The following is a 57,478-nucleotide window of genomic DNA, read 5'->3' as shown; positions in this document are numbered from 1 at the left end:
TCCAGGCCGGCCGCTTCACCGGACAGCTTCGCCTGCACGGTGGCGGGCAGCATCAGCGTGGCCATGGCGCCGTTGATGGCGGTGACCGCCTGCTCCAGACCCACCCCGGGTGCCAGCGCGAACTCGATCCAGATGGAGGCGAACTGCTGGCTGTGGGAGACACGGTCCGACGCCATGCCATAGCGCCACGTGGCCACACTGGACAACGGGATGCGCTGGCCTTCCGCGCCGACCACCTGCAACTGCTGCAGCGTGGTCGGGTCCTGGGTATGCCGCGGGTCCAGTTCCATCACCACGCGGTACTGGTTGAGGGTGTCGTACAGCGTGGCGACCTGGCGTTGGCTGAAGGAGTTGTTGAGCACGGTGGCGATCGTGCGCAGGTCCACGCCATGGCGCGCGGCGGCTTCGCGGTCGATGTCCAGCACCACCTGGCGCATGCCGGCCTCGCCCTGTGCTTCCACATCCACCAGTTCCGGCAGGGACTTCAGCGCGGCGCTTACCTTCGGCGCCCACTCACGCAACGGCGCGAGGTCGGCGGCCAGCAACTGCAGTTCCTGCTTGCCGCTGTCGCCGGCACCTTCCAGGCGGATGTCCTGGTCCACCCACATGTACAGGTTGCCGCCAGGCAGCGGTGGCAGGTTCGCGCGCAGGCGCTCGATCACCTGCTGGCTGGATACCTTGCGTTCGGCCAAGGGCTTCATCTTGATCATGATGAAGGCATTGTTGACCCCCATGCCGCCGCCGATGTATCCGATGATGTCCTCGATCGCCGGATCATCCAGCAGCAGCTGGCGGTAGGCACTGATCTTGGGCTGCATTGCCTGGAATGACAGGCCGTCATCGCCACGCGCGAAGCCACGCAGCTGCGCGGTATCCTGCTGCGGCACCATGCCCTTGGGTACCTTCTGCAGCAACCAGGCATTGAGCGCGATCACGGCGACGAAGGCCAACAGCGGCCAGCGGAGCCGCTGCAGGCCCTTGTCCAGCGTGCGCAGGTAACCGGTACGCACCCGCTCGAACAACGCGTTGCTGCCGCGCTGCCATCGCGACGGCGTGCGCTGTGCATCGGTGAACAGATGCGCGCACAGCATCGGCACCAGGCTCAGTGCCACCACCACCGATACCGCCATCGCGGCCACCAGGGTCAGCGAGAACTCGCGGAACAACCGTTCAACGAAGTCATCCATGAACAGGATGGAGACGAAAACCACTGCCAGTGCGAGGTTCATCGACACCAGCGTTGCGGACACTTCACCCGCACCGCGTATCGCCGCCTGCCACCGATCGGCACCCAGCTCGCGATGGCGCGCGATGTTCTCCAGCACCACGATGGCGTCGTCCACCACCAGCACGGCGGCAACGATCAATGCCATCAGCGAGAGCGTGTTGAGCGAAAAGCCCAGCAGCGCGATCAGGGCCAGCGTGCCGAACAACACGACCGGGATGGCCACGCTGGGCACCAGTGCGGCACGCCAGTGACCGAGGAAGCCGAGCACCACCAGCACCACCAGCACGATCGCCAGCAGCAGGGTCAGCTCGGCCTCGTGCAGGGTGGCGCGGATGACCGGCGAGCGATCCATCACCAGTTGCATGTCGACGTTCGCCGGCAGCAGTGCATGCAGCTGGGGCAGCTGCTGCTGGATGGCGTCCACGGTGGCGATGATGTTCGCGCCGGGCTGGCGGCTGATGATCAACAGCACGGCGGGACGTTCGTTGTGGAAACCACTGGCGTAGCGGTCCTCTACGCCGTCCGCGACTTGTGCCACGTCACCCAGCCGCAAGGGGCGACCGTCCTTGATGGCAAGGGCGAGTTCGCGGTACTGCGCCGCTTCGCGCAGTTGCAGCGGTGCCTCCAGCTGCCACTGCCGCTCGGCGTTTCCTACTGCCCCCAGCGGCCGCAATGCGTTCGCACGCGCGATGGCCTGCGATACGTCATCCAGGGCCAGCCCGGCGTGATTCAACGCGTTCGGGTCCAGCGATACCCGCACGGCGGGCAATGCGCTGCCGCCGACCTGCACCTCGCCCACGCCGGGTACCTGTGACAGCTTCTGCGCCAGGACGGTGGAGCCGATGTCATACAGCTGGCCCGGCGACAGTATGTCCGAGGTCAGCGCCAAGGCCAGGATCGGTGCCTGCGATGGATTGACCTTGCGGTACTCCGGCATGCCGGGCATGCCACTGGGCAGCTGGCCGCGTGCCGCATTGATGGCGGCCTGCACTTCGCGCGCCGCTTCGTCGATGTTGCGGTCGAGCACGAACTCCAGCTCGATCTCCGTCTGCCCCTGCGAACTGGATGATTCGAGGTTCGTGATACCGGGAATGCTGCCGAGTGCGCGCTCCAAGGGCGTGGCCACCGTGGCCGCCATCGATTCGGGCGAGGCCCCGGGCAGGCTGGCGCTGATCTCGATGGCCGGATAATCGACCTGCGGCAGCGGTGCCACGGGCAGCAGGCGCAGCGCCATCAGGCCGGCAAGCACGAGGGCGACGGCGAGCAACGTGGTGGCGACCGGCCGCTGCACGCAGGCCTGGGCAATGCGCGCGCCCGGGTTCACGCCTTGGCCCCGCCGTCGGCCGGGATCGGAGCGGCCACGCGACGGCGCTGCAGGCGGTCGAAGGCGAGATAGATCACCGGCGTGGTGAACAAGGTCAGTACCTGGCTGACCAGCAATCCACCCACCATCACCCAGCCAAGCGGCTGGCGCAGTTCGGCGCCCGAGCCGCTGGCCAGCATCAGCGGTATCGCCCCGAACAGGGCCGCCAACGTGGTCATCAGGATCGGCCGGAAGCGCAGCAGCGCCGCCTGGTGGATCGCCTCGCGCGGTGCCATGCCCCGGGTGCGCTGTGCATCCAGCGCGAAGTCGATCATCATGATCGCGTTCTTTTTCACCAGCCCGATCAGCAGCACGATGCCGATCACCGCGATGAGGTCCAGGCTGCGCCCGCTGATCCACAGCGCGGCCAACGCACCCACCGTGGCCGAGGGCAGCGTGGACAGGATGGTGATGGGATGGATGAAGCTCTCATAGAGCACGCCCAGCACGATGTACATCACCACCACGGCCGCCAGGATCAGCCACAGCGTGCTGGACAGCGATCCGTTGAAGGCCGCAGCCGCGCCCTGCAGGCGCAGCTCGATGCTGGCCGGCAGCGCGATATCCGCCCGCGCGGCCTCGACCGCTGCGACGGCAGCGCCCAGCGATGCACCGGGCGCGAGGTTGAACGACAACGTGGCAGCCGGGAACTGGCCGACATGGTTGCGCAGCAGGGGCGCTGGGCCTTGTTCGATGCGCGCCACCGCACCCAGCGACACGGTCTGGTCCTCGGCATTGCGCACGCGCAGGCCGGCGATCGCATCCGGTCCGGGCTGGTGTGCAGGATCCGCCTCCAGCACCACGCGGTACTGGCTGGCCTGAGTGAAGATGGTGGAGATCTGCCGTTGCCCGTAGGCGTCGTACAGCGCATCGGCGACCGCTTCCACGGACACGCCCAGCCGGGCCGCTGCATCGCGATCGATCACCACGCGCGCCTGGCGGCCCTGCATCTGCAGGTCGCTGGCCACATCGCGCAGCACCGGCGAACGTTGCAACGCCTGCAGCAGCCGCGGCGTCCAGTCCTGCAGCGCATCGGTGTCCGGGCTGGTCAGGGTGAACTGGTACTGGCTGCGGCTGATGCGGTCTTCCAGTCCGAGTTCCTGCACGGGCTGCAGATACAACGTGATGCCGGGGATGTCGGCCACGCGCTGCTGCAGGCGGGCCATCACCGAAGCGACGTCGCCGCGTCCCTCGCCGCGTTGGCCGTGCGGCTTGAGCTCGATCAGCAGACGGCCCGTATTGAGGGCCGCGTTGTTGCCATCCACACCGATGTACGACGATAGGCTGGCCACCGCCGGGTCCTGCTCGATGGCCGCGGCAAGGGCCAGCTGGCGCTGGCGCATCGCCTGGAACGAAATCGCCTGCGGCGCTTCGCTGATGCCCTGCACCAGCCCGGCGTCCTGCACCGGGAAGAAGCCCTTGGGGACAGCGAAGTACAGCGCCACGGTCAGCAGCAACGTTGCCGCAGTGGCGATCAGCATCAACGGCTGGCGCTGCAGCACCCAGTGCAGTTGTCGGTCGTAAGCGGCGATGACACGGTCGAACATGTCGCCGCGCTGGCCGCTGCCCCCTTCGTGCTTGTTCGCGCCGGGGCGCAGGAAGCGTGCGCACAGCATCGGCGTCAGGGTCAGCGAGACCAGCAGCGAGATGCCGATGGCCACGGCCAGGGTGATGGCGAACTCATGGAACAGCGCGCCCACCAGATCAGCCATGAACAGCAGCGGGATCAATACGGCGATCAACGACACTGTCAGCGATACCAGGGTGAAGCCGATCTCGCTGGCGCCCTTGAGCGCTGCGTTCATCGGCGTCTCGCCTTCTTCCAGGTGCCGCGCGATGTTTTCCAGCATCACGATGGCATCGTCGACCACGAAACCCGTGGCAATGGTGAGTGCCATCAGCGTGAGGTTGTTGAGCGAAAAGCCGGCCAGCAGCATCACCGCGAACGTCCCCACCAGCGACAGCGGCACCGCGACACTGGGAATCAGCGTGGCCGAGGCACTGCGCAGGAACACGAAGGTCACCAACACCACCAGGCCGATGGCGAGCACCAGCTCCTTCTGTACGCCGCGGACCGACGCGCGGATGGACTCGGTGCGATCACTGAGCACCTGCAGTTCCACGCCCTTGGGTAGCGCCGCCTGCAACTGCGGCAGCAGCTCGCGCACGTGCTCCACCACCGCGATGACATTGGCCCCCGGCTGGCGCTGGATGTTCACCAGCACCGCAGGCGTGGTGCCGGACCACGCCGCCAGCTGCCGGTTCTCGGCACCGTCGCTGATGCTGGCCACGTCGCCCAGCCGCAGTGGCGCGCCGTCGCGCCACTTCAGTACCAGCGCGCGGTACTCCGCGACGCTGCGCATCTGGTCGTTCGCGTCGAGCATCACCGCGCGGATCGGCCCGTCGAAACTGCCCTTGGGCAAGTTGACGTTGGCGGCGGCAATCGCCGTGCGGACATGGTCCATGCCCAAGCCGTTGGCGGCCAATGCGGCAGGGTTGACCTGGATGCGTACGGCAGGGCGTTGGCCGCCGGCCAGGCTGACCAGGCCGACGCCCGGCAACTGTGACAAACGCTGCGCCACGCGCGTATCGACCAGATCGTGCACCTGCGGCAGGGCCATGCCCTGCGAGGTCACCGCCAGGGTCAGGATCGGGGTGTCGGCCGGATTGACCTTGCGGTAGACCGGCGGCACCGGCAGGTCGGCGGGCAGGAAACTGCCGGCGGTGTTGATCGCCGCCTGCACGTCCTGTTCGGCCACGCCCAGCGACACCTCCAGCCCGAACTGCAGCGTCACCACCGACGCGCCACCGGAACTGGTGGAGGACATCTGCTTCAGTCCCGGGATCTGGCCCAGCTGCTTCTCCAGGGGGGCGGTGACCATCCGCGTGGTCAGCTCGGGGCTGGCACCGGGATACAGCGTGGTGACCTGGATGATCGGGTAGTCGACCTGCGGCAGCGCCGCCACCGGCAGCAGCCGATACGACAGCACGCCGGCCAGCAGCAGCGCCACCATCAGCAGGGTGGTGGCGACCGGGCGCAGGATGAAAGGCCGCGACAGATTCATGCGCCGTCCTGCGCAGCGTCCTCGCTGATGATGCGCACGGCGCTGCCGTCTTCCAGTCCGTCGATGCCTTCCACCACCACCTTTTCGCCGGCCTTGAGCCCGCTGCGCACCGAGACGCGGCTGCCATCGGCCGGTCCCAGCACCACATCACGGCGTTGCGCCTTGTCATCCTGGTCGATCACATGCACGTAGTTGCCTTTGCTGCCGAACTGCACGGCGGCATCGGGAATCACCACGGCATCGTGCGCACCGAGCTGCAGGCGGATGTTGACGAACTGGTTGGGGAACAGCGCGTCATCGGCGTTGTCGAACTGCGCGCGCAGCTTCAAGGTGCCGGTGGCCGTGTCGATCACGTTGTCCACGCTGGACAGCACACCGTCGCCCAGCGCGGCGCGCTCTTCGCGGTCCCAGGCCTGCACCGCCAACGCCGGCGTGGCGCGCACGGCATCCAGCAGCGCCGGAAGTTCCGGTTCGGGTACGGTGAACAGCACGCTGATCGGTGCGGTCTGCGCCAGCGTGACCAGGCCATCGGCATCGCTGCTACGGATCAGGTTGCCCACGTCCACCCGTCGCAGGCCGAGCCGACCACTCACCGGTGCGGTGATACGGGTGTACTGCAACTGCAGGCGGGCTTCGTCCACCGTGGCCTGGTCGCTCAAGCGTCGCCCCTGCAGCTGCCGGACCTTGCTCTGCTGGTCACTGAGTTCCTGCCCGGACACATAGTTCTTTGCCTGCAGCTCGCGGAACCGCTGCAGCTGGCGCTCTGCATTTTCCAGTTCGGCCAGGTTCTGCTGCTGGGTGCCCTGTGCCTGGGCGAGACGCACCTCGTACGGGCGCGGATCGATCTGCGCGATCAGCTCGCCTGCACGGACGTGCTGGCCTTCGTCGACATGCAGCTTCAGCAGTTCACCATCGACGCGGCTGCGCACCACCACGCTGTGCAACGGGGTCACGGTACCGATGGCTTTCAGCCGCAACTGCAGCGGTTCGGCGCTGGCGCGCGCCACGCGCACCGGAGTCGGCTTGCGGCCGCCTTCATCGGTTGCCGGAGCAGCGTGCGGCCACGCCCACCATGCGATCAGCGCAACAAGCGCGACGAGGGAAGCTGCCAGCAGCAGCATGCGGTTACGGCGGAGGCGCGACGGTTCGGCAACGGACATGGGGCATCCTGCACCCTGCGCTGGCGCAGGGTAGTACTGCGCCAGGGACACGACTGCATCGCCTGGCAACGGGGGGAAGGGTTGTCTGGCGGGGCCGCAGAGGCAGCGTGGCTGGATGCCGCCGCACGCAGCGACGGGGCCGTCATGGTAGCTAATCGCACGGCATATTTCCGCATGACCAAGGTCATGGGGGTGGCATGCCGGCGCGTGACGGCCGTCAGCAGAAAGTCGGTAGTGACGGCCGCTGGCCGTCAATCGAACTGACGGCCAGCGGCCGTCACTACCGGTTTTTCAGTGCACTTCGTCGTGGTACACGAACTTCGGCATTTCCCAGCGGTAGTGGATCGCCAGCAGGCGTAACGCGAACCCCCCGCCCAGGCAGCACAGGATGGCGATGTTGTCGGCCACGTTCCAGCGCAACAGCAGCAGGTACGCAGCACCGGTGAGCAACGAGATGATCGCGTAGAGCTCTTTCTGGAAGATCAGCGGCACCTCGTTGCACAGGATGTCGCGCAGCACGCCGCCGAACGCACCGGTCAGCATCCCGGCGATCAGCACGATCGGTGTGGCATGTCCGGTTTCGCGGGCGATCGCGCAGCCGATCAGGGTGAAGGCGATCAGCCCCAGACCATCCAGCACCAGGAACGTGCGGCGGAAGTGGTGCATCCAGCGCGCGACCCAGGTGGCGATCAACGCAGCGCAGACAGTGAATCCGAGGTACTCCGGATGCTTCACCCAGGCCAAGGGGTAATGGCCGAGGATGATGTCGCGCAGTGAGCCCCCGCCCAACGCGGTGACACAGGCGATCATGACCACGCCGAAAAGATCCATGCGGCGGCGTCCTGCGGACAGGGCGCCGGTCATGGCTTCGGCGGAAATAGCGATCAGGTAGATGATGGACAACAGCATGGGCAGGCTCCGGACGCGGTGGGACGCCGCTGACGGTAGAACCGACGTGAGTCGGCTGACGGACGGCCACGCAAGGCACGCACCGATGCGCGCGCATCGACGAATCAAGGTGACCGGTGCCGCTCCCGCTGTCCTTTTGCCTGAGAGTTCAGCGGATGAAACCGCGTGCCCCTTCGGCGGATCCTTGCGGACCTCTCTCCAGCTCGGCGAATCGGATACATGGTTGGTGGGATGCCATCCCACCGGCCTGAGCGATCATGGGAGCCTGCGCCTTCGGCGGGTGCCAGCGTGGCACCACTCTCCTGCATCCGGCGCGTAGTGTAGCTGCTGGCCGCCGTTGGGCGATAATCGCCGCATGCCCTGCCTGACTGCCCCGTGGTTCCTGTACCTGCTTGAATGCCGGGATGGCAGCTATTACGCGGGGATCAGCACCGACGTACAGGCCCGCTTCGCCGCCCACCAGGCCGGCAAGGGGGCGCGCTACACCCGCGCGCGCCCACCCCTGCAGATCCTGGCCGTACGCCAGTATCCAGACCGCGCGGAAGCCTCCCGCGCCGAGTGGCAACTGAAGCAGCTGCCGCGCGCGAAGAAGCTCGCATGGCTCAGCGGCGCCATCGGCCCATGACGCACGACCGGTAGAGCCGCTTGGTAGAGCCGCCTGGTAGAGCCGACTTCAGTCGGCTGCTCTTAGCGCACCACCGCGCAAGCCGATCGGTAGAGCCGACTTCAGTCGGCTGCTCTACCGCACCACCGCGCAAGCCGACTGAAGTCGGCTCTACCGGTGGGCCCCATCCGTCGGCACCATCCGTAGACCCGATCCGTAAGCCCAACCCGTAAGCCCCATCCGTGGACCCCACCCGTCGGCACCATCCGTAGACCCGATCCGTACGCCCCATCCGTAAGCCCCATCCGTGGGCCCAACCGTAGGCCCACCCATGAACGCCACGCGTCAGCGCAGCGGTCGCGCCGCTACACCGAAGGTGGCGGATCCTTCGGCGGCTTCACGTCACCGAAGATGATCCGTGCGCTGCGCTGGTAGCTCCAGTACGCCACAGCCCAGTTCAACAACACCACCATGCGGTTGCGGAAGCCGATCAGGAAGAATACGTGCGCGGCCAGCCAGAACCACCACGCCAGCACGCCGGACAGCTGCAGCTTGCCCAGGTGCACGATCGCGGCCATGCGGCCGATGGTGGCCAGGTTGCCGTAGTCGGCGTACGTGAACGCGCCCGGTTCCGGCTTGCCGTGCAGGCGCGCACGAACGGTGTCTGCTACGTGTTTGCCCATCTGCTTGGCCGCCGGTGCGACGCCTGGCACCGGCCGCCCATCGGCCTGCGTCAGCGCGGCCAGGTCGCCGGCCACGAACACTTCCGGGTGGCCGGGCAGGGTCAGGTCGGGCTGCACCTGCACGCGGCCAGCGCGGTCGAGCGGCACGTCCAGCGTGGCGCCCAACGGCGATGCGGCGACGCCTGCCGCCCACACCACCGTGCGTGCAGGAACGAACTGATCGCCCAGCTGGAAGCCGAGGCTGTCGATCGACGTCACCGGGGTGCCGGTCAGTACTTCCACGCCCAGCTTTTCCAGCTGCCGACGTGCCTTCAGCGAGAGCACGTCCGGGAACGTGGACAGCACGCGCGGTCCGGCTTCCACCAGGCGCACCTTGGCCGACGCCGGGTCGATGTGGCGGAACTCGTTGCGCAGGGTATGCCGGGCAATTTCGGCCAGCGTGCCGGCCAGCTCCACGCCGGTCGGGCCACCTCCGACCACGGCGAAGCTGAGCCACGCCGCTTTCTTTTCCGGATCCGGCTCGGCCTCGGCACGCTCGAAGGCCAACAGCAGCTTGCGTCGCAAGGCAATCGCGTCATCCAGCGTCTTCAGGCCGGGCGCATCCTTGGCCCATTCGTCATGGCCGAAATAGGCATGGGTGGCGCCGCTGGCCAGCAGCAGGGAGTCGTACGCCATCGAGGTGCCATCGGCCAGATGCACGCTGCGCGTCACCTTGTCGATGCGGCTGACTTCGCCCAGGCGGACTTCCACGTTGCGCTGTTGGCCGAGGATATGCCGCAGCGGTGCGGCGATATCCGGCGCGGAAAGGCCTGCCGTCGCGACCTGGTAGAGCAAGGGCTGGAACAGATGATGGTTGCGGCGGTCGATCAGGGTGATGCGGATGCGCTCGCTGGCCAGGGCGCGGGTCGCCCAGAGGCCGGCGAAACCGCCGCCGACGATGACCAGGTGGGGGGTGCGCTCGCGGGACATCGCGTGGCTCCAGTAGGGGGGCGTGGGGATGATCGCATGTCACGGCGGAGTACGCCGGGCTGGAACATACTGTCCTCTGCCCATCGTCAGCCTGGAGTCGGTATGTCCGAGCCTGAAAAGCGCATTGCCCTGTTGATCGACGCCGACAACGCGCCGGCCGCGAAGATCGAGGAAGTCCTGGCCGAGGTCGCCCGCCACGGCGTGGCGAACGTGCGCCGTGCCTACGGCAACTGGAAAAGCCCGAACCTGAAAAGCTGGGAAGCGGTGCTGCACGAGTACGCGATCCGCCCGATCCAGCAGTTCGCCTACAGCCGCGGCAAGAATGCGTCCGACATGGCGATGGTGATCGACGCGATGGACCTGCTGTACGCCGGCAACCTGGATGGCTTCGCGATCGTCTCCAGCGATGCCGACTTCACCCCGCTGGTGATGCGCCTGCTGACCGATGGGGTGAAGGTGTACGGCTTTGGTGAAAAGAAGACGCCGGAGCCCTTCGTCAACGCGTGTTCCAAGTTCACCTATGTCGAAGCGCTGGGCCAGGCACATGTCAGCGCGCCGGAGATCGAAACCGGTGCAGTGTCCGCAGGTGAAACGAGCAGCGAGGCGCGCCCGCGCAAGACCGGCGCGGAGATGCGCAGCGATACCAAACTGGTGAACCTGCTGCGCCGCGCGGTGGCATCGGCGGAGGGTGAGGACGGCTGGTCGCACCTGGGGCCGGTCGGTAGCCAGATCGGCAACCAGGCGTCGTTCGATCCGCGGAATTATGGCTACGGCAAGCTCAGTGACCTGCTGGCGGCGATCGGCCTGTTCGACATGAAGAAAGAAGGCAAATCGTCCTTCGTACGCGCGCTGGCGAAGAAGCCGGCTGCAAAACCTGCCGCAGGACAAGCGCCGAAACCCGCCGCCAAACAGGCGAGGAAGCAGGCAGCAAAAAGCGGCAAGCCCGATGTGGCGTGATCGGCGTATCGTAGCGGTCCCGCGCCTGCCGGGCGCCCGTTTGCCCGCAAGAGAACCAACATGCTGAAGATCTGGGGCCGTCGCAATTCGAGCAATGTGCGCAAGGTGCTGTGGTGTGCCGAAGAGATCGGCCTGACCTACGAGTCCATCGAAGTGGGCGGCAGTTTCGGTGGTACGCAGGCAGCGGAGTACCAGGCGATGAATCCCAACGGACTGGTGCCGGTGATTGAAGACCACGGCCTGCCGCTATGGGAATCCAATGCGATCGTGCGCTATCTGTCGGCACGTTATGCGTTGGGCAGCTTGTACGACGAATCGCCGATCGTGCGGGCGCAGAGCGAGAAATGGATGGACTGGAGCACTTCCCGCATGGCGCCGCTGTACAGCGAGCTGATATGGGGGGTGATGCGCACCGCGCCGGCAGACCGCGACGAAGCGCGCATCAATGCGGCACTGGTGAAGGCGGGCGATCTGCTGGCGATGGCCGATGCGGAGCTTGCCAAGCAGCCCTGGCTGTCCGGCGACCACTTCGCGATGGGTGACATTCCGCTGGGGTCGCTGGTGTATGCATGGTTTGAAATGCCGATCCAGCGCCCCGACCTGCCGCACCTTGCGGAGTGGTACGCGCGGTTGCGCGAGCGCCCTGCCTACCAGCGCGGTGTGATGACTGGCATGAGCTGAGACGGCCGCGCGCCGCGCGCTGGTGCGCCTCGGTGCGTCGGGGGGGAGGCTGCGCCGGGGGGCGGTCCCGGTAGAGCCGACTTCAGTCGGCTGCGGTGGGATCTCGCGAAATGCAGCCGACTGAAGTCGGCTCTACCGGTCGGCTGCGGTGGGATTTCGCGGAATGCAGCCGACTGAAGTCAGCTCTACCGATCGGCTGCGGTGGGATCTCGCCAAATGCAGCCGACTGAAGTCGGCTCTACCGGTTGGCTGCGGTGGGATCTCGCGGAGTGCAGCCGACTGAAGTCGGCTCTACCGGTCGGCGAAGCCGGCGGGCGAAACCGCTCGGCGAAGCCAGCGGGCGATACCCGTCCGCCCCGTTCCCTGACGCGCTCAGTACAGGTCCATCGGATCCACATCCAGCGACCAGCGCACTTTGCGTGCTTCCGGCAGGCCGTGCAGCAACGGGGCGACGTGGTCCAGTACGGCGTGCAGCAGCGGCCGCTGCGCGCTGGACAGCAGCAGTTGCGTGCGCTGGTATCCCGCACGCCGGGGCATGGGCGCGGGCATCGGGCCGAATGCTTCCAGATGCGGTTGCTCGCCCAGCAGGCCGCGCGCAGCCAGCAGGAACGCGTTGGCCTGCTCGACCTGCTGGGCTTCGGCCCGTAGCAGGGCGAGATGGGCAAACGGGGGAAAGCCCGCCGCGTGGCGCTGGGTCAGTTCGGCCGCCGCGAACGGGTGGTAGCCGCCGTTCACCAGGGTTTCCAGCAGCGGATGGCCCGGATGGTGGGTCTGCAGCCAGACTTCACCGGGATCGCGCGCGCGGCCGGCGCGACCTGCCACCTGGATCAACTGCTGGGCCAGCTTCTCGGTGGCGCGGAAGTCCGACGAAAACAGGCCTTCATCGATGCCGACCACCACCACCAGGGTCAGCTTGGGCAGGTCGTGGCCCTTGGCCAGGATCTGCGTGCCGACGAGGATGCCGGGCTGCTCGCCCAGCGTGGCCAGTTGCTGCTCCAGCGCGTCACGGCGTGAGGTGGTGCTGCGATCGATGCGCAGCACCGGCACGTCCGGGAACGCCTGCAGCAGGTGTTCTTCCAGTCGTTCGGTACCGATGCCCTGTGGCTGGAGGGCCAGGCTGGCGCAGGCGGGGCAGGCCAGCGGCGCCGCTTGGCGGGCACCGCAGTGATGGCATTGCAGGCGGCGGCCGGCACCGTGCACGGTCATGGGCGCATCGCAGCGCTGGCAGGGTGCGGTCCACCCGCAGTCGTGGCACAGCAGCACCGGCGCGTAGCCACGGCGGTTCTTGAACACCAGCACCTGCTGGCCGTTGCGCAGGTGTTCGGCGATGCCCTCGAGCACCTGCGGCGACAGGCCATCGCGCAGCGGGCGCTTGCGCACATCCAGGATGCGCACGCGCGGCGGCCGCGCCTCGCCGGCGCGTTGCTTCAGCCGAAGATGCGTGAAGCGGCCAGCGTGTGCGTTGTGCAGGGATTCCAGGGCCGGGGTCGCGCTGCCCAGCACGACCGGTACGGCCAGCGCCTTGCCGCGGACCAGGGCGAAATCACGCGCGTGGTAGCGGATGCCGTCCTGCTGCTTGTAGCTGTTGTCATGTTCTTCGTCGACGATCAGCAGGCCCGCCTCGGGCAACGGCATGAAGATCGCCGAGCGCGTGCCGACGATCACCCGTGCCTCGCCGCGCGCTGCGGCCGCCCAGACGCGCGCGCGCTCGTTGTCGTTCAACCCCGAGTGATACGCGTGCACCGCGATGCCGAGGCGACCGCGGAAGCGCGCGAGGGTCTGTGGGGTGAGGCCGATCTCCGGCACCAGCACCAGCGCCTGCCGACCCTGTGCCAGACACTGGATGATGGCCTGCAGGTAGACCTCGGTCTTGCCGCTGCCGGTCACCCCGTCCAACAGGAAAGGCACGAATCCCGTTGAGGTGGTGATGGCCTCGACGGCCGCCGCTTGATCCGGATTCAGCGTCGGGCCGCCCAGCGGGCTGGCCTGCATCGGCGCCACGCTCAGCGCGACACGTTCGGCCAGGCCGCGCTTGCCCAGACTGCGTGCGGCGGGGCGCCAGTCCTCCATCCGCGCACCGATCACGTCCTCGTCAACGACCGCGTCGGCCAGCAGTTCGGCCAGTTGCCGCGGCCGGCTGCCTGCGCGCAGGCCATCACGCTGATCGCGCCCGGCCTGCGTGAGCTGCCAGCCCCAATGATGGGTGTCCGGCATTGGTTCGCCATGGCGCAGCGGCCCGGGCAGGGCCATCGACAGCACCTCGCCCAACGGGGCATGGGTGTAGCGGGCAAGCCATTGCAGGCTCTGCCACAGCTCGCCCTGCAGCACCGGCTGCGGGTCCAGCCATGCGATGGCCTGACGTAGGGAGGCGCCCTCCTCGGCCGTACCGTGTCCGGCCACGACCCCCACCAGTTCGCGGGGCCCGAACGGCACCCTGATGCGGCAACCCACGACGTCGCCCGCGGCCGCGCCATCGGGCGGCAGATAGTCGAACAACTGCGGCAGCGGGACGGGGAGGGCAACGCGCAGGGTGGGTGACAGAGCGACCATGCACTCAGTGTAGCGGCCCGTTCAGCCGACTCGCGACCCGGGTTCAGCGATCTCACACTTCAGTGAAGACAGCCTAAACACGAGCTAAATATAAGACTCCATTGGATATTCAGGGTTATCCACATCTTCTGTGGATAAGTCTGTGTGTTAGCGGCGGTGTAACGCGCCAAGTCCCGATGCCGACAGCCGCATTGTTCTCTTGGTCAAAAAATAGCCACACAATATTTGTCTTTAAAATCAACGTGATGAATGTGAAATGCCGTGGAAACATGAGCCGGGCTGCGTTTTGGCATCAGCGAACATGACGGTCCATGACGCTGTGCACAACCTGCAGCACGATCCCCGCAAACGCGCAAGCCCTCGGCGGCACCAGTGACGACCCGTTATCATTCCGCGTGAATTCCTGGAGTACCCGATGACGGCTGCGTCCGCCCCTGTTTCCCCCACTGCGGCCGGTGCACTGTCGGCATTCCTTCGAGGCGTCGAGCGCCGGGCGCTGGTCGTCGCTGAGCTGCAGACCGGCGACCCCGCGCGGGCCGAGCAAGCCCTCGTGGCGGTCATGCGGGCCTTCGCCGCCGTGGCCAGCGACCTGCCCATGGCACAGTGGCCGCCGCGCTTCTGGGCGCTGCTGGCGGCCCGCCAGGCCCTGCGTGACACGCCCACCGGCCGCTGGGACGGCGGGGTGGCACATCTGGGTGAACTCGACCCGCTGGTCCGCTTGGCACTCCTGCTGCGCATCGGCGCAGGCCTGGATGAAGATACCGCCGCACGGCTGTTGGACACCGACGTGGATGGTTATCAGGAAGCGCTTGCCGCCGCCTGTCCCCGCGACGCGGGTGGGCAGCCCGACGCCCACGGCTGGCGGGTCCTGGCCGAAGAGGTGCAGCAGCGCATCCGGGAGTTGCCAGCGCAGCGCCTGAAAGAGCTGCAGCAACCGGTGGCGGCGGGCAAGAAGGAGGCATCGTCGAAGAGCTGGCGCGCGCCGGCCAACGAGCAGCGCAGCACGCCGGTGCCGCCGCGTCGCCGGCCCTCGCAGCAGCGCCGCTGGCGTGGCCCGGCAATCCTGCTGGCCACCGTACTGGTGCTGCTGGTGGCCGGACTCGGCTGGCGCGCGTGGCAGGGCCGTACCCCGGACGCCCCCGCGATCGTGCCGGAGGGTGCCGTGGGCGACGCCGGGCCGGTGAAGGTGGAGGCGCTGGACACGGATGCGCCCAAGGTGGCCCCTGCCGGCACCGACCCGATGGCCACCGAAGATGCCGCGATGCTGGCCGACCCCGATTTCCCTCTGCTTGCCGACGCGGACCTGCATGCCTGGTCAGCCGCGGGTGGCCCGCTGCCGGTGGACGAATCGCAGGCAAAACCGACCCGTCCAGAGCCGGTGGCTGCTGGGCTTGAAACGGCCGCGGCCGATGAGTAAGTCGGTCGGGGGGCTGCTGCTGGTTGGGATGATGATGTCGACCGCAGCGCAGGCCGCGCCAGACCGCAATGTGCTGCCGCTTTCGTCATCGAGCGGCCCCGCCGGCGTCCCGGTCACACCCGCGCCCGCGCTCCCGGCCTGGGACCAGCTCAGCCCCGAGCAGAAGCGTCAGCGTCGCAGTGACTACGCCGCGTGGCGATCAATGAGCGAATCGGAACGGCAACGCGTACGGCAGGCGGCCGGCCAGTTCTCGGCGTTGCCGCCGGCGCGCCAGCAGGCACTGCGGGACAGCTTCACTGCACAGGACCAGGCCTTCCGCGATGGGTGGCGGCTTGGCCCCTTGCTCGGTGAGCACTTTGGTCGGCTGCAGGGCATGTTCGGGTATGTGCCGGAAGACCAGCGCGACGCGACGCTGGCCATGCTGCGGCAGCTGACCCCCGCCCAGGTATCGCAATTGACGCTGGTGGCACAGCGCACGCCGCCACAACAGCGCGACGCCGTGCGCAGCGAATTCCTGGCGGTCGCACCCGCACAGCGCGACGCCTGGCTGACCCGCCAGGTAGGCCGGTAAGCAGCGCCTTCATCGCGCGGCCGCTGCGCTCGCCGACCATGGGTCGGCGCTACCGGCGTGTCGGCGTAAGCGGTGGGTCGGCGCAAGCGGTCTGTCCGTTTTCTGGTAGAGCCGGCTTCAGCCGGCTGGCTCCAGATCGCTGAAGAACAGGTAAGATGGCGCCCCGCAACCCGGTGCCTGTGCCCTTCGCGCGCAGCCGCAGTTGGCGACCTCCGCCGCATCCATGTCCATCGCATCCCCCGCCCCGCGCTTCAGCCAGGAAGTGCGCGCCACCGGCATCCTCGCGCTGCCGCTTGTCCTCGGCCACGTGTCCACCGGATTGATCTCGTTCGTCGACAACGTGATCGCCGGTCACCATGGCACCCATACGCTCGCTGCGGTCACCATCGGCACGGCCCTGCTGTGGCTGCCGATGCTGATCCCGATCGGAACCCTGATCTCGCTCACCGCGTCGGTTTCCCAGCTGCACGGGGCCGGCCGCGAGCGTGAGATCGGCCCGCTGTTCCGCCAGGCCCTGTGGCTGGCGCTCGGGCTGGGACTGATCATGTTCACGTTCCTCAGCGTGGTGCCACCGCTGCTGCCGGCATTCGGCATCGCGCCGGAGATCGTGCCAGGGGCCACCGCGTTCCTGCACGCGGTGCGCTGGGGTGGCCCGGCCCTGACGCTGTACTTCTGCATGCGCTATCTCAGCGAGGGCATGCATTGGACGCTGCCGACCATGCTGATCGGCTTCGGCGGGCTGCTGGTGCTGGCCCCGATGGGCTATGTGCTGGCCAACGGCAAGCTGGGCTTCCCGGAGCTGGGCGCGGAAGGGCTGGGCATCGCCTCGGCGGTGATGATGTGGCTGCAGGCGCTCTGCTTCGGCACCTACCTGTGGAAGACCAAGCGCTTCGAGCACCTGCAGCTTTTCAGCCATTTCGAGGGCCCACGCTGGCGCGCCATCTGGGAGCTGCTGCGTACCGGCCTGCCGATCGGTATCACCGTGCTGATGGAGGGTGGGCTGTTCATCGTCACCGCGCTGCTGATCGGACGACTCGGCGCCAACGAAGCGGCAGCGCACCAGATCGCCATCAACGTGGCCCAGCTGTGCTTCATGATTCCGATGGGCGTGGCCGAAGCCACCACCGTACGTGTCGGCCATTCGGTCGGGCGCGGTGACGGCCACGGCGTGCGCCGCGCGGCCTGGGCGGGCTACGCGATCATCATGGGCACGCAGACCGTGTCCGCGTTGGCCCTGCTGCTTGGCCATGACGCCATCGTCGGTGTGTACACCAATGACCTTGCCGTCGCCGGGCTGGCGTCGACGTTGCTGCTGTACGCCGCGGCCTTCCAGTTCCCGGATGGCATCCAGGTGTTGTCCGCCGGTGCGTTGCGTGGCTTGAAGGACACGCGCGTGCCGATGTTCATTGCCATGTTCGCGTACTGGGGCCTGGGCATGCCGCTCGGCGCCGGGCTTGGGTTGTGGCTGGGCATGGGCCCGCAGGGCATGTGGATCGGCCTGATTGTCGGGCTGACGGCGGCGGCCATCCTGATGGGGTGGCGCCTGCACCGCAGTGGCGCCCGGGTGGGGCAGTCGCTGCCGGCCTGAACGCTCGCTGCGCCCACGTTCCTCACGCAGACCCCCTTACTTGTGTCCGATGCTGCGGACAACCACACCCGTTATGCTGATCCCGCAAATTCCTCGGCAAGATGCCAACCGGAGCACCCCATGAACCAAACCGTGCCACCGCTGCCCCCGGCGCGTCGCAATCCTATCGCCGCGTTCTTCGTCGGGCTGTGGGACGTGATGAACTTCACCCGCCGGCTGATCCTCAACGTGCTGTTCTTCGGCCTGTTGTTCTTCATTCTGGTCGCGCTGGTCGTGGCCGCCGGCATGGGTGCAGGCGCCAGCAAGTCGCTGCAGGACCGCACCACGCTGGTCATCGCGCCGGAAGGCCGCCTGGTGGAGCAGTTCAGTACCGACCCGGTCAGCCGTGCCTTCGCCAAGGCAATGGGCGATACCAATGCCGAGGAAATCCAGCTGCGCGACCTGATCCGCGCGATCGACGCGGCACGCGACGACAAAAAGATCGAGCGTGTCGTGCTGGAGCTGGACAAGCTGCAGCCGTCCGGCTTCGCGTCGCTGCGTGAAGTGGCCGCCTCGCTGCAGCAGCTGCGCGCGTCGGGCAAGCAGATCGTGGCCTACAGCGAGAGCATGGGCCAGTCGCAGTACCTGCTGGCCGCGCAGGCCGACGAGGTGTACCTGGATCCGATGGGCGCGGTGCTGCTGGAAGGCCTGGGTCGCTACCGCCAGTACTTCCGCACCGGCCTGCAGGACAAGCTGGGCGTGGATGTGCACCTGTTCAAGGTTGGCGAATACAAGTCCGCCGCCGAGCCCTACGTGCTCGACGCCGCATCCCCGCAGGCCAAGGAAGCCGACCTGTACTGGATGAACGATGTGTGGCAGCGCTACCTCGGCGATATCGCCAAGGCCCGTCGCCTGGATCCGGCGCAGCTGGCCGCTGGCATCGATACGTTGCCGGAAGGCGTCGCCGCCGCCGGTGGTGATCTCGCCAAGTTCGCGCTCCAGCAGAAGCTGGTCACCGCGCTGAAGACGCGCGAAGAGTTCGAAGACCTGATGATCGAGCGCGGCGTTGCCGACGGCGATGCAGACGGCGGCTTCCGCAACGTCAACCTGGGCGCCTATCTGGGCCAGCTGGACGCACGCCGCAGCCCGGTGGATTCGCGTCCGCAGGTAGCGGTGGTGGTCGCGGCCGGTGAGATCAGCGGCGGCGATCTGCCGGCCGGTCGCATCGGCGGCGAATCGACCTCCGCGCTGCTGCGCGAAGCGCGCGACGACGACAACGTAAAGGCCGTGGTGCTGCGCGTGGATTCGCCGGGCGGCGAAGTGTTCGCGTCCGAGCAGATCCGTCGCGAAGTCGTCGCACTGCAGGCTGCCGGCAAGCCGGTCGTGGTGTCGATGGGCGACCTGGCGGCATCGGGCGGTTACTGGATCAGCATGAACGCTGACCGCATCTATGCTGATGCATCGACCATCACCGGCTCGATCGGCATCTTCGGCATGGTGCCGAACGTGGCCCGCGCGCTGGACAAGATCGGCGTGCACACCGATGGCGTGGGTACGACCCGCTTCGCCGGCGCGTTCGACATGACCAAGCCGCTGGATCCGGCCGTGGGCCAGGTGATCCAGTCGGTGATCAACAAGGGATATGCCGACTTCACCGGTCGTGTGGCCGATGCGCGCAAGAAGCCGGTGGACGCCGTGGACGAAGTGGCACGTGGCCGCGTCTGGTCCGGCGCGCAGGCCAAGGAACGCGGTCTGGTCGACGCGTTTGGTGGCTTGAAGGATGCAGTGGCCGATGCAGCGGGCCGGGCCAAGCTCGGCGCCGACGACAAGTACCGCGTGCGTTACATCGAAAAGGCGGCCACGCCGTTTGCGCAGTTCGTCAGCAGCTTCGCCGGCACCCATGCCGGTGGCTGGATGCTGGCCGAATCCGGCGTGGGCCGGATGGTGCTGGCGCGCACGATGCCGGAAGTGAATACCCAGCTGCGCTTCGTCGAAGACGCCGCGCGCGAGCAGGGCAAGGGCACCCCGGTGAAGGCGCTGGCGTACTGCTTCTGCGGTTTCTGAGACACCCGGCGGGGGTGGCGCCGATGGGGGTAGAGCCGACTTCAGTCGGCTTTCCTCACCGCTCGCGGCACACCAGCCGACGGGGTAGAGCCGACTTCAGTCGGCTTCCCTCACCGCTCGCGGTACACCGGCCGACTGAAGTCGGCTCTACCGTCGGCTTCCCTCACCGCTCGCGGTACACCAGCCGACGGGGTAGAGCCGACTTTAGTCGGCTTCCCTCATCGCTCGCGGTACACCAGCCGACTGAAGTCGGCTCTACCGTCGGCTTCCCTCATCGCTCGCGACACACCAGCCGACTGAAGTCGGCTCTACCGTCGGCTCTACCCGTCGGCTCTACCGCCTGATCATTGTTCGGCGCGCTCTTCCTGGGCGCGCCGTTCTTTTTCTGCGTCATCCACTGTCTGCTGCACGCCGCGCGCCTTCTCCAAGGGGGCCTGCACGCTGCGTGTGAGTGCCTTCGGTTCCGGCGGTTTGTCCTGCGCTGGTACCGGCGGCCGTTGGCAGGCGGCGAGCATCAACATCGCCATGGCAGCGGCGGTGATCTTCAAGACAGGCATGCGCGGATCTCCCGGACGGTGAAGTGCGGAGTGTGCCACGCAGAGGGCCGACTGCCGTGACGGGGGCAGCGGCGCTATGCTTGCGTCATCGTTACACGGGCATGGCCCGGCAGGAGATACAGACGTGACTGCGCAGCGTTGGCGGCTGGATGGACAGACCGCACTCATCACCGGCGCAAGTGCCGGCATCGGGCTGGCGATCGCCCGCGAACTGCTCGGCTTTGGTGCCGACGTGATGATCGTGGGCCGCGATCTCGACATGCTGGAAAGCGCGCGCGACGACCTGGCCGATGAATATCCCGCGCAGGCGATCCATGCGCTCGCTGCAGACGTATCCGATGACGAAGACCGACGCGAGATCCTCGACTGGGTGGAAGATCATGCAGACGGGTTGCATATCCTGGTCAACAACGCGGGCGGCAACATCACCCGTCCGGCGATCGACTACACCGAAGACGAGTGGCGGAACATCTTCGAGACCAATCTCTTTTCCGCGTTCGAACTGTCGCGCTACGCGCATCCGCTGCTGGCACGTCATGCCGCATCGGCCATCGTCAACGTGGGAAGCGTGTCCGGCCTGACCCATGTACGCAGTGGGGCGGTCTATGGCATGACCAAGGCGGCGATGCACCAGATGACCCGCAACCTGGCGGTGGAGTGGGCCGAAGATGGCATCCGGGTGAATGCCGTGGCGCCGTGGTACATCCGCACGCGACGCACGTCCGGTCCGCTGGCGGATCCGGATTACTACGAGCAGGTGATCGACCGCACGCCGATGCGGCGTATCGGCGAGCCCGAAGAGGTGGCGTCGGCTGTTGGATTCCTGTGCCTGCCGGCAGCCAGCTATGTCACCGGCGAATGCATCGCAGTCGACGGTGGCTTCCTGCGTTACGGGTTCTGAGCGGCATCATCGCGGGGCAGTGGCGTCGCCGACCCGGGAGGGTCGATCCCTGATCTCAGGGCACCGCGCAATCGCTGGCTTCAAGTACAGCCTGCAGCCGTTCGCGTTCGGCGGTGGCGGCGGTTTGTCCTTCGGCCAGGACGAAGCGCTCGCGACCGCGCGCGTCGCGCAGGCGCTGTTGCCACGCGCCACAGCGCTGGTCTTCGACCAAGGCGGTGCAGGTATCCCGCTGCACCTCGCAGCTCTCGGCATTGCCTGGCGCGAGGCTGCCGCCCAGACCCGTCAGTGCCAGCGGCGCGCAGCGCGGCGGTGCAGGTTCAAGCTCATGCAGGTACTGGTTGCCGTCCTTGCCCACGCACTGGTAGATCTCCGGCAACGGGGGTTTCGGCGGTTGGTCGGTGTTGGCCGCTGCCGCCGCTGCGCGCGCGCGGAACACATCGCTGTCCAGGATGGCGTCGTTGCCATCGCCTGTCGCGGGGGCGGCCTGCAGGGTCGGCAGCAGGTCGCTGTCGAGCACGCCGGCCGCCACGGGCGCCGGGTCGCCCAGCGCGGTGCTGGCGGTCGACGTTGCCGATGCCCCACGACGTTGGATGATCTGCGCGGTGCCAGCGGGGCAGGGGGTGTCCTGCACGTTCACTGCGCCGTCGGCGTCCGTGCAGCGGAACACCACGGCATCGTCGGCCGATGCGGTGAGCGACAGCGCCATCAACAGCACTACGGACGTCAGGAGTTTCATCCGCTGATTGTAGCGGCGTGGCTCAGTAGCGACCGCAATCCTGGTCCAGGCGTGCGTCGATGCCGCGCTGCTCGCGGCTGATGTCCTGGCGCTCGCTTTGCAGGGCGCTGTTATAGCGACGATCCAGGTCCCAGCGCTGGTCGCGCAGGCGGGAACAGACCTCGCGCGGTGGCAGCGCGTTGCAGGTGTCACGCACGAGGATGTTGCCGGCAGGGAAACTGACGCTGTGACCGATGCCGTGGGGCGGCGGGTAATGACCACCGGCGATTCCCTGTCCTTCCGCACGTACGGGGGGCAAGCCGGGACCGCCCTGCCAGGGGCGGTGACCGCCGCCGCCCGGGATCCAGCCGGTGGTCCACAGCGGCACCCAGCGTGGATTGCCTCCGTTGTTGTCGCTGATGTAGCGCCGGCCTTCTTCAGTCACGCATTCGTACATGGGCTGTGGCGGCTGGATGTAGACATGGCGGATCTCGCGCGGCGCCTGGGTGGACGGTGCCGCCGGCGTGACGACGTCGGCCGTACTGGCGCGACGGGGGGGCGGATCCTGCGGCCGCTGCATGTCCCGGACTTCCTGCCGACCGCTGGTACACGGGCTGTCCTGCAGGGTCACCGCGCCCGTGCTGCCGACACACCGGTAGATCCGCACGTTTTCAGCGGACGCAACAGGCACGGCGAAGGCCCATAGGGGCAGCAGGGACAACAACAGGGCAGGGGGCAGGCGCATGCCCACATCGTGCGGTATCACCGCACCCGGCGCCAGTAGTGACGGCGGCTGGCCGTCAACCGGAGCGGCCGTCGGCCGTCAACCACCGCGGCCGTCGGCCCACATCATGAGCGCAGGACGTTGCCGCTCAATGCATCGCGGATGGGGGTGGGCTGCGCCAGTCCACCGGTATCCCCGTCCAGTACGCCGTCCAGCAGCGACAGCAGGCGCGGATCCAGTTCGTCGCGGGTGCGCGCCGGTGGCTCTCCGGCCAGATTGGCGCTGGTGGATACCAGCGGCCCACCCCAGGCGCGGCACAACGCGGCAACCAGCGGATGCGCACTGATGCGCACCGCCAACCCGCTGTGATCGCCGGTCACCCACTTGGGCGCACGCGGACCGGCAGGCAGTATCCAGGTATTCGCGCCCGGCCAGCTGGCCAGGACTTCGCGCTGTCGTTCATCGGGAAGCGCATCCAGGCGCGCCCATCCCTGCAGTTGATGCAGATCGGCGGCGACCAGGATCATCCCCTTTTCCACCGGGCGCTGTTTCAGCTTCAGCAGGGAATGCACAGCCATCTGGTGGCCCGGGTCGCAGCCCAGTCCCCACACGGCTTCAGTGGGATACGCGATCACGCCCCCGGCACGCAGGCGGGCAACGGCGGTCAGCAGGGTGAGTTCTTTCATACCGCCAGTATCCGCCTGTGCAGCACAAACGGATAGCGCCCGGCCCAGCCCGGCGAGTGCGCCACGCAGACGTCGATCTGCCGCGCAGTGCGCGGCGCCGACGCCCCCGTGTCAGCCCGCGGTCTTCTTCGCCGCCGCCTTTTTGGCAACCTTTTTCACCGCTTTCTTGGCGGTCTTCTTGGTGGCTTTCTTGGTGGTCTTCTTCACCGCGATCTTCTTGGCGGCCACCTTCTTGGGCGCGGCCTCCTTCTTCACGGTCTTCTTGGCCGCCTTCTTGCCGAAGCCCTTGCGCACCGGCTTGCCGGTCTCTTCCATGAACTGCTGTGCTTCGGCCAACGTCAGCGAGGCGGGCTCCCGATCCTTCGGGATCTTGCCGTTCATCTTGCCATCGCTCAGGTACGGGCCGAACCGGCCGTTCAGTACCTGGATTTCGCTGCCATCGAATTCCTTGATGATCCGGTTGCGCGCGATCTCTTCCTTTTCTTCAATCAGGAAGACAGCCCGATCCAGGTCGATGGTGTACGGATCATCTTCTTTCTTCAGCGAAGCGTAGACGCTGCCGCGCTTGGCGAACGGACCGAACCGGCCGATGCCCACGCTGACGTCCTCGCCCTTGTCCTGGCCCAGCGCACGCGGCATCAGGAACAGCTCCAGCGCGTCTTCCAGGCGGATGGTGTGCATCGACTGGCCGGGACGCAGCGAGGCGAACTTCGGCTTGTCTTCGGCGTCCTCGGCGGTGCTGCCGATTGCCGCGTAGGGGCCGAAACGGCCCAAACGCACGCTCACCGGCTTGCCGGTCTTCGGATCCGTGCCGAGCTCGCGCGCGCCACTGGCCTCGGCGCGGTCCACCGATTCGTTCTTTTCCTGCACCAGCTTGTTGAACGGGTCCCAGAAGCGGGCCATCAACGGGATCCAGTCTTCCTCGCCACGCGACACGGCATCAAGCTCGTCTTCAAGCTTGGCGGTGAAGTCGTAGTCCACGTACTGGGTGAAATGGCTGGACAGGAACTTGGACACCGCACGCCCCACGTCGGACGGGCGGAAGCTGCGGCCTTCCATCTCCACGTACTTGCGGAACTGCAGGGTCTGGATGATCGAGGCGTAGGTCGACGGGCGGCCGATGCCATATTCTTCCAGTGCCTTCACCAGCGCCGCTTCGGTGAAGCGCGGCGGCGGCTGGGTGAAGTGCTGGTCGGCGCTGATGCGGTCCAGCGGCACGCGGTCGCCGGGCTTCATCAACGGCAGCTTGCGGCCCTCGTCCTCGTCGTCGGCGCTCTTGGTGTCCTTGCCTTCTTCGTACACGGCCAGGAAGCCGGCCACCACGACGGTGGTGCCGCTGGCGCGGAACACATGCTCGCTGCCGGCCGACAGGTCCACGCTGACGGTGTTGAGCGTGGCCGGGATCATCTGGCACGCCACCGACCGCTTCCAGATCAGCTCGTACAGCTTGCGCTCGTCGTCGGTGAGGTAGCGCGCCACCTGTGCCGGCGTGCGCAGCGCGGAGGTCGGACGTACGGCCTCATGCGCTTCCTGGGCGTTCTTGGATTTGGTCTGGTAGGTATTGGGCTGGTCCGGCAGCGAGGCGATGCCGAAGTCGCGGGCGATCACGTCGCGGATTTCCGCCAGCGCGTCCTGCGACAGGTTCACCGAGTCGGTACGCATGTACGAGATCAGGCCGACCGTCCCTTCGTCACCGATCGCCACGCCTTCATACAGTTTCTGCGCGACCTGCATGGTCTTGCGCGTGGTGAAGCCCAGTTTGCGCGAGGCTTCCTGCTGCAGGGTGGAGGTGGTGAACGGCGGCGCCGGGCGGCGCTTGCGCTCTTTGCTGACCACGTCGGTGACATGCAGGCTGCCCTGTGCGGCCTGCTGGATACGCAGGCGCGCCGCCTCGGCGGTGTCGCCGTCGGTGACGGTGAACTGCTCGAACTTCTGCCCATCGAGCTTGATCAGCTTGGCGCTGAAGGGCTGCGACGGGTGTGCGCACGCGGCGGCGATGGACCAGTACTCGCGGGCGATGAAGGCTTCGATCTCTTCTTCACGCTCCACGATCATGCGCAGCGCGGGGCTCTGCACGCGGCCGGCCGACAGGCCGCGCTGCACCTTGCGCCACAACACCGGCGACAGGTTGAAGCCCACCAGGTAATCCAGTGCGCGACGGGCCTGCTGCGCATCGACCAGGTCGGCAGCGATGGCGCGTGGGTGGTTCATCGCCTCCTTGATGGCGCGCGGGGTGATCTCGGTGAAGACCACGCGCTGCATCGGCTTGTCGCCGACCAGGCCGCGTTCGCGCAGGATCTCGGCGATGTGCCAGCTGATGGCTTCACCCTCGCGATCCGGATCGGTCGCCAGAAAGATGTCATCGGCGCCCTTTGCGGCTTTGGCGATGGCTTCGACATGCTTCTCGTTCTTCTCGATCACGTCGTAACGCATCGCGAAGTTGTTGTCCGGGTCGACCGCGCCTTCCTTCGGTATCAGGTCACGCACATGCCCATACGAGGCCAGGACGGTGAAGTCCTTGCCGAGGTATTTGTTGATCGTCTTGGCCTTGGCGGGCGATTCGACGATGAGCAGGTGCTTGGGCATGAGGGTCGGGTTCTGTGCGCACGGCAGGGGTGAGGGCCGCTAGGGTGGAGCAAATGGCCGCATTAGTGAAGCGGCGGTGTCGAGATACATAAACTGAACGCCCGGGGGTGAGCCGGGCGTTCAGCTTTCTCCTTATTAGAGGAATCATGCCGTGAGCGCTCTGTCAAGCGCCGGACACGTCCCGCCGCCGGCTCAACCGGCCATTTTGGCGATCGCGCCGATGGCCACCACCATGGCCACCATCACGCCAGCGGTCAGGATGCCGCCGAGGATCAGGATGACGATGGTGACCGCGCCCAGCTCGTGGCGCTGGCGCTGCGGCTGGTCGGTGAAGGCCCATTTGTCGACGACTACGGTGTCGCAGATCATGTCGTGCAGGGCCTGCTTGCGCTCGGTGAACGCCGCCAGCAGGTAGCCGATCAGCAGGGTGAGGCTGCTCAGCAGGGTCGCGAAGTAGCGGCCGATCGAACGCGCCATGGTGATGCGGTCGCCGTCGCTGCGCACGACCTTGATGCCGATGGCCATCTTGCCCGGCGTGGCGCCGCCGCTGGAAGCGTGGAACCACGCGTAGTAGGCCAGGCTGATGCCGAAGCCGATCAGCGCGCCGATCACCTGGCTCATCACCCCGGCAGTGGTCGATCCGCCGCCCGCCAGGCTGGCCGCACCGCCGATGCCCAGGCCGACGATGGCACCGATCGCCATGGAAGACGCGGTCAGGATCACATAGTCGATCAGGTAGGCCGCGAGGCGCTTCCAGAAGCCGGCGTAGACCACTTCGGCGCCGTGTACCGGCATCGCACCGGGAAAGCCGACGTCCGAAGCAGGGGCGCTGTAGGGCGAGGCGCTGAGCGGCCCGGTGCCCGGCAGCGGCGCGGTGCCGTTGTCGATGGCCGCGTAGTCGCCGCGCAGGTCGAAGCCGGTCGCAGGTTCGGCCGCAACGGCCGCCAGTGACTGCAACTGCAGCTCATCGACCACGCTGCGCAGTTCCGCCCATTGGCCCATGCCTTCGCGCCAGACCAGCGTGTCCAGGGTGATCTGGCTGCGCTGGAACAACTGGCGTATTTCGGTGTCCGGCACCGGACCCTGGCGCTGCTGGCCTTCGGCGTAATACCACTCGCTCATCGTTTTTCCCTGTCAAATCGTGTTGGTGAAAAGGGTTTTCCCCTGCGCCGGCATCAGCCGCGGCAGTCCACGGGAAGGTATTTATCGGTCGTGTCGCTGCTGCATTCCCAGGCGGAATCAGCCGGGCTGTATTCGAGCCACAGCAGGTCGCCGTCGAGTTGGGGCTTGCCCACGCCCAGCGTCGCTTCGATGCCGCAATGCGCGTTCTCGAACTGGCCCAGCTGCACGCTGGACAGCCCCTGTGCCGTGAACGCGTCGTGCGCCGGGAAGCCGGGGTCGCTGCTGCTCGGACAGCGGCTGTGAATCTGGTGGAACTCCTGTACCTGCGCCTTCAGCGGCTGCAACGTGGCAATCGACTGCGCCACCTTGGCGCGGATCGTGTAGTCGTTGTAGGCAGGCAGCGCGATGGCCGCGAGAATCGCACACACCGGCACCACCACCAGCAAGGCGGCGCCGCCGATGATGGCCGTCAAAGCGCAGCCGGACAGCCCTTTCTTCGCAGGCTGCATGGCCATGGGCGGTACGCGGCTGACGCCGGGCCCGGCGTACGGGCTGCTGTCAGGCACGATCGACGCCGGCGAGACCGGTGGCGGTATCGTGGGATCAGGCGCCGGTGGCATGGGAGGGGGCAGCGGAGCAGGTGGTACGGCCGTCAGGCCGAGTTCGGCCACGACGCTGCGCAGGGGCTGCCACGCAGGCAAGCCCTCGCGCCACACCAGCGTGTCCAGTCCAATACGGTTGTCTCTGAACAGCGACCCGATTTCCTCACTGGAAACCGGGCCGACCTGCCGACTGCCCTCGGCGTGGAACCACTCGCTCACGTGAACGCCCCCTGTATGCGCAAGGGGTGCAGTGTACGGTCAGTGAAGGGGTTCTGGCTCGTCCATGAACATCTGGGTTTCCATCCACGCATAAGCGGCTTCCGAGCCAGGCTGATTGAACAGCACCATCAACACGACCCACTTCAGGTCGTCCAGATCCAATTCGTCCTGGTCCAGCGCCATCGCCCGATCAAGCACCAGCTCGCGCTGGTCCGCATCGAGGATGCCATGCTGTTCCAGGTACAGGATGAAGCCCCGGCACTCCACGTCCAGCTTGTCGAGCTCTGGACCGTGATAGATGCGCACCGGGCCGTCGACGCGGGTATGCGAAACGGCGGGTCGCTGGGCGGCCAGGGCATCCAGCCAATCAAACGCCTTGGCTGTCTCGGCTGGGCTGAAGCCCGCCTGGATCAGGCCGTTCTGCAGGGAATCGCGGTCACGGATGAGGTCAGCGTCTTCGCTGAAATAGTGTTCAAACAGGTACAGCAGTACATCGAGAATGCTCTCTTTCATTGCCCCTCGGCCTGCGTCATCGACGCTGTGGAGGTTGGGAAACCAGGGTTTCGACAGTAGCGGCCGTGTTCGCACACCACGATACCCGCCAGTTCCATGGCCAGCAGCATGGAGGACAGCCGAGCGGCCGTCAATCCGGACTGTGTGATCAATGAATCGGCAGGGGTTGGGTCGTGGTCGAGCAGTTTCCACAAGCACTGGTAGTCCGGGTCGGAGGCCAGTGTGGGCGGAAGGCGGGCTCGCCGTCCCTGTTCAGTGGGGGTGGCCAGATGCCTTTGCAAGTCGGGGACGGCGTCGGCCAAGGCGGTGGCGATCAGGGCCATGACCTCATCCGCCGACTCCACCAAGGCGGCACCCTCCCGGATCAGCCGATGGCAGCCGGCCGCGCGGGGATTGCGCACCGAGCCGGGCAGGGCGCAGACCTCGCGACCGGCTTCTGCCGCCAGGCGGGCGGTGATCAGCGCGCCGGAGCGGTTTGCTGCTTCGACGACCACCGTGGCCAGGCTGAGCCCGGCCACCAGCCGGTTGCGGGCCGGGAAATAGGCGGGCCGCGCCGGGGTGCCGGGCAGGTACTCGCTGGCCACCGCACCGCGGCTGGCTACGGCAGCCTGCAGGCTGCGGTGATGCAGGGGGAAGACATGGTCCGGCCCGTTGCCCACCACGGCGACGGTGATGCCGTCGTTATCCAGCGCGGCACGGTGCGCGGCGGCGTCGATGCCCGCCGCCAGGCCGCTGGTCACCGCCAGTCCCGCACGGGAGAACGCCGTGCTGAACTCTGCCGCAAGCGCCCGGCCGCTCGGTGTCGGCGAGCGGCTGCCGACCACGGCGATGGCCGGATGCCACAGATGGCTGGGGTCGCCGTCCACGAACAGCGCCAAGGGCGGTTCCGGTGCTGCGCGCAGCAGTGGCGGGAATCCATCATCGTCGGCGGCGATCAAGTGGTGGCCCGGCTGCTGCAGCCATCGCAGGGCGCGTTCGATGGCAGCGTGATCGGGGCTGGCCAGGTGTTGCTGCTGGGCGGCCGAACAGCCGGCCTGCCGCCAGGCGACGGGGCCCGCGTGCACTGCCGCAGCCACTGTCGGTCGGGCAGCGGCCAAGGCCCGCCGCGAGGCCAGGCTGCCCCCGGCCAGGATCAAGGTGAGCAGGGCTGGGGTGTGTTCGTCCATGGCCGCAGCGTGGCGCGGAAACAACAACGGCGCCCTAGGGCGCCGTTGGCATCTGCTGTCGGACGAATCCGGCAGCGGTTACTGCGTGGCGTCCGGGTGGCGCGCGCTGTAGCCCAGCTGCACCGGCTTGATCCCTTCCATCACCAGCGCGTAGCTGACGTTGTCGAAGGTGCGGAACACCATCGCATGCGCCGCGTACTCGTCCGGCAGGCTGACGCGGTTGTTGCCATCGGCACGTGCATCGTCCATCTGCGACGAGTTCGGCGCCTTCATCCGGTCCTTCACGTGGCTGCCGAAGCGCCACATCGAGAACACGGTGCCGTTGTCCACGCCCTGCAGGCGGCCGGCAGACAGCGCGATCACGTCACGCGGGCCGCCGGACAGGAACATGTCCGTAACCGCCAGTACGCGCACGTCCAGCCCTTCGGTGCCGGCAGCGGGCACATGCGGGAAGAACTGCAGGTCGTACGGTGTGGCTTCCACCGGCACAAGGCGGTCACCGGCACGTACTTCGCGGCCATCGCCACTGCCCTGCAGTGCCAGCGTCGCCACGTCCACGCGGCCGGAGGGCACCGCGGTGATGGTGCCGACGTTGACCTTGGCGAGCTCGTAGCCCAGCACCTGGTGCGGACGCTTGTTCGGGACGGTGAAGTCCTTCCACAGGTTCCCGCTGCCCGGGGTGACATGGCCATTGGCGGTCAGGTCCTCGGTCGCCTTCGGCAGCGCATAGCGGACGGTGGGACGCACCACCGCATAACGCTGGCCCACGGCGGCCTGGTCCAGCCCCTTCACATAGGCCACCTGGCCGGCCGTGGCCCGAAGACGGTTGTCTTCCAGTCCAGCGACGTGCGGCAGGTTGTCGATGCGATCGACGACGCTCAACTGCTTCAGGAACGGCTCGACTTCCGACAATGGAATGCCGGTGATCGGTGCCTCCTGGCGCGGCCCTGGCTGCTGGCTCGCGACGACGCGGTCCAGGTACGCCAGGCTGAGTACATCGCCCGGATAGATCAGGTGCGGGTTCGCCACCTGCGGGTTCGCCTGCCAGATTTCCGGCCAAAGCCAAGGCTTTTTCAGGAAACGCGCAGAGATATCCCACAACGTGTCGCCCTTCTGGACGACATAGGTGGTCGGGTGCCCGTTCATTTCAACGGCGGTAGCATAGGCGGCAACGGTCAACATCGCCGCGGCGACGACCGTGCGGATTCGTAGCAACATAAGAGTGGTCAGCCCTGATTCCCCAACAGGTTGCCGCACTATAGTCCAGAAACCGGGGCGCAGGGCAAGCGTTGGCGATAGAATTGCAACGCAGCCCGGCGTTGACCGGCCCCCACCAGACGATTACAGCCATGGCACTGCTTCCCATTCTCGAGTTCCCCGATCCGCGCCTGCGCACCAAGGCCGTGTTGATCGATGCCGCCGAGGTCACCACGCCGGCCTTCCAGACCCTGCTGTCGGACATGTTCGACACCATGTACGACGCCCCGGGCATCGGCCTTGCCGCCAGCCAGGTCGACGTGCACCAGCGCTTCATGGTGATCGACGTCAGCGAGGAGAAGAACCAGCCGATGGTCTTCATCAACCCGGAGATCGTCGCCCACGACGGTGGCCAGGTGTACCAGGAAGGCTGCCTGTCGGTGCCCGGCATCTTTGCCGACGTCACCCGCGCCAACCAGATCACCGTGCGCTTCCTGGATCGCCAGGGCCAGCCGCAGGAGCTGACCACCGAGGGTCTGCTGGCGGTCTGCGTGCAGCACGAAATGGATCACCTGGACGGCAAGCTGTTCATCGACTATCTGTCGCCGCTGAAGCGCGAGATGGTGCGCAAGAAGCTGGCCAAGCAGCGCCGGCACGTCGCCTGACCGTAACAACGGGGCGCCACCCGCGGTGGTGCCCACTGTCCGCCTGCCTGCCAGTGGCGTGCGCGGACGGACCCAGGGGCGCCGCACATCGGCGCCCATTTTCTGCCTGCAGGTTTCCACCTGCATAACGGGGTGACCATGAGGATTGTCTTTGCCGGTACGCCGGAGTTCGCGCTGTCGTCGCTGCGCGCGGCTGCACGCCATCACGAAGTGGTGGCCGTTTACACCCAGCCGGACCGTCCAGCCGGCCGTGGCCGTGGCCTGGCGCCTTCGCCGGTGAAGCTGGAAGCGGTGGCGCGTGGGATTCCGGTGTACCAGCCGGAATCGCTGAAGGACGAGGCGGCCCAGCAACAGCTGCGTGACCTGCAGCCGGATCTGATGGTGGTGGTGGCTTACGGGCTGATCCTGCCGAAGGCCGTGCTGGCCATCCCGACCCATGGCGGTTGGAACGTGCATGCCTCGCTGCTGCCGCGCTGGCGCGGTGCCGCGCCGATCCAGCGCGCCATCCAGGCCGGCGATGCACAGACCGGCGTCTGCCTGATGCAGATGGAGGCGGGCCTGGATACCGGCCCGGTGTTGTTGCAGCAGGCGCTGCCGATCAGCCCCACCGACACGGGCGGACAGCTGCACGACAAGCTGGCCGCACTGGGCGAGCAGGTGCTGTCCGACGGCCTGGGCCTGCTGCGCGCCGGCCTGATCCCGGTCAAGCAGCCGCAACCGGCCGAAGGCGTGACCTATGCGCACAAGCTGGACAAGGCCGAAGCCCGGCTGGACTGGACGGCCGATGCCGACGCATTGGCGCGCACGGTGCGTGCGTTCAATCCGTGGCCCATCGCCGAAGCGCAGCTGGCGGGTGAGCGCGTGCGCATCCACGGCGCGGTCGCACTGGAGGACAACGGCGGCCATGCCCCGGGTACGGTGATCGCCGCTGCACGCGAGGGCATCGACATCGCGTGCGGCCACGGCGCGCTGCGACTGCGTGTGCTGCAGCGCGAAGGCGGCAAGGCGATCACCGCCGCCGACTACCTCAACGCACGACGCGACCTGCGTGCGGGAGCCTGAGCCGGTGAGCAAGCAAGCTGATCTGTCTGTGTCCAACGCCGCGCCGGGCGCTGCCACGCGCATGCTCGCTGCGCGCGTGCTGGCCCAGGTCTTCACCCGTGGCCGTTCACTGAAGGCCGAGCTCAACTGGGCGCTGCCCAAGCTGGCCGACACGCGCGACCGCGCGCTGCTGGAGGCGCTGTGCTTCGCCGTGCTGCGTCGACGCAGCACCTACGATGCCGCCTTGGCGAGCTGGATGCAGAAGCCCCTATCCGCACGCGATGCCGACCTGCGCACCCTGCTGATGGTGGGCTTCGCCCAGCTGGATGTGCTGGAGCTGCCCGCCCACGCGGCGCTGTCGGCCACGGTCGATGCGGCGCGTGCACTCGGCCGTGAGCGCCAGGCCGGCCTGGTCAACGCGATCCTGCGCCGTGCGCAGCGCGAAGGCTTTGCACCGCAGCCGCCGCGCGATGCGTTCCCCGCATGGCTGGCCGACAGCATCGAAGCGGATTGGCCCGGCCAGGCCGATGCCATCTTCGCCGCCAGCCTGCAGCCGGCCCCCTTGTGGCTGCGCGTCAACCGGCAGCAGGGTGACCGTGCGCAGACGCTGGCCGCGCTGGCCGCCGTCGGCATCGAGGCCGAGCCCAGTCCTGTCAGCGCCGATGCCGTGCGCCTGGCCGCGTCCACGCCGGTCAACCAGTTGCCCGGCTTTGCCGAAGGCGCACTGTCGGTGCAGGACCTTTCGGCCCAGTGCGCGGCCGATGCGCTGGCCCCGCCTGCCGGCGCCCGGGTGTTGGATGCCTGTGCCGCGCCGGGTGGCAAGTCGGCGCACCTGCTTGAACGCGATCCGTCGCTGCGCCTGTTGGCGCTGGATATCGACGCGCGTCGGCTGGCGCGGGTCAAGGACACATTCACCCGCACCGGCGTCGGCGCCGAAGCACAGGTGCGTGCCGCCGATGCCAGTGATCCGCGTTCGTGGTGGGACGGAACGCCGTTCGACGCGATCCTGTTGGATGCGCCCTGTTCGGCGACCGGCATCATCCGCCGCCAGCCGGATGTGATGTTCCACCGTCGTGCCGAAGACATCGACGTGCTGGTCGGCATCCAGGCCCGCCTGCTTGAAGCGTGCTGGACGATGCTGCGCCCGGGTGGCGTGCTGGTGTATGCCACGTGCTCGATCCTGCGCGCCGAAAACGTGGATCAGGTGCAGGCCTTCCTGAAGTGGCACGCAGATTCCACTGCGGACGCGCTCGATGACGGGTTCGGCATGGACTGCGCAGGGGTTGGTCGCCAGCGGCTGCCGGGTGATGATGGCGGCGACGGCTTTTTCTACGCGCGTCTGCTAAAAAACGCCTGATCCCTTCCTTACCACTGCCGTGCCCATGCTGAAGACACGCGCTTCCCGCGAATCCTGGTTGTTGATCGTCATGGCCCTGCTGGTGCTCGGTGCGGGCCTGGGCCTGCGCGACCCGTGGCCGTCGGACGAACCGCGTTTCGCGCTGGTGGCGCGGCAGATGGTGGAAAGCGGCGACTGGCTGTTCCCGCATCGCGGCCTGGAGCTGTACTCCGACAAGCCGCCGATGCTGATGTGGTGGCAGGCCACGCTGTATTCGCTGATCGGCAACTGGCGCATCGCCTTCCTGCTGCCGTCCCTGCTGGCTGCGCTGGGCACGCTCTGGTGCGTGCATGACCTGGGGCGCCGGCTGTGGACCCGCCGGGTCGGCCTGTATGCCGCGTGGACCCTGCTGTTCGCGTTGCACTTCACTTTCCAGGCGAAGAAGGCACAGATCGATCCGTTGATCGTGTTTTTCATCACCCTGGCCAACTATGGCCTCATCCGGCACCTGTTGCTGGGGCCGGCGTGGCGCTGGTGGTGGCTGGGCTGGTTCGCCGCCGGCCTGGGGGTGATCACCAAGGGCGTGGGCGTGGTCGCGTTGCTGATGATCGTGCCGGCCGCGCTGGCATCGGTGTGGGGCTGGCGTGGCGTGGGCCTGAGCGTGCGCCGCTGGCAGTTCTGGGTGGCACCGCTGGTGTTCCTGCTGGCGATCGCCCTGTGGCTGGTGCCGATGGTGGTCACCGCGCTGTCCACCGGCTCGGCCGAGTACCGCGCCTACATGGACGACATCCTGTTCCGGCAGACGGCCAAGCGGTATTCGCAGTCGTGGGACCACCACCAGCCATGGTGGTACTTCCTCGGCACGATGCCGTCCATGTGGATTCCGGCGTTCCTGGCGGTGCCATGGGCGATCCCGGCCTGGTGGCGGCGCCTGCGTCGGCGCGACCCCCGTTATCTGGTGCTGCTGGGCTGGTGGGCGCTGATCGTGCTGTTCTTCTCCATTCCCGATGGCAAGCGCGATGTCTACATCCTGCCGTCGCTGCCGATGTTCTGCCTGGCCTTGGCACCGCTGGTGCCCGGCCTGCTGCGCAAGCGCAGCGTGCAGTGGATGCTGACCGGCTTCACCGCACTGCTTGCCGTGCTGACGCTGGGCGCGGGCATTGCCATGCTGACGGGCCAGCCGGGCTTTGAAACGAAGCTGATGGGGTCGCGCGGCATCGACAGTTCAGTGACCGCGTCGCTGGCCTGGGCGGCGGTAGCGATGGGCTGCTGGGCACTGGCCAGCCTGCTGGTATGGCAGCGGCCGCGCGCCCACATCGGCGTGGTATCGGCGCTGACGGTGATCTGGGTGCTGTACAGCCTGGTCGGCTACCCACATCTGAACGATTCCAGTTCGGCACGCGGCCTCATGCACCGTGTCGGTGAGCGCATCGGTGTCGACGCCGAGCTGGGCCTGGTGGCATGGAAAGAACAGAACCTGCTGATGGCCGACCGACCCGCCGCGACGTTCGGCTTCCAGAACAAATGGGACCTGCAGTTGCGCGAAGGCGTGGCGTGGCAGGCGCAGGCACCGGCCACGCGCTGGCTGCTGGTGCAGGAAGATGCCCTGCTGGCCTGCGTGGACCGTAGTCGAGCCGAGCTGGCCGGTATCGCCAATCGGCGTCGTTGGTGGCTGGTGCGGGCCGAAGCGGTGACCGCGCCCTGCGAGGCGACCGCCGAGGAGCTGGTGCGCGAGCATGCCATGCAGTCGCGGCAGGCCAACGAGTGAAGGTGACCGCTGACGCCGCCGCGCTGACCGCTGGTACTGCTGGACAGCGCGTGTTGGGCGTTCACTGTGCAGTATCCCTTTCCGTTGCCGACCTGATCCGATGATCCTGCCGTGAGCCTGCCGCCCTACGATTCCTCCACCCCTCGTGCGCTGTTGCCGCAGCCGCTGCGCGCGCGCTTCGCCCAGGGGCTCGGCCACCTGGGGCTGTTGCTGTTGCCGGCGCTGGTGGTCTCCACTCCGGCCAACCTGCTGCCGTTCGGGTTGCTGCTGCTGGTCAGCACAGTGATGGTGCCGGACCTGTTGTGGCGCGCCCGCGCCGATGCGGGGCGCAGCATCCGCGTGCTGGCCTGGCTGATGCTGGCCGTGCTGGCGGCCGGTTTGCTGTCGGTCGTGCTGTTCGAGCATGGATTCCGCGATGTGGACAACCGCTCGCGTTTCTTCGTGATGCCGTGGATCGCGTTGTGGGTGTGCGCGCTGGAACTGCGCCTGCGCTGGCTGTGGCGCGGTGCCGTGGTGGGCCTGCTGCTCGTGTTCGGGCTGTCGCTGCGGCAGGTGTTGGGCGGGGCGCCGCGTGCTGACCTGTTCACCAATGCCATCGTGCTCGCCGACATGGTGGTGATGCTGCTGGTGCTGGCCTTGTTCTGTCGTCCGCACGGCGTGCGGGGCTGGGCGTGGGGCCTGCCGGCGGCGGCGCTGGGCTGCGCCACGCTGGTGCTCACCGGCAGCCGCGGGGCGCTGTTGGCACTGCTCGCCGTGTTCCTGGTGATGGCGCTGACCCTGCGCTGGGGATCGCTGCGGCGGCGCCTGCTGATCCTGGCGGCGCTGCTGGGCCTGTCGGTCGTGGCAGTGGTGAGTGTGCCGGAGCTGCGCCACCAGGTGCGCCTGACCGAGCTGCACAGTGATGTGCAGCGGCTGGAACGCGGTGATGCGGATTCCTCCGCAGGGGCGCGCGTGGAGCGGTTGCAGGTGGCGTGGGACACGTTCCTGGACCACCCGCTGACCGGCGTCGGCGTTGGCCATTTCGACAACGCGATGCAGCGCCTGCCGGTGTGCCGTGACGATCCGCTCGAGCCGCGCTGCCACCTTGGGCACGCGCACAACGATCTGGCCGAGTGGGGCGCAACCCAGGGTGTCCTGGGCGCACTGCTGTTGCTGGCGGTCTATGGCGTGCCGCTGTGGCTGTTCCTGTGGCTGCATCGGCACAGCGGGCGGGCGACCTTCCGCGGTCCGGCGGCCGCAGGCGTGATGATCGTGGTCTGCTACGTGTTGTGCGGCCTGACCCAGTCGATGTTCGCGCACCAGATCACCGCCAGCTTCTATGCGTCCATCGTCGGCGTGCTGGCCGGCCTGTCCCGCGTGGAAGGCCTGCGTCACCAACGCAACCGGGCGTAACAGCGTCTCAACGGTTCCGGTTGGCGATACCGTCGAGGTGGAACGCAGCGCATAGCCCGGCCAAGCCCCAGCCTAACCACTGACATAACGCTGCAGGGCGATCTGTCGTGAGCGGGCGTAGTGGAACTGCTTGATGAAGGTCGTGCGCACGCTGGGCGCGGACGAGGCGCCACCAGGATGCAAGGCACGTGCGGCCGGTTGCAGCACGCAGCGCCACCCCGCTTCCTGCATGCGCAAGCACAGGTCATCGTCTTCGTAGTACAGGAAGAACGCAGGATCGAACCCGCCGATCGCGGCGAACGCCCGCGCATGAGGCACGTGGTCGCGCAACTGCTGCAACGTGTCGTCGCGGCTGCCGTTGTCTCTGCGACTCCGCCGCACCGGTTACGGTGTCGGCGGGTCGGCCACCGGCTGGCCGTGCTGCAGCATCCACAGCATGATGGTCTTCTGCCGCACGTAGTTGGCGCGCACGTAGGCGTAGACCAGCCCATGCCAGCCATCGCGGAAGCCCCCTCGAAACACAAAACCACGCCAGAAACGCCAAGCGGGTGCGAGCACCAGCTTGGGCAGGGTGGCCCGTTTGCCGCGCGCGAACTCATGCTCGGCCATCATCCGCGCGTACTTTTCTGTTTTCGCCAGCTGCTGCTGCAGGGAGCGATAGGGGTAGTGGATGAGGTCGCCACGCAGGGTGCCGACGCGGCCGTCCACGCTGGCGGCTTCATGGATCTCGCGCTTGCCGCGCCAGCCGCCATGGCGCCGGTCGAACAGTCGCAACACGCGGTCGGGGTAGGCATTGCCATGCCGCAGGAAGCGGCCGAAGTACTCCGACAGGCGAGCAAAGCGGTAACCGTGGTGCTCCGCGAACCCGCCGTCGCGGGCCTGCTCGATGGCCGCGCGCAAGGCATCGCTGACCCGCTCGTCGGCATCCAGGCACAGCACCCAGTCATGGCGTGCCTGCTCTACGGCGAAGGCCTTCTGGCTGCGGAAACCCTGGAACGGGCGCTGCAGCACGCGGGCCCCGGCCGCCTCGGCAAGGGCCACCGTGTTGTCGGTGGACTGCGAGTCGACCACCACCACCTCATCGCAGAATGCCAGCGAGGCCAGGCAGTCGCCGATGCGTCCTGCCTCGTTGAACGCGATAATGCAGGCCGAAATGCGAGGCCGTTCGTTGTGGGCGGTCGTGGAGGACATATGGCCGGGTACCTGTTGTTTGCGACGGAGCGTTACGCGCTGCCTATTCTCGCCCCGTTGGCCGAGGCCTTGCACGCATCCGGGCATGAGGTTGCCGCCTGGTTCGAAGATGGCGCCGCCGGTAGCCGGCTGCCCGGGGTGGCCAGCGTCGGCCTGCGCGAGGCCTTGGCGATGCGCCCGCAGGCCGTGTTCAGTGCCGCCAACTGGGTGCCGACCTTCCTGTCCGGTGCCAAGGTGCAGCTGTTCCATGGCTTCAACGTGCAGAAGCGGGACAGTGCACGGGGGCACTTCCGGGTACGCGGCATGTTCGATCTGTACTGCACACAGGGGCCCGCGACCACCGCGCCATTCCAGGCGATGGCGGCGGAGCAGGGTCATTTCGCCGTGGTGGAAACCGGCTGGCCGAAGCTGGACCCCCTGTTCCGCGACGACGGTGGAGCCAGCGCCGCACTGCGTGCTCCGGCGGCCGGGCGACCGGTGGTGCTGTTCGGCTCCACCTTCACCGAGCGCCTGAGCGCAGCCCCGCATCTGTACCCGCAGATCGCCGCCGACATCGCGGCGGGCCAGCGCTACTGGCTGCTGACCCTGCATCCCAAGTGCACCCCGGAGCTGTTCGCGCAGTACCGCGCTCTGGCCGGCGCGAATGCCTGCTTCGTCGAGCCGGAGCAGGTGATGGCGGCGCAGCGTGCAGCCGACGTGCTGGTGTCTGATACCTCGTCGATCGTTTCGGAGTTCATCGTCCAGCACAAGCCGGTGGTGACCTTCCGCAACCGCGTGCCGCAGCCGCACATGATCGACTTCGATGATGCGGCGCAGTTGCCGGCCATGCTGGAGCAGGCGCTGCACCCCACGGCCGCGTTGCAGGCCGAGATCACGCGGTATGCCGATACGATCCACCCGTGGCGGGACGGACGATCCAGCGAGCGGGTGATCGCAGCCACCGACGCGTTCGTGTCCGGCGCGTTGGGGACGCTGGCACGCAAGCCGCTGGGCAGCTGGCTGCGCAATCTGCAGATCCGCAAGGACCTGGGCTATTGGGGCCCGAAGGGCTGACGCCCAAGGCAGGGTAGAGCCGACTTCAGTCGGCTGTTCGGCACCGCGCGCGATCCCTGCATTCCGCCGAGCACGGCTCGGCGCTACGGCGATCATCCCGGTAGCGCCGACCCATGGTCGGCGAGCGCAGCGGCATCAGACGAACGTAGCGCCGACCCATGGTCGGCGAGCGCAGCGGCCGGTGCGTTACCCGTTCCCTTACCAACGCAACTGCCGCCGCGCCAGCGCACGGCCCAATTGCTCCAGTACTTCGGCGGCCTGCGCCTGCGGCAGGTAGCGCAGGCACAGCGCCACATCACCGCGCGCACCCGCGGTATCCAGCCACACGCTGCTGGTCCCCAGCAGGCGATCCAACGGCGAGCGTGACAACCGCAGCGCCTGCAACTTGTCCAGTTCCGCCCAGCGCCACCAGCGCCGCCACCAGCCGCCGCGCAGCGCGACATAGCGATCATCCAGATGCCAGCCGATGCGCGCCATCTGCAAGCGCGCTGTCCACAGCGCAACCGGCAACCAGGCCAACACCAGCAGGCCCATTCCGCCCCAGCGCCATGTCAGGCCGGCCGCCAGCAGCGGGGTCAGCCACAGGCTGGTCACGCACAGCCGCCAACTGCCGCGCAGCGCCACCGGATGCCAGAGCGCTGGCGGCCACTGCACGGTGGGCAGCAGGTGCTGCACCAAAGCATCGCAGTCAGCCGGTGCGGCCAACGGAGCCAGCTCGCGCAGCCCGCGCTGCTGTTGCTCATCGTTGCCCTGGCTGGCCGCGCTGTCCACGCTGAGCTGGCGCCGCCCGGCCCAGCGCTGCAGCGTGGTCTCGCTCAGCGTCCAGGCTTGTATGCGGCGAAGCGCCACGCTGCTGCGCACCTTGCTCAGCAGGCCGGTACTGACCGTCAGCCGTCGTTGTTGTTCGCTCAACTCGAAGCCGTAATAGCGCAGCAGCGCCAACAGTACCGAGAGCACGCGCAGTGCTACCCAACCGGCGAGAAGCAGCACCGCCGCAATGACCAGCATGCCGGTGATGCCGGGCTGCAGACCGTTGGCATAGCCGAAGGCCTCACGCCCGCCGTACTCCACGAACGTATCCATGCGGTCGCGCGGTACCACCTGCACCAGTGCGCCGAGCGCGGCGGCCACCATCACCCAGCCACGGTTGGACAGCATGCCCAGCTTGATGACTTCGATGCTGCTCATGCGCAGCAGCACGTGGCGCGTGTCGGTTTCCGGCAACGGCGGAGGCGTGCCCGGATCGCCGTCCGCTACGGGGTTCACCATCACCGGGCCGCGATGGCGCACGCGCTGTTCCAGCGCCAGGGCCTCGTCCATCCGCAGCACCCGCATCTCCGCCTCCGGACGATTGCCGCCGGCGGACTCCAGTCGCAGCTCGGCCACACCGAACAGCCGGTGCAACGGGTTCTGGTCCACGACCACGTTGTGGATGCGCGCGAACGGAATTTCGCGCCGGTTGCGCGCGAACACGCCGCTGCGGATCGTGATGCCGTCCTCGCCGATGCGGTACCGGTAGCTCAGGTACTGCAGCACCGACGCCAGCACCAGGCAGGCGATGACGATCAGCGGGATCAGTTGCGCCCATAACGGATCGCGGTCGCCGCGCTGGCCGAACACCAGCAAGGCCGCCAGCGGCAGCAGGTACTGCCGGAGCTGCATGATCAGGACGAACAACCAGGACCACGGATGCAGACGGCGCTCGGCATCGGTGGCGGGAATCGGCGGTGGCACGCTGCTCACAGGGCGTCGGCGTCCTGGTCAAGCTGGCGGGCAAGCGTATCGCGCAACCGCTCGGCGTCATCCTCGTCCAATCCATCCAGCACCACCGCGCTGAAGCGACTGCCCGCGGTATGCACCACCAGCGTCGCCAGCCGCGCGCGTCGCTGCAGGGGGCCGCGGCGCACGTCGAGGTGCTGCACGCGTGATGTCGGCACGCGGGTGTCGCGCTGCCACCACAGATCGCGGCGCAGGCCCAGCCCGCTGTCATCCAGCCGCCACCAGGTACGCCGCACGCGGCGCCAGCTGATGCGCGCGCCGATCAGTGCGCCGACCAGCAGCCACGCTGCAGCGGCGGGCAGGCCGCCAGGCAGGTCCAGCAGCCACCACGCAGCAGCGAAAGGCAGGCCGGGGAAAAGGGCGCCCGCGGGCAGGCCGCCCAGTGCCGCGAGCCGCGCGGCGCGCACCGGCAGCAGCTGCCAGCCGTCCGGCGTGGCGTCAGGGGAGGGCGATGAGGTCATGGGGGTGTCAGGCATGTGCAGAAGGTAGCAGGTGGCTTGTGTAGCGCAGAAGCCTGCCCGGTGGGGTCGATCCGCGAAGGGCCCGCTGCGCTCGCCGAGCGTGGCTCGGCGCTACCGGTGGTCAGCCGGTTACTGTGCGGCCTGGATCAGTGCGTCCACGTCCAGCAGGTGCCCGGCACGTTCGGCTTTGGTGCGCAGGTACTGTTCGTTCTCCACGGTGATGTCGCCGGTCACCGGGATGCAGTCGACCACATCCATCCCCGCATTGCGCAGGCGCTGGACCTTGGTCGGGTTGTTGCTCAGCAGCGCGATGCGGGCGATGCCCAGCCCTTTCAGCATCGCCACCGCGCTGCCGTAGCGGCGCTCGTCCGCGCCGAAGCCCAACTGTGCATCGGCGTCGATGGTGTCCAGCCCATCGTGCTGGTAGCCATACGCGCGCATCTTCGCGGCGATGCCGGTGCCGCGGCCTTCCTGGTCCAGGTACAACAGCACCCCGCCACCGAGCTCTTTCAACTTGCGCAGACCACGGCGCAGCTGGTCGCCGCAATCGCACTTCAACGAACCGAACAGATCGCCGGTCAGGCACGAAGAGTGCACCCGCACCGGGACCACCGCTGCAAGGTCGGGCTCGCCCACGATGATCGCCACCTGGTCGCGCTGGGCTACCCCGCCGCGGAACACCGCGAAGGTGGTCATCCCCACCTCGCGCAGCGGTACCGGTGAGCGTGCCACCAGCTCGTAATCGTGGGCGGCGTGGGCGGCGCCTTCGGCCAGGTCGCACAGGGCGACCTGCGCGGCACCGTCGAAACGTGCATCGTCGCTGGCCAAGGGCAGGCCGACCATCGCAGGGAGCAACAGGCCCAGGCGGGCCAGCTCCACGGCGCCGGCATCGAGTGCATCGCCGGGGTTCCACTGCGGTGGCAAGGGGCCGGGCTCACGCAGGTAGCCCAGCTGCGGCAGGGCATCGAAGGGGATGCCGGCCAACGGAATGCGGACGCCCTGGGCAGCTTCGATGCCCTCCACCCCCAGCACGCGGGCACGGGTTTCAGTCAGGAACAGGTAATGGCGGTCGTCGGCCAGCCCGGCGAAGGTCTCGAAACTGCGCGCGGTTGCACTGTCCAGCGCAATCACGGCCATGCGCTGGCCGGTGTCATCGGTGATCACGACCGGCCGCCCGGAACGCAGTTCGGCCACCGCGCGTTCGCAGCGGATGGCCGCCGGATCACCGAACAGGGAGGAGGCAGCAACAGGCATGGCAGGACCGGGCAGGGGAGACATCGTGGTCAATCACATGGGGTTGAGTGCGACGGAATCAATGCGGATGGGTCGCGGTGGCGTACGGGTCGGCCTCGCCGCTGCCATCCGGACGCAGGGTGAACCGCTTGTAGGTCCACTGGTACTGCGCCGGGTCACGGCGCGCGATGCGCTCGATGCCGGCGTTCAATGCGGTGCCGGCGACCAGTGGATCCGGGTCAGCCAGGGCGGGCGCGGACGCTTCGATGTGCAGGGCGAACTGCATGCCCGGCCCGGTGCGCTCGCACCAGCCGTACAGCACGGTCGCACCGGTGCGCGCGGCCAGCCGGTTGACCAGGGTCATGGTCAGCGCCTGCATGCCGAAGAACGGCACGAACACCCCGTCGCCGGCCTTGGGCTGCTGGTCGGGCAGGATGCCGGTCGCACCGCCGTCCTTGAGCACTTTCAGCAACTGGCGCACTGCGGTGCCTTCGGCGCGCACCTGCTGCACGTTGTCACCGCCACGCACCAGTTGAAGGAACGCGTCGCCGGCGGCATCTTCCGGCGGCTTGTAGACGATCGCGATCTGGCCGCGGGACGCCAGCCACTGGTTCAACAGCTCCCAGTTGCCGAAATGCGGGGCCGCCACGATCACCCCTTTTCCCGAGGCCAGCGCGGCGTCGTACAACGCCTCGCCATGGCGCTCGCGCAGGTGGTCGCGCAGGTTGTGGGCCGCCGGGCGGGTCCACAGGCGCAGCGTTTCCAGCGCCTGCAGGGCAGTGGAGCGCAGCACGTCACGTTGCAGGCGCGCGCGCTCGGCGCTGTCCAGCGCGGGATAGGCGAGCTCCAGGTTGCGCCGGGTAACCCGGCTTTCGCGGGCATTGAAGGTCATCCACAGCCACGCCAGGCCGTTGGCGAGGGCGCGCAACACGGGCCAGGGCAGGCGGGTGAGCAGGGTGGCGGCACGGTAGGCCAGCCGGGCTTTGCGGTGCGGGTTCATCCCGGCAAGTCTAGCGTGGCCGCTGCTAAGGTGGCCCGTTGCTCCCCTGATCGAGGTCCCCATGCTTGTCCTTATCCAGCGCGTCAGCCAGGCCGCCGTGCACGTCGATGGCCAGCCCATCGGGCAGATCGGTGCCGGTTTGCTGGCCCTGGTGGGCATGGAGCCGGGCGATACCGACGCGCAGTTGCAGCGGATGGCCGAACGGCTGCTCGGTTACCGTGTGTTCGCCGATGACGACGGAAAAATGAACCGCTCGCTGCGCGACACCGGCGGCGGGCTGTTGTTGGTCAGCCAGTTCACCCTGGCTGCCGACACGCGATCAGGCATGCGGCCGAGCTTCACCAGCGCGGCCCCACCGGGCGAGGCTGAACGCGGGTTCAATCGATTTGTTGAGATCTGTCGTGAAAAGCATGCAACAGGGGTGGAAACGGGGCGCTTTGGTGCCCATATGGTCGTCAGCCTGGTCAACGACGGTCCCGTGACCTTCCTGCTCAGGCCCTGACCCCCCGGGACCACCGCCCGGGCAGGCCGGGCGAGGGGCTGGTATAATGCTACGTTCCCTTTTCCTACTCCAGCCGGTGGCGCGAGCATCCATGGCCAACGAACGTCCTGCCCAATCCGAAATCAAGCAACTGATCAGCAAGGGCCTGGAACAGGGCTACCTGACCTATGCCGAAGTCAACGATCACCTGCCCGACGACATGGTCGATCCGGAGCAGATCGAAGACATCATCGGCATGATCAACGGCATGGGCATTGATGTCCATGAAGTGGCCCCTGATGCGGAAACCCTGCTGCTCAATGACGGCAACACCGGCAATCGCGAGGTGGATGACACCGCCGCTGAAGAAGCCGCTGCCGCACTGACCGCACTCGACACCGAAGGTGGCCGCACCACCGACCCGGTGCGCATGTACATGCGCGAAATGGGTACGGTGGAACTGCTGACCCGCGAAGGCGAAATCGCCATCGCCAAGCGCATCGAAGAAGGCCTCGGCCAGGTACAGGCCGCACTCGGTCTGTTCCCGGTGTCGGTCGAATCGCTGCTGTCCGATTACGAGGCCCACAAGGAAGGCAAGAAGCGCCTGGCCGAAGTGATCGTCGGGTTCAACGACCTGTCCGACGAAGTCCCGGCGCCGGCGGTGGTGGAAGACACCAGCGACGACGATGACGACGCCGATGAGGACGAAGAAGACGACGCCGACGACGCCGAGGAAGAAGCCGGCCCGACCGGTCCGGACCCGGAAGAAGTCGCCGCGCGCATGCAGGCGCTGGCTGATGCCTTCAACGCCTTCAAGAAAGCCGCCGCCAAGGGCGAAGGCAAGCACCTGCTGAAGCTCCGTGAGGAGATGTCGGCGGTGTTCGTCACCCTGAAGCTGCCGCTGCCGCTGACCGATGTGCTGACCCGCCAGCTGCGCGACACGATGGCCGGCATCAAGTCGCATGAGCGTCGCGTGCTGAACCTGGCTACGGTCACTGCCCGCATGCCGCGCAAGGATTTCATCCGCTCGTGGGAAGGCAACCAGACCAACCTGGAGTGGGTGGAAGACGCACTGAAGCGCAAGCAGAAGTGGTCCTCGGCCCTGCGTGACGTCAAGGACCAGATCATCTCCGAGCAGCAGGCTACGATCGATATCGAGAAGAGCACGCTGCTGAGCCTGGATGACCTGAAGGAAATCAGCCGCGCGATGGCCTACGGCGAAGCCCGGGCACGCAAGGCGAAGAAGGAAATGGTCGAGGCCAATCTGCGCCTGGTCATCTCCATCGCCAAGAAGTACACCAACCGCGGTCTGCAGTTCCTCGATCTGATCCAGGAAGGCAACATCGGCCTGATGAAGGCCGTGGACAAGTTCGAATACCGTCGCGGTTACAAGTTCTCCACGTATGCGACCTGGTGGATCCGCCAGGCCATCACGCGTTCGATCGCCGACCAGGCACGCACCATCCGTATCCCGGTGCACATGATCGAAACGATCAACAAGTTGAACCGCATTTCCCGTCAGATGCTCCAGCAGTACGGCCGCGAGGCAACGCCGGAGGAGCTGGCGAAGGAAATGGACATGCCGGAAGACAAGATCCGCAAGGTGATGAAAATCGCCAAGGAGCCGATCTCGATGGAAACCCCGATCGGCGACGACGAGGATTCGCATCTGGGCGACTTCATCGAGGACACCAACGTGGAGTCCCCGATCGAGAACACCACCAACATCAACTTGTCGGAAACCGTGCGTGACGTGCTGGCTGGCCTCACCCCGAGGGAAGCCAAGGTGCTGCGCATGCGCTTCGGCATCGACATGAACACCGATCACACGCTGGAAGAAGTCGGCAAGCAGTTCGACGTCACCCGCGAGCGCATCCGCCAGATCGAAGCGAAGGCGCTGCGCAAGCTGCGTCATCCGAGCCGGTCCGAGCAGCTGCGCAGCTTCCTCGATATCGACTGATTCCGGTCGGTTTCTCGAGGATCTGAAGAACCCCGCCTCGGCGGGGTTTTTCTTTGCGCGTAATATGGATCTGCCGGCTGCGCCTGGTACGTCTGCGCTTGATGCCCCTCCGCTTGGTGCACCTCCGCTTGATGCCCCTGCGCTTGTCCGCACCGCCCTCCGAGACAGCCGCCTCTGGTAGTGCGGACTTCAGTCCGCACCGCCCTCCGGGGCAGCCAACTTTGGTAGTGCGGACTTCAGTCCGCACCGCCCTCCGGGGCAGCCGACTTTGGTAGTGCGGACTTCAGTCCGCACCGCCCTCCGGGGCAGCCGACTAAAGTCGGCTCTACCGCCCCGTGCCCGTCCCGTGCCCGTGCCAGTGCCAGTGCCAGTGCCAGTGCCAGTGCCGCGCCCCGTGGCAGTGGCAGTGGCAGCGCCCATAGCCACAATTACGTAACATTATTCGTAACCAAATTCCGAAAATGCCATGCGCCGCAACGGGCTGTTCCCACTAAGCCAAAATGTTACGTAACAAATCATGTAACACTGCGCGCATGTCCAAGCCAACCCCCCCCACCATCCAGACCCTCTTGGCCCAGCTGCCGCCCGGTGATCCCATCGCGGCCGGCGCCTTGGCTGAGCGCTTGGGTGTGAACCGGATGGCGTTGAGCCGCTTGGTCGCCAAGGCCGGTGACCAGGTCGTCCGTATCGGCCAGACCCGGAGCACGGCGTACGCGGCACGGCAGGTGACACCCGCTGGCAGCCAGTGGCCGCTTTATCGGCTTCGCGCCGATGCAACGCTTGAAGCGCTGGGAGAACTGCACGCGCTGACAGGCGATACCTTCCATTTCCAAGCCAATGCGGTGCGGCCCAACCTCACCCGCTCGCCTGACGGCGACGTGCCTGCGTTCTTCCCCGGTCTGCCGTGGTACCTCGACGAACTGCGGCCGCAGGGCTTTCTCGGGCGCACGTTCGCACACCGCGCGGCGCGCTCGATTGGCGTGCCGAACGACCTCAACCGCTGGCAGCTGAGCGATACCTTGCTGGCCTTGGTCAATGCGGGGGGCACCCAGTCGGGCGATCTGCTGCTCGGTGGAACGGCCGCGCAACAGGCCCTTCAGGTCCTTGAGTCGCCACCTGACAGAATGGCGGTGAGTGAGCGCATCCGGGAGTACCCACGCCGCGCACTGGCTGCGCTGGAAGGCGAGGAAGTTGGGTCGTCTCCGGGCGGTGAGCAACCCAAGTTCACCGCAACGCTGGAGCAGGACGGCCTGCGTCGCGCCGTGTTGGTGAAATTCGCCCAGCAAGGAGCCGGGGACGCAGCCGAGCGCTGGGCGGATCTGTTGGTCTGTGAGCATCTGGCGTTGGATACGTTACGCGCGGCGGGGGTGGCTGCATCGGCCACTTCGCTACTGACCACAGACACGCACACCTTCCTGGAAGTCGAGCGCTTCGACCGCACGCCCGACCTGCTCGGGCGACACGGATTCGTGTCGTTGTCGGCGCTGTCTTCGGCGTTTACGGGTGAGGCATCACAAGAGTGGACGGGTGCTGCCGGCCTGCTGCAGGCCCAAGGCTGGCTGACGACCGACACCGTGGCGGACATTGGACGCCTGCAGGCATTCGGCCGCCTCATCGGCAACACCGACATGCATCAAGGAAACCTCGGTTTCCATCTAGTCGATAGCGGCCCGCTGTCGCTGGCGCCAGCGTACGACATGCTGCCGATGTCGTTGGCGCCCTCGCGTACCGGCATCCTGCGTCCAGCGTCCGGGCTGCAACCGCCCGCGCCCACCAGCAGCCGGGATCTGGTGCACCTGCAGTGGGCGGCACCGCTGGCGCGACAGTTCTGGGAGCGCGTGGCAGCATCCAACTTGATACGCTCATCCACGGTGCGCGACCTGGCGGCGGAAAACGCCCGCCGGGTAGGCGTCTTGGGGAGGCAATTCGGAGGCTGAGCGCGTTCATCCTGTTCAGCAACTGCCTATTAATTTGCCAAAAATGCGTGCTCCGCGTCACATATTTGGGGGTAATCTGCGCGTGACATCCATATCGGATGCAGTCCACAGGGGGACGTCAATGTTGGCTCGATTCACCGGCGACGAAGGTCGCCGCAACCTGCTGTATGCGCTGTCCGAACAGAAACTCGTTCGGGGTGACAGTGCACTTGCCGAAGCATTGGCCAGCAGTGTGACCTTGTTGGAGGCACAGGTCGGTGCCGCCGTCATCCATCAGGGTGGAGTGGACAATGACGTCTACCTCATCGTTACCGGTTCGTTCGATGTCTTCGTCAACGGCAAGCGCGTAGCGCACCGCAAAGCGGGCGAGCATGTGGGCGAAATGGCCGCCGTGCAGCCGACGCAGATCCGCTCGGCCACCGTGGTCGCGGCCGAACCCAGTGTGGTCGCACGTCTCAGTGCGGCCCGTCTGGACGACCTGGCGCAGCAGTTTCCGCTGATCCATCGCCATGTCGCACAGGAGCTCGCGCGCAGGCTGTTCCAGCGCAACGATTACGTGGGCAGCGCACGCGAGCGCACGAAGGTGCTCGTGCTTGCCTCGGCGCAGTCGGCCGATGCCGCACAGGTACTGCAGGAAACATTGGCCAGTGAAGGCTTCACCGTGCGCCTGTGGCAGGACGGCCTGGCGCGCAGTGGTGGTCTGGCGGTGCAGCGCTTGCAGGAAACCGCCGCCGGCGTGGACTTCGCGGTCGTGCTTGCGGGAACCGAGGATGCGCGCACCGCCGATGATGCGGCATGGCCCGCATCGCGCGACGACGTGCTGTTGGAAGTGGGCGTGCTGCTGGGTGTGCTCGGCGGTGACCGGGTAGTGCTGCTGGAAAGCCACGGCGGTACGGCTGAGCTGGCGGGGGTGGTCAACCTGCGGTGGCAGCCGGATGCCAGCCGTGATTTGGAGACGGTGCTGACGCCAGCGTGCACGCGTCTGCGGCGTTACTTCGAGTCGCAAGGGCCGTACGCGGTCGCGTGATCGGGGTCTACTGTGCGCCGGTCTCTCAGGGGCCGGCGCGCCGTGGCAGCATCGCCTGCAGGGCAATGGCCGCGACTGAGGCAACAGACACCCCGTCAAAGGTGAGTGCTCCCAGTGACAGCGAGAAGTGGCCCGCGCCCAGCATCAGCGGAACGAGCACGATGACTTGATTGCGTGGCTGGCGTAGATCGACGGCGTGCTCGTGCAGCATGCGGATACCGGCAATCGCAATCATCCCGAACATTACCAGCACGACGCCGCCGAGCACGGGCGCAGGTATCAGGCGCAGCACGGCCCCCAGTTTGGGCGACAAACCGAGTACGACGGCGAGGACGCCCGCCACGACCAGTACCGCTGTGGAGTAGACACGGGTTGTCGCCATCAGTCCGACATTCTCGGCGTAGGACGTCATCGGCGGGCCACCACTGCTCCCGCTGAGCATGGTGCCCACACCATCCGCCATGAGCGCATTTCCCATCTGCCCCTGAAGGTCGCGCCCGGTCATGTCGCCGACCGTCTTGACGTGGGTCAGTGTCTCCACCGCGAGCACCAGCACCAATGGCAGCAGCGTCATGGACGTCGCCACGTCCAGTCGTGGAGCCTGGAAGGCAGGTACGCCGAACCACGCTGCCTGATGCAACGGCTGCAGGGAGATCGGCGCTGCCAGCGCCAGCATGCTGCCGAACAGGGCATGGACGAGCGTGCCGATGACCAGAGCCGCCAGCAGCGCGATGCGCCGCACGAATTGATGACGCGATGTCAGCAGTACGGCGAGCAGGGCCGCGGTAGCAAGCAGGATCCCCGTGCCGAAGGGCGTGCCATCGTGCATGGTCGCCGGGATCGACGCCAGGCTGGTACCGACCAGCAGCAGTATGGTGCCGGTCACCACCGGCGGAAGCAGCGCCATGATCCAGCGGGTGCCGAAACGGCGGACGGCGATGCCCAACAGGAACGTGGCCGCCCCGCAGAAGAGGATGCCGCCCAATACGGCTCCCAGGTGGGCGTTGCCACCCTGGCCGTCGTAGCCGGTAAGTGCGATCACCGCACCGACAAAGACGCCGCTGGTACCCATGAAGCTTGGCACCCGACCGGCCGTGACCACGTAGAACAGCAGCGTGGAAATCCCACACAGCAGCAGAGAAAGGCTGGGATCGAACCCCATGAGCAGGGCGGCCACCATGGCACCCAGCATGACGGTGAAGTACTGCGTGCCCAGAATGAGGGTGTGAGGCCACGAGAGCCGCTGATCTATGTCAGCGAAGGAGGATCCAGCAGGCAACCGTGTCCATCGGAACAGGGGCATGAACGAAGCCTGGAAGGTGGGCCTCCATGCTGGGCGACCCACGCGGGCGTGCGCTAGAGGAGCGGGCGACACACGTGGCGACGCATGGGTATCTGGAGCCCGACAGGGGCCTTGCATTACACTGACGCTCGGCAAGCGGGCCTATAGCTCAACGGTTAGAGCAGAGGACTCATAATCCTTTGGTTCCAGGTTCGAATCCTGGTGGGCCCACCATCTCGTAACTGACGTACCTGCCGGCCGGAGTGCCATGAACGCCAGAACGAGATCGACCCTACACGCAACCGCACGTGCCGGCATCGCCGCATTGCTGCTTTCGACCGGCTGCGCCTGGACCAGCAAGGAATCAGTGCTCTCCTCCGACACCTTGAAGGTCGTCGCAGTCACCGAGAGCAGATTGGACATCAACATCAGCGAGTACCGGCACTACACAACGTACGTGCTGTACCTCGACGGTGAAAAGCTGTCCGACAAAGCGTTCGCCTCGCTGCTGCAGGACCCGGAAGCCGCCAACGATACCTTCGTGCACAGCGATGTGGTCGTGCTCGCCGATGATGCGATATTGCTGGCCTCGCACAATCGCGATTCGACGCGCTGCTGGACGACGCGACTGCTCGCGGGGAAGGGCAAGGCCAGGGTCGAGACGATCAAGACAAGCTCGACGGACTGCTCCCCGAGTGAGGCAGCGCCTGGCTGGCAGACACTCTATGACGAGGAAAGCAATGTGCTGCTGGTGCGCGAGCGGCCCTTCCATGTCTATCCGATAGCGGGGTACTGGTGGGTGCTTTGGATAGAGGGCGACGTCGTCGCGCTCTACAACGACGACTCGGATCGAGAGCGGCTGATTGTCAGGCTCGTGCGGGTATCCACCGATGAGCTGCTTGCCGAGCAACTGCTGCCCATGCAGACGTATGCCGAGGCAGACCTGCTTCATGCATCGCCGGACGTGCGGCGGAAGTGGCTGTTGGACAACTTCGCCGTCTCGATGAAGACGCCGGTGTCGCTCCAGCTACGTCCTGACAACCAGCTAGAGGTCCTACCGCCTGGCCGCTGGGCGGAATACCAGGAAACTGCACGGCAGAACAGCGAAGCGGATGCCCGTGCACGCGCCGCCGGTGAGGCAAAGCTCGAGGCCTTGTACAGGGAAGTGCGGGAAGAAGAAGCCGCGCGGCAACCACCTGCCAAGTGAGTCCGGCACGAGACGGGGTGTCGACGGCAGCCGACTGAAGTCGGCTCTACCCGGCGGCTGGATTCCGTGTGGGCCTTCTGCAAAGTTCGCCGGCGCAGTTCGGGCATCGCTGCTTCAGCGTGGTGTCCACGCAACGGGTGCAGAACGTGCATTCGAACGAGCAGATCCAGGCATCTGTCGAGGTTGCAGGAAGATCAACATCGCAGCATTCGCAATGGGGGCGCATCTGCAGCATGAGGCGGCACTCCACATGGAGAAAGGGAGGCTCAGGCGAAATGCCAGAGCGTGGCAACGACGGTGCCCAGGATGCCCAGTACGATCAGAATGCCCATCAACAGCCAGCAAGCATGTAACAGGAACTGACCTGCACGACCTATCACGTACGTGCCTGCTGCTACGCCCAGTAGAGACAGGCTGAAGCGTATGGGTTTGGACCAGGCCACGCCCGGCTCCACGGCGTAATTGACCAGGGCCACGGCGAGCACGGAGATGAAGAATCCGATGACGGCCCAGAAAACGGAAAACTCGAACATCCCGGGCGCTGGTGGCACGTCGGCCAACATGGCTTCTTCAGCATCATAGTAGGCGACCGTGCCATCGCCCCGTTGCTTTGAATACCCTCTTGCCATCGCGGCGTCGCTCCTTGCATGCCCTGTTCCGATGCACGACGTTACCCAACGGCGGACCGATTTTCCAGCGGTCCGGCTCGGAATTTCATGTTGGCTTCTCGCAGTGCTTACGGCATACGCTGCAGATTGGGCCGCTCGCGCTGCCGCCTCACTCCACCTGCGGCGGGCGCCCTGACAGACGCACGAGGATCCCACGTTGCTCCAGACCCTGCTCCACTACGCACCCCTGATTACCGCCGTGATGGCAGGCGTGACGGCCCTTATCTGGATCGTCTACCTCAACGTCTTCCTGTCCAGCTACCGGCGGCAGCGGCGACCGTCGATCCTGATCACCTCCGGGGCAGGGCGGGGCATGAATGCGCACTGCTTCGTCACCAACCTTGGTCTGGAGCCGGTGTTTCTGCTGGACATCATGTTCGACCTCACCCAGCCCGATGGCACCCGCATCCGCGCGATCATTCCCGAGCGTAACGAGCAGTGGGCTAGTGGTGACGAGCCCGATTCGGGCGATGCGCGGCGGGCGACCAACGTGGGGCCGCTGAGCAGTGGCGAGGAGATCGATATCGGGCGATTCTCCACGATGATCAACCGGGCCTGCGCGGAGAATCCGGATATCACTGCGGACATGCCGCTGGCCTCACTGGAAATCACGGTGGTGGTGATTACCGCTGCGCGGGCGGAGCTCTGCGCGGCGTCACGCGGTTACCGCGTGGAGGAAACTGCCGGGAACGGAGTCCGTCTGCGCCCGACCACCATCAAGGCGCGGCAGTTGCAGGGTTTCTTCGCGCGCCGCCGGCTGACGCGCCATCTGGTGCAGCAGCTCAGCCAGGAAAGCTGACCGCCGAAACGCATCAGGCCACCCGAAGGTGGCCTGATGCGATGCAGGTCTGCGATCTCAGAAGAAGATCGCGTACAGGATCAAGAGCGGAATCGGCACGCCCAGGAACCACAGCAGCAAGGTCTTCATGAAAGCTCTCCTTGGTGGGAAATGAAGTTACAGGTCACGGCGACGGCCGCCCCACGTGGCGCTGAGGCTGGCGAAGAACGCGCCGATCAGCAGGGTGATGAACAGCCACAGTGCGGCATAGGCAGATGCCTTGCGGGCGTCATCGGCCGCCTTCATGGCGGTGGTCTTGGCTTCTTCCAGCGCTGCACGCATGCGGGTCTGCACGTCGGTGACGCGCGCCTGTGCTTCAGCCTGGCTCATGCCGGTTTCGCGGGCAATCAGCTGGGCCAGGTACTGCGTGTCGGCCGGATTCAGGCCTTCCGAACGCAGGCTGGACACGATGATGCGGTTCACTTCGCTGCGGACTTCGCGGCGATCTGCACCACGCTCGTTGCCCGGCATCGGACGCGGCGGCGGCGGGACGTTACCCGGCGCAGCAGGGGCCGCAGCGGTCGGCGATGGCATGGCACCCGGTGCCAACGGTGCCGGCGGCGGCGGCGCTGCCGGATCGGTCGATGCGTTGCGGAACAGCGAGTCGACCCAATAATCCAGATCACCTTCCTGGGTGCCCATCGCGGCCGAGCCTGCACCTGCGGCGGCAACGCCGACGGTGGACGCTGCAGCGCCTGCAGTCGCGCCGGCAACCTTCGCACCGGCACCGAGGATGCCGCCGATGGCGGAGGTCAGCAGCGCAGCGGTCAGCAGGGTGGCAACGGCCCACGACACGAAGCCGTGTGCGGTATCGCGGAAGTAGGTCTCGTCACCGTGCAGGCCCGCCCACTTGGTGCGCAGACGGCCGGCCAGATAGCCACCGAGCGCCGATGCCGCGATGGCGGTGAAGGTCAGCCACGCGACGCTGGTCCAGCCGAACGTTTCCTTCGACACGCCATCGAATGACCACGGGGAAACCGACGACAGCCCAAGGCCGACGCCCAAGATCAACAGGATCAGCGAGAGCGCGGCAGCACCGATAGCGCCGGCCAGGATGGCGCCCCAGGAGACGGCGCTTTCGTGCGTAGGGGCGACGATCGCCGGTGTGCTGACTACCGTTGCCACATCGGCACCGAGGGGTCTGCGATCTTCGTAATCGCTGCGGGTATTCATGGGATGACGCTCCGTATCTGTGCGCTGCCGATGCAGCGTGCGCCATGAGGCTGCGCGTTTCGTTGTGAAAGTTTTCGAATGGCCGTTTCACGCTGGTTTCATGGAGTTAGCCGAGCGGTGCCGCCGCGCTTGGGACACTGGGTGGGTCAGGGGAACAACTTGTCTCCCGTCAATCAGGTGTATCCATAGTCGGCACTTACAAATTTCCTTCGGTTATTGGCGCGAGCGCGGGAGAAGCATGCGAGCCTCTTAGTCCTCTGTGGTCCCTGACCAGTAACTTGCAGGTGCGCTCTTTCCAATGTGCGCGTAGCATTCAGCTGCGCATGGAGCGCCTTTCAAATCAGGGGGAAAGATGAAGATCAAAATGACTGTGACGAGTTTTCTCGTCGCAACTACTGCGTGTGGATGTATGAATCTGGCGACGAAGCCTTCAGAAATTACCGGTTCATACACGTCTGACATGAAGTACGCGCGTAACAGCTGCGATGAGCTTGGTATTGAGATTAATTCACTAGCTCGTCGGGAAGACCAACTTACAACGGCTCAAGAGCAAAGAAGGAAGTCCAGCAAAGTTCAAGCTTTCTGGGTGGGATATGGTAATGGCGACGGTATCGAGGCTTCAGAGCTCGCTAATGTAAGGGGTGAGAAGGAGGCCGTGCGTCGCGCATTTGATAAGCAGCGCTGTGAGACTGGGCGTGAGGCTACGCGAGCAGTCGTCTCTTCCGGTGTGGTCGGCCGTACAGGGTCTGGCAGTGTTGTCACCCAGACTCAGACAACGGGCGCGTCTTGGCGCGACTGGGCGGGGCAAAATGGGGAACCCAAGAAGAAGCCCCTCTATCTTTGCTCTAAAGGAGACGGTACGGAGGTAGTGAGCGCAGAGCCGGCCGTTGGCTGCAGGGTCATACCCGCGCATTAAGCCTTACGCACCGCGAGATTGCCGTTCGCGGACAGGATCATCGAGCGGGTGCCTTGCACCTGCTCGGCACTTCTAAAGCAAGCGCGGCTGCAAGTCTTCAGTTTTGCACTACGGAGATGATGAGTCTTCCACGTCGGCTGCACTGTCACAGCGCTTCTTCGCTGCACACAGCCGATCCAGCAGCGCCAGCGTCACGCCGTTGCTCCAGCCGAAGCCATCCTGCAACGGGTATTCGCCGCCACCACCACCGCCGGCGGACCCATCCACGACGTATTTCTCCACCAGTTTCTGTTCGCCGTCGTAGACCGATTGCACGGTCTGCAGGAAGCGCACACCGACCTTCCGCGCCAGCGTGTCCTGGCCATAGTGCTGAAGCCCGTCCACGGCAACCCACTGCAGCGGCGCCCAGCCGTTGGGCGCATCCCACTGTTGGCCGGTGGTGATGGTCGTGGTCAGCAGGCCGCCCTGTTTCACCAACTGCTGTTCGACCGCATCGGCCGTGCGGCGTGCCTGCGGCCGGGTTGCCACCTTCAGCCACAGCGGGAACAGTGCCGCCGCCGTGAGGGCCGGGCGCGTCTGCCCACTGCGCAGGTCACGGTCGACATACCAGCCCTGTTCCGCGTCCCACAGGGCGCTGTTGATGGCGCGGGCGCGGTCGTCGGCCTTCTGCTTGAAGGCGCGGCGGCCCGCACGGTCACCGGTTGCGCCACTGGCACGCGCGATCGTGACTTCCAGGTGGTACAGCAGACTGTTCAGATCCACTGGGACGATATCGGTGGTGCGGATGCTGGACAACGCCGACGGATCATCCAGCCAGCGCGAGCTGAAATCCCAGCCGGATTCAGCGCCGGCCCGCAGATCGCGGTAGACCTGTGACGGTGCACGCTGCGGTGCCTGCGCGGCCGTTGCCAAGTCGTCCGTCCACGATTCGGTGCGTGGCACCGCGCGGGCATCGTAGTAGCGGTTCAGTACGCTGCCGTCGGCCAGCTTCACCACGCGGGTCTGCGCGGTGCCGGCCGCCATGGCCTCAGCGCCGGTCATCCAGAAGGCATGCTCCGCGCGCAGCTGGGGCAGGTAGCGTCGGTAGGCCTCGTCGCCTTCGTGCGTCGCCAGCAGATCCACCATCAGGCTGAAGAAAGGCGGTTGCGAGCGGCTGAGGTAGTAACTGCGGTTGCCGTTGGGAATGTGGCCGTAGGTATCGATCTGGTAGGCGAAGTTGTCCACCATGTCGCGTACCAACTGCCATTGCTGGCTGCTCGCCAACCCAAGCAGCGTGAAGTAGCTGTCCCAGTAATACACCTCGCGGAAGCGACCGCCGGGCACGACATACGGCTTGGGCAGCGGCAGCAGCGAGCCATGCGGATCCACCGTGCCAGTCTGCCGGGTCAGCACCGGCCACAGACCGTCGATGTGCGCGCGCAGTGTCTCGCCCGCCGGCGGGGTGTATGCCTTGGCCTCGGCAGGCATCTCAAAGTTGTCGCTGACAAAGGTCTGCAGCGCGTAGCCCGGTTGGAGCTGCTCACGATGCCAAGCACCCAGCACGTCGGCAGGCGCACGGCGGGGTATCGCGTCAGCAAACGTCTTCTGGTCGGGAAACAGATGAGCGCCCTGGACCTGTTGAAACAGCGGCTGCAACTGTTGATCGGGTGGTATTGGATCGGCGGCAGCGGCGATGCCACTCCACAGCAGGGGGGACAGGAACAGGCCGGCCAGGCCGTGGGATGCGCGCATGGGCATGCCTCAGGATGAGCGTGGAATCCACTGTAATACGGGCTGCCGCCAGCGGCGGGTGATGACATGTCGCGCCTGCCGGGTAAAGTGGGCAGGGATTGAATCAAGGACGACACATGCGCAGGGATCAACCGCCAAAGGGGCCGCTCAAACCCGCGCTCACCCTCGTTGGGCTTCTGCTGTGTGTGGTTGCCGCTGTCGTCTGGTGGTCAGGGCAGGGCACATCTTCCGTCGAACCCGCGAATGACGGGGACGTAGCGGTCACGAGATCGACTGGAGTGTCCGGGGACCAGAGCGGTGCGCCGGAGACACCGCGCAGCAATCCAGCGACGGCGGCGTCGCGTGTGCTGGAACTTCGGCGCGACGCGGAAGCCGGCGACCCGGTCGCCATGCGCGAGCTTTCCGAGCTGATCCTGAATTGTAGTTTTGGACTCAACCGGGGAAGCGATTTCTGGAGCGGCGTTGAGTCCACGGCATCGCGGTTGAATCCTGTCGATCAGGCTGCGCTGCGCGCTGCCGCCACCCGCGTGGGATCGCAGTGCGAGAACCTCCGGCTTGGCAGC

48 protein-coding genes, 1 tRNA gene and 2 riboswitches (2 of these 51 only partly in view) are annotated in these 57,478 nt (G+C 66.7%); of the genes, 22 read left to right on the top strand and 27 right to left on the bottom strand.

Features of this window, described 5'->3' with window-relative positions:
• The 4 genes from IFT58_RS06740 to IFT58_RS06725 form a co-directional block, all read right to left on the bottom strand.
• Positions 1-2,552, bottom strand: partial view of an efflux RND transporter permease subunit gene (locus tag IFT58_RS06740; RefSeq protein WP_342029538.1) — the 5' portion only. Its footprint begins 508 nt before the window's first position; only the first 2,552 of its 3,060 coding nucleotides appear in the window; its start codon is at positions 2,550-2,552; the stop codon falls past the left edge of the window.
• Complete coding sequence (locus IFT58_RS06735; RefSeq protein ID WP_192094264.1) at positions 2,549-5,656, bottom strand: multidrug efflux RND transporter permease subunit; 3,108 nt, start codon at positions 5,654-5,656, stop codon at positions 2,549-2,551. Before IFT58_RS06735 ends, IFT58_RS06740 begins: the two co-directional genes overlap by 4 nt.
• Positions 5,653-6,816 carry an MdtA/MuxA family multidrug efflux RND transporter periplasmic adaptor subunit gene (locus IFT58_RS06730; RefSeq protein ID WP_192094263.1) on the bottom strand — a complete coding sequence of 388 codons (1,164 nt, stop codon included), beginning with the start codon at positions 6,814-6,816 and terminating at the stop codon, positions 5,653-5,655. Before IFT58_RS06730 ends, IFT58_RS06735 begins: the two co-directional genes overlap by 4 nt.
• Positions 6,817-7,107: 291 nt before the next feature.
• On the bottom strand, positions 7,108-7,725 hold the full coding sequence (locus IFT58_RS06725) for a trimeric intracellular cation channel family protein (RefSeq protein ID WP_188325151.1): 618 nt from the start codon (positions 7,723-7,725) through the stop codon (positions 7,108-7,110).
• A 118-nt stretch (positions 7,726-7,843) separates the two neighbouring features.
• Positions 7,844-7,937: riboswitch (glycine riboswitch) on the bottom strand.
• A 12-nt stretch (positions 7,938-7,949) separates the two neighbouring features.
• Positions 7,950-8,040, bottom strand: a riboswitch (glycine riboswitch).
• 40 nt (positions 8,041-8,080) lie between these two features.
• Here IFT58_RS06725 and IFT58_RS06720 point away from each other — a divergent pair.
• Entirely contained in the window at positions 8,081-8,350 is a 270-nt protein-coding gene (locus IFT58_RS06720; protein WP_188325150.1) for a GIY-YIG nuclease family protein, read from the top strand.
• Between the two features lie 344 nt (positions 8,351-8,694).
• Here IFT58_RS06720 and IFT58_RS06715 read toward each other — a convergent pair whose 3' ends face one another.
• Positions 8,695-9,981, bottom strand: a complete 1,287-nt coding sequence (locus IFT58_RS06715) for an NAD(P)/FAD-dependent oxidoreductase (protein WP_192094262.1) — start codon at positions 9,979-9,981, stop codon at positions 8,695-8,697.
• A 102-nt stretch (positions 9,982-10,083) separates the two neighbouring features.
• Here IFT58_RS06715 and IFT58_RS06710 point away from each other — a divergent pair, with 102 nt between their 5' ends.
• Positions 10,084-10,938 carry an NYN domain-containing protein gene (locus IFT58_RS06710; protein ID WP_192082002.1) on the top strand — a complete coding sequence of 285 codons (855 nt, stop codon included), beginning with the start codon at positions 10,084-10,086 and terminating at the stop codon, positions 10,936-10,938.
• A 60-nt stretch (positions 10,939-10,998) separates the two neighbouring features.
• Positions 10,999-11,619, top strand: a complete 621-nt coding sequence (locus IFT58_RS06705) for a glutathione S-transferase (protein ID WP_188325147.1) — start codon at positions 10,999-11,001, stop codon at positions 11,617-11,619.
• A 372-nt stretch (positions 11,620-11,991) separates the two neighbouring features.
• Here IFT58_RS06705 and IFT58_RS06700 read toward each other — a convergent pair whose 3' ends face one another.
• On the bottom strand, positions 11,992-14,169 hold the full coding sequence (locus IFT58_RS06700) for a primosomal protein N' (RefSeq protein WP_192094261.1): 2,178 nt from the start codon (positions 14,167-14,169) through the stop codon (positions 11,992-11,994).
• A 415-nt stretch (positions 14,170-14,584) separates the two neighbouring features.
• On the opposite strand from IFT58_RS06700, the gene IFT58_RS06695 reads away from it, so the two are divergent.
• The 4 genes from IFT58_RS06695 (at position 14,585) to sppA (ending at position 19,788) form a co-directional block, all read left to right on the top strand.
• Positions 14,585-15,586, top strand: coding sequence for a hypothetical protein (locus tag IFT58_RS06695; RefSeq protein WP_192094260.1), 1,002 nt, complete (start codon positions 14,585-14,587; stop codon positions 15,584-15,586).
• On the top strand, positions 15,579-16,157 hold the full coding sequence (locus IFT58_RS06690) for a DUF3106 domain-containing protein (RefSeq protein ID WP_192094259.1): 579 nt from the start codon (positions 15,579-15,581) through the stop codon (positions 16,155-16,157). Before IFT58_RS06695 ends, IFT58_RS06690 begins: the two co-directional genes overlap by 8 nt.
• Positions 16,158-16,380: 223 nt before the next feature.
• A complete protein-coding gene (locus tag IFT58_RS06685; RefSeq protein ID WP_192080752.1) occupies positions 16,381-17,745 on the top strand; it encodes an MATE family efflux transporter in 1,365 nt (454 codons plus the stop codon).
• Positions 17,746-17,865: 120 nt separating this feature from the next.
• On the top strand, positions 17,866-19,788 hold the full coding sequence (sppA, locus tag IFT58_RS06680) for a signal peptide peptidase SppA (protein ID WP_192094258.1): 1,923 nt from the start codon (positions 17,866-17,868) through the stop codon (positions 19,786-19,788).
• Positions 19,789-20,132: 344 nt separating this feature from the next.
• Here sppA and IFT58_RS06675 read toward each other — a convergent pair whose 3' ends face one another.
• Complete coding sequence (locus IFT58_RS06675; RefSeq protein WP_188325141.1) at positions 20,133-20,345, bottom strand: hypothetical protein; 213 nt, start codon at positions 20,343-20,345, stop codon at positions 20,133-20,135.
• 124 nt (positions 20,346-20,469) lie between these two features.
• Here IFT58_RS06675 and IFT58_RS06670 point away from each other — a divergent pair, with 124 nt between their 5' ends.
• Positions 20,470-21,246 (top strand): SDR family oxidoreductase, encoded by a 777-nt coding sequence (locus IFT58_RS06670; RefSeq protein ID WP_192094257.1) that lies wholly within the window; start codon positions 20,470-20,472, stop codon positions 21,244-21,246.
• 55 nt (positions 21,247-21,301) lie between these two features.
• On the opposite strand, the gene IFT58_RS06665 is transcribed toward IFT58_RS06670, so the two are convergent.
• The 9 genes from IFT58_RS06665 to IFT58_RS06625 all read right to left on the bottom strand — a co-directional run bounded on the left by IFT58_RS06665 (position 21,302) and on the right by IFT58_RS06625 (position 30,797).
• A complete protein-coding gene (locus IFT58_RS06665; protein WP_192080754.1) occupies positions 21,302-21,982 on the bottom strand; it encodes a DUF4124 domain-containing protein in 681 nt (226 codons plus the stop codon).
• 22 nt (positions 21,983-22,004) lie between these two features.
• A complete protein-coding gene (locus IFT58_RS06660; protein ID WP_249405614.1) occupies positions 22,005-22,706 on the bottom strand; it encodes a DUF4124 domain-containing protein in 702 nt (233 codons plus the stop codon).
• Positions 22,707-22,810: 104 nt separating this feature from the next.
• Positions 22,811-23,371, bottom strand: a complete 561-nt coding sequence (locus IFT58_RS06655; protein ID WP_192094256.1) for a Sua5/YciO/YrdC/YwlC family protein — start codon at positions 23,369-23,371, stop codon at positions 22,811-22,813.
• 111 nt (positions 23,372-23,482) lie between these two features.
• Entirely contained in the window at positions 23,483-25,957 is a 2,475-nt protein-coding gene (locus tag IFT58_RS06650) for a DNA topoisomerase I (RefSeq protein ID WP_188325137.1), read from the bottom strand.
• A 192-nt stretch (positions 25,958-26,149) separates the two neighbouring features.
• Positions 26,150-27,079 (bottom strand): RDD family protein, encoded by a 930-nt coding sequence (locus tag IFT58_RS06645; RefSeq protein WP_192094255.1) that lies wholly within the window; start codon positions 27,077-27,079, stop codon positions 26,150-26,152.
• A gap of 53 nt (positions 27,080-27,132) precedes the next feature.
• Positions 27,133-27,900 carry a pilin gene (locus IFT58_RS19020; protein ID WP_192094254.1) on the bottom strand — a complete coding sequence of 256 codons (768 nt, stop codon included), beginning with the start codon at positions 27,898-27,900 and terminating at the stop codon, positions 27,133-27,135.
• Between the two features lie 39 nt (positions 27,901-27,939).
• The gene (locus tag IFT58_RS06635) at positions 27,940-28,413 is read right to left on the bottom strand and encodes a DUF494 family protein (RefSeq protein WP_188325134.1); all 474 of its coding nucleotides are present in this window, start codon (positions 28,411-28,413) and stop codon (positions 27,940-27,942) included.
• Positions 28,410-29,579: a DNA-processing protein DprA gene (gene dprA, locus IFT58_RS06630; RefSeq protein WP_192094253.1), complete on the bottom strand. Its 1,170-nt coding sequence runs from the start codon at positions 29,577-29,579 to the stop codon at positions 28,410-28,412. Before dprA ends, IFT58_RS06635 begins: the two co-directional genes overlap by 4 nt.
• Before the next feature lie 78 nt (positions 29,580-29,657).
• Positions 29,658-30,797 (bottom strand): LysM peptidoglycan-binding domain-containing protein, encoded by a 1,140-nt coding sequence (locus tag IFT58_RS06625; RefSeq protein ID WP_188325132.1) that lies wholly within the window; start codon positions 30,795-30,797, stop codon positions 29,658-29,660.
• A 131-nt stretch (positions 30,798-30,928) separates the two neighbouring features.
• Between IFT58_RS06625 and def the strand changes: the two genes are divergently transcribed.
• From def to IFT58_RS06600, 5 genes are all read left to right on the top strand, one after another.
• Entirely contained in the window at positions 30,929-31,441 is a 513-nt protein-coding gene (def, locus tag IFT58_RS06620) for a peptide deformylase (RefSeq protein WP_188325131.1), read from the top strand.
• A gap of 138 nt (positions 31,442-31,579) precedes the next feature.
• Positions 31,580-32,503, top strand: coding sequence for a methionyl-tRNA formyltransferase (fmt, locus tag IFT58_RS06615; RefSeq protein WP_192094252.1), 924 nt, complete (start codon positions 31,580-31,582; stop codon positions 32,501-32,503).
• Between the two features lie 4 nt (positions 32,504-32,507).
• Complete coding sequence (gene rsmB / locus IFT58_RS06610; RefSeq protein ID WP_192094251.1) at positions 32,508-33,839, top strand: 16S rRNA (cytosine(967)-C(5))-methyltransferase RsmB; 1,332 nt, start codon at positions 32,508-32,510, stop codon at positions 33,837-33,839.
• Positions 33,840-33,864: 25 nt separating this feature from the next.
• Positions 33,865-35,586: a glycosyltransferase family 39 protein gene (locus tag IFT58_RS06605; protein ID WP_192094250.1), complete on the top strand. Its 1,722-nt coding sequence runs from the start codon at positions 33,865-33,867 to the stop codon at positions 35,584-35,586.
• 150 nt (positions 35,587-35,736) lie between these two features.
• Complete coding sequence (locus IFT58_RS06600; protein WP_249405636.1) at positions 35,737-36,978, top strand: O-antigen ligase family protein; 1,242 nt, start codon at positions 35,737-35,739, stop codon at positions 36,976-36,978.
• A gap of 72 nt (positions 36,979-37,050) precedes the next feature.
• Here the strand turns inward: IFT58_RS06600 and IFT58_RS06595 are convergent, their stop codons facing one another.
• On the bottom strand, positions 37,051-37,359 hold the full coding sequence (locus IFT58_RS06595) for a hypothetical protein (RefSeq protein ID WP_192094249.1): 309 nt from the start codon (positions 37,357-37,359) through the stop codon (positions 37,051-37,053).
• 3 nt (positions 37,360-37,362) lie between these two features.
• Complete coding sequence (locus tag IFT58_RS06590) at positions 37,363-38,169, bottom strand: glycosyltransferase family 2 protein (protein WP_188325125.1); 807 nt, start codon at positions 38,167-38,169, stop codon at positions 37,363-37,365.
• Here IFT58_RS06590 and IFT58_RS06585 point away from each other — a divergent pair, their 5' ends adjacent.
• Positions 38,170-39,222 (top strand): CDP-glycerol glycerophosphotransferase family protein, encoded by a 1,053-nt coding sequence (locus tag IFT58_RS06585; RefSeq protein WP_192094248.1) that lies wholly within the window; start codon positions 38,170-38,172, stop codon positions 39,220-39,222.
• A gap of 198 nt (positions 39,223-39,420) precedes the next feature.
• Here the strand turns inward: IFT58_RS06585 and IFT58_RS06580 are convergent, their stop codons facing one another.
• The 4 genes from IFT58_RS06580 to IFT58_RS06565 form a co-directional block, all read right to left on the bottom strand.
• Positions 39,421-40,965 carry a PH domain-containing protein gene (locus IFT58_RS06580; protein WP_342029537.1) on the bottom strand — a complete coding sequence of 515 codons (1,545 nt, stop codon included), beginning with the start codon at positions 40,963-40,965 and terminating at the stop codon, positions 39,421-39,423.
• Positions 40,962-41,477 (bottom strand): PH domain-containing protein, encoded by a 516-nt coding sequence (locus IFT58_RS06575; protein WP_188325123.1) that lies wholly within the window; start codon positions 41,475-41,477, stop codon positions 40,962-40,964. The genes IFT58_RS06580 and IFT58_RS06575 overlap by 4 nt, the downstream gene beginning before the upstream one ends.
• 114 nt (positions 41,478-41,591) lie before the next feature.
• Positions 41,592-42,740, bottom strand: a complete 1,149-nt coding sequence (gene ribA / locus IFT58_RS06570) for a GTP cyclohydrolase II RibA (RefSeq protein WP_188325122.1) — start codon at positions 42,738-42,740, stop codon at positions 41,592-41,594.
• Between the two features lie 34 nt (positions 42,741-42,774).
• Positions 42,775-43,695, bottom strand: a complete 921-nt coding sequence (locus IFT58_RS06565) for a lauroyl acyltransferase (RefSeq protein WP_192094247.1) — start codon at positions 43,693-43,695, stop codon at positions 42,775-42,777.
• Between the two features lie 61 nt (positions 43,696-43,756).
• Here IFT58_RS06565 and dtd point away from each other — a divergent pair, with 61 nt between their 5' ends.
• From dtd to IFT58_RS06545, 4 genes are all read left to right on the top strand, one after another.
• Positions 43,757-44,197, top strand: coding sequence for a D-aminoacyl-tRNA deacylase (gene dtd, locus IFT58_RS06560; RefSeq protein WP_192094246.1), 441 nt, complete (start codon positions 43,757-43,759; stop codon positions 44,195-44,197).
• Between the two features lie 91 nt (positions 44,198-44,288).
• Entirely contained in the window at positions 44,289-46,136 is a 1,848-nt protein-coding gene (rpoD, locus tag IFT58_RS06555; protein WP_188325119.1) for an RNA polymerase sigma factor RpoD, read from the top strand.
• A gap of 533 nt (positions 46,137-46,669) precedes the next feature.
• Positions 46,670-48,073: a type II toxin-antitoxin system HipA family toxin YjjJ gene (gene yjjJ, locus IFT58_RS06550; RefSeq protein WP_192094245.1), complete on the top strand. Its 1,404-nt coding sequence runs from the start codon at positions 46,670-46,672 to the stop codon at positions 48,071-48,073.
• Between the two features lie 121 nt (positions 48,074-48,194).
• On the top strand, positions 48,195-49,100 hold the full coding sequence (locus tag IFT58_RS06545) for a TIR domain-containing protein (RefSeq protein WP_192094244.1): 906 nt from the start codon (positions 48,195-48,197) through the stop codon (positions 49,098-49,100).
• 25 nt (positions 49,101-49,125) lie between these two features.
• On the opposite strand, the gene IFT58_RS06540 is transcribed toward IFT58_RS06545, so the two are convergent.
• Complete coding sequence (locus tag IFT58_RS06540; RefSeq protein WP_192094243.1) at positions 49,126-50,403, bottom strand: solute carrier family 23 protein; 1,278 nt, start codon at positions 50,401-50,403, stop codon at positions 49,126-49,128.
• 137 nt (positions 50,404-50,540) lie between these two features.
• Here IFT58_RS06540 and IFT58_RS06535 point away from each other — a divergent pair.
• A tRNA-Ile gene (locus tag IFT58_RS06535) sits at positions 50,541-50,616 on the top strand.
• Positions 50,617-50,650: 34 nt separating this feature from the next.
• Positions 50,651-51,589 carry a hypothetical protein gene (locus IFT58_RS06530; RefSeq protein ID WP_192094242.1) on the top strand — a complete coding sequence of 313 codons (939 nt, stop codon included), beginning with the start codon at positions 50,651-50,653 and terminating at the stop codon, positions 51,587-51,589.
• Between the two features lie 46 nt (positions 51,590-51,635).
• On the opposite strand, the gene IFT58_RS06525 is transcribed toward IFT58_RS06530, so the two are convergent.
• Together IFT58_RS06525 and IFT58_RS06520 are read right to left on the bottom strand one after the other, a co-directional pair.
• A complete protein-coding gene (locus IFT58_RS06525; protein ID WP_249405633.1) occupies positions 51,636-51,815 on the bottom strand; it encodes a DUF1272 domain-containing protein in 180 nt (59 codons plus the stop codon).
• A 40-nt stretch (positions 51,816-51,855) separates the two neighbouring features.
• Positions 51,856-52,218, bottom strand: coding sequence for a hypothetical protein (locus IFT58_RS06520; RefSeq protein WP_192094240.1), 363 nt, complete (start codon positions 52,216-52,218; stop codon positions 51,856-51,858).
• Between the two features lie 196 nt (positions 52,219-52,414).
• Between IFT58_RS06520 and IFT58_RS06515 the strand changes: the two genes are divergently transcribed.
• Positions 52,415-53,056 carry a hypothetical protein gene (locus tag IFT58_RS06515; protein WP_188325101.1) on the top strand — a complete coding sequence of 214 codons (642 nt, stop codon included), beginning with the start codon at positions 52,415-52,417 and terminating at the stop codon, positions 53,054-53,056.
• 156 nt (positions 53,057-53,212) lie between these two features.
• Here the strand turns inward: IFT58_RS06515 and IFT58_RS06510 are convergent, their stop codons facing one another.
• Positions 53,213-54,268: a hypothetical protein gene (locus IFT58_RS06510; protein WP_192094239.1), complete on the bottom strand. Its 1,056-nt coding sequence runs from the start codon at positions 54,266-54,268 to the stop codon at positions 53,213-53,215.
• A 1,024-nt stretch (positions 54,269-55,292) separates the two neighbouring features.
• Positions 55,293-56,915 (bottom strand): alpha,alpha-trehalase TreA, encoded by a 1,623-nt coding sequence (treA, locus tag IFT58_RS06505; RefSeq protein WP_192094238.1) that lies wholly within the window; start codon positions 56,913-56,915, stop codon positions 55,293-55,295.
• 116 nt (positions 56,916-57,031) lie between these two features.
• Here treA and IFT58_RS06500 point away from each other — a divergent pair, with 116 nt between their 5' ends.
• Positions 57,032-57,478, top strand: the start of a protein-coding gene (locus tag IFT58_RS06500; protein WP_192094237.1) for a hypothetical protein. 474 nt of this gene lie beyond the right edge of the window; 447 of the gene's 921 nt are visible here — the first part of the coding sequence; it begins with the start codon at positions 57,032-57,034; the stop codon falls past the right edge of the window.

The organism is Stenotrophomonas sp. CFBP 13718 (assembly GCF_014842145.1).
GTDB lineage: Bacteria > Pseudomonadota > Gammaproteobacteria > Xanthomonadales > Xanthomonadaceae > Stenotrophomonas.
This window is presented reverse-complemented; position numbering and strand designations above follow the sequence as displayed.

What these genes read in the sequence shown, in the direction of transcription:
- IFT58_RS06735 (WP_192094264.1), bottom strand. Translation starts at nt 5,656, where the DNA reads ATGAATCTGTCGCGGCCTTTCATCCTGCGCCCGGTCGCCACCACCCTG.
- IFT58_RS06730 (WP_192094263.1), bottom strand. Translation starts at nt 6,816, where the DNA reads ATGTCCGTTGCCGAACCGTCGCGCCTCCGCCGTAACCGCATGCTGCTG.
- IFT58_RS06725 (WP_188325151.1), bottom strand. Translation starts at nt 7,725, where the DNA reads ATGCTGTTGTCCATCATCTACCTGATCGCTATTTCCGCCGAAGCCATG.
- IFT58_RS06720 (WP_188325150.1), top strand. Translation starts at nt 8,081, where the DNA reads ATGCCCTGCCTGACTGCCCCGTGGTTCCTGTACCTGCTTGAATGCCGG.
- IFT58_RS06715 (WP_192094262.1), bottom strand. Translation starts at nt 9,981, where the DNA reads ATGTCCCGCGAGCGCACCCCCCACCTGGTCATCGTCGGCGGCGGTTTC.
- IFT58_RS06710 (WP_192082002.1), top strand. Translation starts at nt 10,084, where the DNA reads ATGTCCGAGCCTGAAAAGCGCATTGCCCTGTTGATCGACGCCGACAAC.
- IFT58_RS06705 (WP_188325147.1), top strand. Translation starts at nt 10,999, where the DNA reads ATGCTGAAGATCTGGGGCCGTCGCAATTCGAGCAATGTGCGCAAGGTG.
- IFT58_RS06700 (WP_192094261.1), bottom strand. Translation starts at nt 14,169, where the DNA reads ATGGTCGCTCTGTCACCCACCCTGCGCGTTGCCCTCCCCGTCCCGCTG.
- IFT58_RS06695 (WP_192094260.1), top strand. Translation starts at nt 14,585, where the DNA reads ATGACGGCTGCGTCCGCCCCTGTTTCCCCCACTGCGGCCGGTGCACTG.
- IFT58_RS06690 (WP_192094259.1), top strand. Translation starts at nt 15,579, where the DNA reads ATGAGTAAGTCGGTCGGGGGGCTGCTGCTGGTTGGGATGATGATGTCG.
- IFT58_RS06685 (WP_192080752.1), top strand. Translation starts at nt 16,381, where the DNA reads ATGTCCATCGCATCCCCCGCCCCGCGCTTCAGCCAGGAAGTGCGCGCC.
- sppA (WP_192094258.1), top strand. Translation starts at nt 17,866, where the DNA reads ATGAACCAAACCGTGCCACCGCTGCCCCCGGCGCGTCGCAATCCTATC.
- IFT58_RS06675 (WP_188325141.1), bottom strand. Translation starts at nt 20,345, where the DNA reads ATGCCTGTCTTGAAGATCACCGCCGCTGCCATGGCGATGTTGATGCTC.
- IFT58_RS06665 (WP_192080754.1), bottom strand. Translation starts at nt 21,982, where the DNA reads ATGAAACTCCTGACGTCCGTAGTGCTGTTGATGGCGCTGTCGCTCACC.
- IFT58_RS06660 (WP_249405614.1), bottom strand. Translation starts at nt 22,706, where the DNA reads ATGCGCCTGCCCCCTGCCCTGTTGTTGTCCCTGCTGCCCCTATGGGCC.
- IFT58_RS06655 (WP_192094256.1), bottom strand. Translation starts at nt 23,371, where the DNA reads ATGAAAGAACTCACCCTGCTGACCGCCGTTGCCCGCCTGCGTGCCGGG.
- IFT58_RS06650 (WP_188325137.1), bottom strand. Translation starts at nt 25,957, where the DNA reads ATGCCCAAGCACCTGCTCATCGTCGAATCGCCCGCCAAGGCCAAGACG.
- IFT58_RS06645 (WP_192094255.1), bottom strand. Translation starts at nt 27,079, where the DNA reads ATGAGCGAGTGGTATTACGCCGAAGGCCAGCAGCGCCAGGGTCCGGTG.
- IFT58_RS06635 (WP_188325134.1), bottom strand. Translation starts at nt 28,413, where the DNA reads ATGAAAGAGAGCATTCTCGATGTACTGCTGTACCTGTTTGAACACTAT.
- dprA (WP_192094253.1), bottom strand. Translation starts at nt 29,579, where the DNA reads ATGGACGAACACACCCCAGCCCTGCTCACCTTGATCCTGGCCGGGGGC.
- IFT58_RS06625 (WP_188325132.1), bottom strand. Translation starts at nt 30,797, where the DNA reads ATGTTGCTACGAATCCGCACGGTCGTCGCCGCGGCGATGTTGACCGTT.
- def (WP_188325131.1), top strand. Translation starts at nt 30,929, where the DNA reads ATGGCACTGCTTCCCATTCTCGAGTTCCCCGATCCGCGCCTGCGCACC.
- fmt (WP_192094252.1), top strand. Translation starts at nt 31,580, where the DNA reads ATGAGGATTGTCTTTGCCGGTACGCCGGAGTTCGCGCTGTCGTCGCTG.
- IFT58_RS06605 (WP_192094250.1), top strand. Translation starts at nt 33,865, where the DNA reads ATGCTGAAGACACGCGCTTCCCGCGAATCCTGGTTGTTGATCGTCATG.
- IFT58_RS06590 (WP_188325125.1), bottom strand. Translation starts at nt 38,169, where the DNA reads ATGTCCTCCACGACCGCCCACAACGAACGGCCTCGCATTTCGGCCTGC.
- IFT58_RS06585 (WP_192094248.1), top strand. Translation starts at nt 38,170, where the DNA reads ATGGCCGGGTACCTGTTGTTTGCGACGGAGCGTTACGCGCTGCCTATT.
- IFT58_RS06575 (WP_188325123.1), bottom strand. Translation starts at nt 41,477, where the DNA reads ATGCCTGACACCCCCATGACCTCATCGCCCTCCCCTGACGCCACGCCG.
- ribA (WP_188325122.1), bottom strand. Translation starts at nt 42,740, where the DNA reads ATGTCTCCCCTGCCCGGTCCTGCCATGCCTGTTGCTGCCTCCTCCCTG.
- IFT58_RS06565 (WP_192094247.1), bottom strand. Translation starts at nt 43,695, where the DNA reads ATGAACCCGCACCGCAAAGCCCGGCTGGCCTACCGTGCCGCCACCCTG.
- dtd (WP_192094246.1), top strand. Translation starts at nt 43,757, where the DNA reads ATGCTTGTCCTTATCCAGCGCGTCAGCCAGGCCGCCGTGCACGTCGAT.
- rpoD (WP_188325119.1), top strand. Translation starts at nt 44,289, where the DNA reads ATGGCCAACGAACGTCCTGCCCAATCCGAAATCAAGCAACTGATCAGC.
- yjjJ (WP_192094245.1), top strand. Translation starts at nt 46,670, where the DNA reads ATGTCCAAGCCAACCCCCCCCACCATCCAGACCCTCTTGGCCCAGCTG.
- IFT58_RS06545 (WP_192094244.1), top strand. Translation starts at nt 48,195, where the DNA reads ATGTTGGCTCGATTCACCGGCGACGAAGGTCGCCGCAACCTGCTGTAT.
- IFT58_RS06540 (WP_192094243.1), bottom strand. Translation starts at nt 50,403, where the DNA reads ATGCCCCTGTTCCGATGGACACGGTTGCCTGCTGGATCCTCCTTCGCT.
- IFT58_RS06530 (WP_192094242.1), top strand. Translation starts at nt 50,651, where the DNA reads ATGAACGCCAGAACGAGATCGACCCTACACGCAACCGCACGTGCCGGC.
- IFT58_RS06525 (WP_249405633.1), bottom strand. Translation starts at nt 51,815, where the DNA reads ATGCGCCCCCATTGCGAATGCTGCGATGTTGATCTTCCTGCAACCTCG.
- IFT58_RS06520 (WP_192094240.1), bottom strand. Translation starts at nt 52,218, where the DNA reads ATGGCAAGAGGGTATTCAAAGCAACGGGGCGATGGCACGGTCGCCTAC.
- IFT58_RS06510 (WP_192094239.1), bottom strand. Translation starts at nt 54,268, where the DNA reads ATGAATACCCGCAGCGATTACGAAGATCGCAGACCCCTCGGTGCCGAT.
- treA (WP_192094238.1), bottom strand. Translation starts at nt 56,915, where the DNA reads ATGCGCGCATCCCACGGCCTGGCCGGCCTGTTCCTGTCCCCCCTGCTG.